This is a genomic window from Paracoccus sp. PARArs4 (assembly GCF_947311865.1).
GTDB lineage: Bacteria > Pseudomonadota > Alphaproteobacteria > Rhodobacterales > Rhodobacteraceae > Paracoccus > Paracoccus zeaxanthinifaciens.
Genome location: NZ_CAMZMW010000004.1, coordinates 164,516 through 220,289, shown reverse-complemented (window position 1 = coordinate 220,289; position 55,774 = coordinate 164,516). Strand labels below are relative to the sequence as shown.

General features: G+C 67.5%; 52 protein-coding genes, 1 tRNA gene and 1 pseudogene (1 of these 54 only partly in view). 38 read left to right on the top strand and 16 right to left on the bottom strand.

What is annotated here, in order from left to right; all coding sequences use genetic code 11:
* Window positions 1-1,072, top strand: the 3' portion of a protein-coding gene (locus tag QMZ16_RS05135) for an HlyD family efflux transporter periplasmic adaptor subunit (RefSeq protein ID WP_282602388.1). Its footprint begins 272 nt before the window's first position; the window shows 1,072 of its 1,344 coding nt (coding positions 273-1,344); the start codon falls outside the window, past its left edge; the stop codon is at window positions 1,070-1,072.
* Complete coding sequence (locus QMZ16_RS05130) at window positions 1,065-4,640, top strand: efflux RND transporter permease subunit (RefSeq protein WP_282602387.1); 3,576 nt, start codon at window positions 1,065-1,067, stop codon at window positions 4,638-4,640. Before QMZ16_RS05135 ends, QMZ16_RS05130 begins: the two co-directional genes overlap by 8 nt.
* Window positions 4,641-4,755: 115 nt before the next feature.
* Here the strand turns inward: QMZ16_RS05130 and QMZ16_RS05125 are convergent.
* Window positions 4,756-5,181 (bottom strand): annotated as a pseudogene (locus QMZ16_RS05125) (protein-disulfide reductase DsbD domain-containing protein); the annotation flags it as partial.
* 102 nt (window positions 5,182-5,283) lie between these two features.
* Between QMZ16_RS05125 and QMZ16_RS05120 the strand changes: the two are divergent.
* On the top strand, window positions 5,284-5,877 hold the full coding sequence (locus QMZ16_RS05120) for a YqgE/AlgH family protein (protein WP_282602386.1): 594 nt from the start codon (window positions 5,284-5,286) through the stop codon (window positions 5,875-5,877).
* Window positions 5,878-5,896: 19 nt separating this feature from the next.
* Here the strand turns inward: QMZ16_RS05120 and map are convergent, their stop codons facing one another.
* Window positions 5,897-6,694 (bottom strand): type I methionyl aminopeptidase, encoded by a 798-nt coding sequence (map, locus tag QMZ16_RS05115; RefSeq protein WP_022706961.1) that lies wholly within the window; start codon window positions 6,692-6,694, stop codon window positions 5,897-5,899.
* A 108-nt stretch (window positions 6,695-6,802) separates the two neighbouring features.
* Here map and QMZ16_RS05110 point away from each other — a divergent pair, with 108 nt between their 5' ends.
* Window positions 6,803-7,543: a molybdopterin-binding protein gene (locus QMZ16_RS05110; protein ID WP_022706960.1), complete on the top strand. Its 741-nt coding sequence runs from the start codon at window positions 6,803-6,805 to the stop codon at window positions 7,541-7,543.
* Window positions 7,540-8,262, top strand: a complete 723-nt coding sequence (locus QMZ16_RS05105) for a GNAT family N-acetyltransferase (protein WP_282602385.1) — start codon at window positions 7,540-7,542, stop codon at window positions 8,260-8,262. The genes QMZ16_RS05110 and QMZ16_RS05105 overlap by 4 nt, the downstream gene beginning before the upstream one ends.
* Here the strand turns inward: QMZ16_RS05105 and QMZ16_RS16285 are convergent.
* Window positions 8,244-9,509, bottom strand: a complete 1,266-nt coding sequence (locus tag QMZ16_RS16285) for a DUF4202 family protein (RefSeq protein ID WP_348984650.1) — start codon at window positions 9,507-9,509, stop codon at window positions 8,244-8,246. The genes QMZ16_RS05105 and QMZ16_RS16285 overlap by 19 nt on opposite strands.
* Before the next feature lie 65 nt (window positions 9,510-9,574).
* A complete protein-coding gene (locus QMZ16_RS05090) occupies window positions 9,575-10,609 on the bottom strand; it encodes an FAD-dependent oxidoreductase (RefSeq protein WP_282602406.1) in 1,035 nt (344 codons plus the stop codon).
* A gap of 30 nt (window positions 10,610-10,639) precedes the next feature.
* Between QMZ16_RS05090 and mnmD the strand changes: the two genes are divergently transcribed.
* The 3 genes from mnmD (at window position 10,640) to QMZ16_RS05075 (ending at window position 13,109) form a co-directional block, all read left to right on the top strand.
* The gene (mnmD, locus tag QMZ16_RS05085) at window positions 10,640-11,323 is read left to right on the top strand and encodes a tRNA (5-methylaminomethyl-2-thiouridine)(34)-methyltransferase MnmD (protein ID WP_282602384.1); all 684 of its coding nucleotides are present in this window, start codon (window positions 10,640-10,642) and stop codon (window positions 11,321-11,323) included.
* A gap of 80 nt (window positions 11,324-11,403) precedes the next feature.
* Window positions 11,404-12,342 carry an ABC transporter ATP-binding protein gene (locus QMZ16_RS05080; protein WP_282602383.1) on the top strand — a complete coding sequence of 313 codons (939 nt, stop codon included), beginning with the start codon at window positions 11,404-11,406 and terminating at the stop codon, window positions 12,340-12,342.
* 5 nt (window positions 12,343-12,347) lie between these two features.
* Entirely contained in the window at window positions 12,348-13,109 is a 762-nt protein-coding gene (locus tag QMZ16_RS05075) for an ABC transporter permease (RefSeq protein WP_028725706.1), read from the top strand.
* Here QMZ16_RS05075 and QMZ16_RS05070 read toward each other — a convergent pair whose 3' ends face one another.
* Complete coding sequence (locus QMZ16_RS05070; protein ID WP_282602382.1) at window positions 13,110-13,565, bottom strand: hypothetical protein; 456 nt, start codon at window positions 13,563-13,565, stop codon at window positions 13,110-13,112.
* A gap of 135 nt (window positions 13,566-13,700) precedes the next feature.
* Between QMZ16_RS05070 and rimO the strand changes: the two genes are divergently transcribed.
* From rimO to QMZ16_RS05045, 5 genes are read left to right on the top strand one after another with little or no spacing between them, the layout of a single operon-like run.
* On the top strand, window positions 13,701-15,065 hold the full coding sequence (rimO, locus tag QMZ16_RS05065) for a 30S ribosomal protein S12 methylthiotransferase RimO (protein ID WP_282602381.1): 1,365 nt from the start codon (window positions 13,701-13,703) through the stop codon (window positions 15,063-15,065).
* 35 nt (window positions 15,066-15,100) lie between these two features.
* A complete protein-coding gene (locus QMZ16_RS05060) occupies window positions 15,101-15,979 on the top strand; it encodes a sulfotransferase (protein ID WP_282602380.1) in 879 nt (292 codons plus the stop codon).
* A 58-nt stretch (window positions 15,980-16,037) separates the two neighbouring features.
* Entirely contained in the window at window positions 16,038-17,693 is a 1,656-nt protein-coding gene (ettA, locus tag QMZ16_RS05055) for an energy-dependent translational throttle protein EttA (protein ID WP_022706951.1), read from the top strand.
* Window positions 17,693-18,163 carry a GIY-YIG nuclease family protein gene (locus QMZ16_RS05050; RefSeq protein WP_282602379.1) on the top strand — a complete coding sequence of 157 codons (471 nt, stop codon included), beginning with the start codon at window positions 17,693-17,695 and terminating at the stop codon, window positions 18,161-18,163. The genes ettA and QMZ16_RS05050 overlap by 1 nt, the downstream gene beginning before the upstream one ends.
* The gene (locus QMZ16_RS05045; protein ID WP_282602378.1) at window positions 18,133-18,591 is read left to right on the top strand and encodes a DUF4357 domain-containing protein; all 459 of its coding nucleotides are present in this window, start codon (window positions 18,133-18,135) and stop codon (window positions 18,589-18,591) included. The genes QMZ16_RS05050 and QMZ16_RS05045 overlap by 31 nt, the downstream gene beginning before the upstream one ends.
* On the opposite strand, the gene QMZ16_RS05040 is transcribed toward QMZ16_RS05045, so the two are convergent.
* Together QMZ16_RS05040 and QMZ16_RS05035 are read right to left on the bottom strand one after the other, a co-directional pair.
* Entirely contained in the window at window positions 18,554-19,603 is a 1,050-nt protein-coding gene (locus QMZ16_RS05040; RefSeq protein ID WP_282602377.1) for a mechanosensitive ion channel domain-containing protein, read from the bottom strand. The two genes, QMZ16_RS05045 and QMZ16_RS05040, sit on opposite strands and share 38 nt — an antisense overlap.
* A 184-nt stretch (window positions 19,604-19,787) precedes the next feature.
* The gene (locus QMZ16_RS05035) at window positions 19,788-21,668 is read right to left on the bottom strand and encodes an acyl-CoA synthetase (RefSeq protein WP_282602376.1); all 1,881 of its coding nucleotides are present in this window, start codon (window positions 21,666-21,668) and stop codon (window positions 19,788-19,790) included.
* Between the two features lie 255 nt (window positions 21,669-21,923).
* Between QMZ16_RS05035 and QMZ16_RS05030 the strand changes: the two genes are divergently transcribed.
* Window positions 21,924-22,466, top strand: coding sequence for a CAP domain-containing protein (locus tag QMZ16_RS05030; protein WP_282602375.1), 543 nt, complete (start codon window positions 21,924-21,926; stop codon window positions 22,464-22,466).
* Window positions 22,467-22,568: 102 nt separating this feature from the next.
* Here the strand turns inward: QMZ16_RS05030 and QMZ16_RS05025 are convergent, their stop codons facing one another.
* Window positions 22,569-24,344 carry an ABC transporter transmembrane domain-containing protein gene (locus tag QMZ16_RS05025; RefSeq protein ID WP_282602374.1) on the bottom strand — a complete coding sequence of 592 codons (1,776 nt, stop codon included), beginning with the start codon at window positions 24,342-24,344 and terminating at the stop codon, window positions 22,569-22,571.
* Between the two features lie 36 nt (window positions 24,345-24,380).
* On the bottom strand, window positions 24,381-25,034 hold the full coding sequence (locus tag QMZ16_RS05020; protein ID WP_282602373.1) for a 5'-methylthioadenosine/S-adenosylhomocysteine nucleosidase: 654 nt from the start codon (window positions 25,032-25,034) through the stop codon (window positions 24,381-24,383).
* 129 nt (window positions 25,035-25,163) lie between these two features.
* Here QMZ16_RS05020 and zapE point away from each other — a divergent pair, with 129 nt between their 5' ends.
* Window positions 25,164-26,279: a cell division protein ZapE gene (zapE, locus tag QMZ16_RS05015; protein WP_282602372.1), complete on the top strand. Its 1,116-nt coding sequence runs from the start codon at window positions 25,164-25,166 to the stop codon at window positions 26,277-26,279.
* Here zapE and QMZ16_RS05010 read toward each other — a convergent pair.
* Window positions 26,268-26,900, bottom strand: a complete 633-nt coding sequence (locus tag QMZ16_RS05010; RefSeq protein ID WP_282602371.1) for a DsbA family protein — start codon at window positions 26,898-26,900, stop codon at window positions 26,268-26,270. The two genes, zapE and QMZ16_RS05010, sit on opposite strands and share 12 nt — an antisense overlap.
* A 53-nt stretch (window positions 26,901-26,953) precedes the next feature.
* On the opposite strand from QMZ16_RS05010, the gene QMZ16_RS05005 reads away from it, so the two are divergent.
* The gene (locus tag QMZ16_RS05005) at window positions 26,954-27,268 is read left to right on the top strand and encodes an HNH endonuclease (protein WP_282602370.1); all 315 of its coding nucleotides are present in this window, start codon (window positions 26,954-26,956) and stop codon (window positions 27,266-27,268) included.
* A 276-nt stretch (window positions 27,269-27,544) separates the two neighbouring features.
* Window positions 27,545-28,132: a porin family protein gene (locus QMZ16_RS05000; RefSeq protein WP_022706943.1), complete on the top strand. Its 588-nt coding sequence runs from the start codon at window positions 27,545-27,547 to the stop codon at window positions 28,130-28,132.
* A gap of 68 nt (window positions 28,133-28,200) precedes the next feature.
* Here the strand turns inward: QMZ16_RS05000 and QMZ16_RS04995 are convergent, their stop codons facing one another.
* Together QMZ16_RS04995 and accD are read right to left on the bottom strand one after the other, a co-directional pair.
* Entirely contained in the window at window positions 28,201-29,484 is a 1,284-nt protein-coding gene (locus tag QMZ16_RS04995; RefSeq protein WP_282602369.1) for a folylpolyglutamate synthase/dihydrofolate synthase family protein, read from the bottom strand.
* Between the two features lie 54 nt (window positions 29,485-29,538).
* Window positions 29,539-30,477, bottom strand: a complete 939-nt coding sequence (gene accD / locus QMZ16_RS04990) for an acetyl-CoA carboxylase, carboxyltransferase subunit beta (RefSeq protein ID WP_022706941.1) — start codon at window positions 30,475-30,477, stop codon at window positions 29,539-29,541.
* Window positions 30,478-30,566: 89 nt separating this feature from the next.
* On the opposite strand from accD, the gene cls reads away from it, so the two are divergent.
* The 7 genes from cls (at window position 30,567) to QMZ16_RS04955 (ending at window position 37,418) form a co-directional block, all read left to right on the top strand.
* Window positions 30,567-31,994: a cardiolipin synthase gene (cls, locus tag QMZ16_RS04985; RefSeq protein ID WP_022706940.1), complete on the top strand. Its 1,428-nt coding sequence runs from the start codon at window positions 30,567-30,569 to the stop codon at window positions 31,992-31,994.
* A gap of 18 nt (window positions 31,995-32,012) precedes the next feature.
* Entirely contained in the window at window positions 32,013-32,297 is a 285-nt protein-coding gene (locus QMZ16_RS04980) for a 4a-hydroxytetrahydrobiopterin dehydratase (RefSeq protein WP_282602368.1), read from the top strand.
* Between the two features lie 91 nt (window positions 32,298-32,388).
* Window positions 32,389-33,174: a DUF6478 family protein gene (locus tag QMZ16_RS04975; protein ID WP_282602367.1), complete on the top strand. Its 786-nt coding sequence runs from the start codon at window positions 32,389-32,391 to the stop codon at window positions 33,172-33,174.
* Between the two features lie 10 nt (window positions 33,175-33,184).
* Window positions 33,185-33,580 (top strand): hypothetical protein, encoded by a 396-nt coding sequence (locus QMZ16_RS04970; RefSeq protein WP_022706937.1) that lies wholly within the window; start codon window positions 33,185-33,187, stop codon window positions 33,578-33,580.
* Window positions 33,581-33,702: 122 nt separating this feature from the next.
* Entirely contained in the window at window positions 33,703-34,809 is a 1,107-nt protein-coding gene (gene nspC / locus QMZ16_RS04965; protein ID WP_022706936.1) for a carboxynorspermidine decarboxylase, read from the top strand.
* A 33-nt stretch (window positions 34,810-34,842) separates the two neighbouring features.
* A complete protein-coding gene (locus QMZ16_RS04960; RefSeq protein WP_282602366.1) occupies window positions 34,843-36,069 on the top strand; it encodes a saccharopine dehydrogenase family protein in 1,227 nt (408 codons plus the stop codon).
* Between the two features lie 101 nt (window positions 36,070-36,170).
* A complete protein-coding gene (locus QMZ16_RS04955; RefSeq protein ID WP_022706934.1) occupies window positions 36,171-37,418 on the top strand; it encodes an AI-2E family transporter in 1,248 nt (415 codons plus the stop codon).
* A gap of 51 nt (window positions 37,419-37,469) precedes the next feature.
* Here the strand turns inward: QMZ16_RS04955 and QMZ16_RS04950 are convergent, their stop codons facing one another.
* Window positions 37,470-37,868, bottom strand: coding sequence for a pore-forming ESAT-6 family protein (locus QMZ16_RS04950; RefSeq protein ID WP_022706933.1), 399 nt, complete (start codon window positions 37,866-37,868; stop codon window positions 37,470-37,472).
* A 338-nt stretch (window positions 37,869-38,206) separates the two neighbouring features.
* Here QMZ16_RS04950 and QMZ16_RS04945 point away from each other — a divergent pair, with 338 nt between their 5' ends.
* Window positions 38,207-38,551, top strand: coding sequence for a hypothetical protein (locus QMZ16_RS04945; RefSeq protein ID WP_282602365.1), 345 nt, complete (start codon window positions 38,207-38,209; stop codon window positions 38,549-38,551).
* A 55-nt stretch (window positions 38,552-38,606) separates the two neighbouring features.
* Here QMZ16_RS04945 and QMZ16_RS04940 read toward each other — a convergent pair whose 3' ends face one another.
* Window positions 38,607-39,500, bottom strand: coding sequence for a LysR substrate-binding domain-containing protein (locus QMZ16_RS04940; RefSeq protein ID WP_022706931.1), 894 nt, complete (start codon window positions 39,498-39,500; stop codon window positions 38,607-38,609).
* A 100-nt stretch (window positions 39,501-39,600) separates the two neighbouring features.
* On the opposite strand from QMZ16_RS04940, the gene QMZ16_RS04935 reads away from it, so the two are divergent.
* Together QMZ16_RS04935 and QMZ16_RS04930 are read left to right on the top strand one after the other, a co-directional pair.
* Window positions 39,601-40,824, top strand: coding sequence for an acyl-CoA dehydrogenase (locus tag QMZ16_RS04935; RefSeq protein ID WP_282602364.1), 1,224 nt, complete (start codon window positions 39,601-39,603; stop codon window positions 40,822-40,824).
* Complete coding sequence (locus QMZ16_RS04930) at window positions 40,817-41,959, top strand: CaiB/BaiF CoA-transferase family protein (protein WP_282602363.1); 1,143 nt, start codon at window positions 40,817-40,819, stop codon at window positions 41,957-41,959. Before QMZ16_RS04935 ends, QMZ16_RS04930 begins: the two co-directional genes overlap by 8 nt.
* Before the next feature lie 76 nt (window positions 41,960-42,035).
* Here the strand turns inward: QMZ16_RS04930 and QMZ16_RS04925 are convergent, their stop codons facing one another.
* Window positions 42,036-43,295, bottom strand: coding sequence for an MFS transporter (locus QMZ16_RS04925; RefSeq protein WP_022706928.1), 1,260 nt, complete (start codon window positions 43,293-43,295; stop codon window positions 42,036-42,038).
* A 138-nt stretch (window positions 43,296-43,433) separates the two neighbouring features.
* Between QMZ16_RS04925 and cyoA the strand changes: the two genes are divergently transcribed.
* The 6 genes from cyoA to QMZ16_RS04895 all read left to right on the top strand — a co-directional run bounded on the left by cyoA (window position 43,434) and on the right by QMZ16_RS04895 (window position 49,729).
* Window positions 43,434-44,594: a ubiquinol oxidase subunit II gene (gene cyoA / locus QMZ16_RS04920; protein ID WP_348984649.1), complete on the top strand. Its 1,161-nt coding sequence runs from the start codon at window positions 43,434-43,436 to the stop codon at window positions 44,592-44,594.
* Window positions 44,595-44,598: 4 nt separating this feature from the next.
* A complete protein-coding gene (gene cyoB / locus QMZ16_RS04915; RefSeq protein ID WP_282602361.1) occupies window positions 44,599-46,632 on the top strand; it encodes a cytochrome o ubiquinol oxidase subunit I in 2,034 nt (677 codons plus the stop codon).
* A 128-nt stretch (window positions 46,633-46,760) separates the two neighbouring features.
* Window positions 46,761-47,303 carry a cytochrome o ubiquinol oxidase subunit III gene (cyoC, locus tag QMZ16_RS04910; RefSeq protein WP_282602405.1) on the top strand — a complete coding sequence of 181 codons (543 nt, stop codon included), beginning with the start codon at window positions 46,761-46,763 and terminating at the stop codon, window positions 47,301-47,303.
* Window positions 47,300-47,656 carry a cytochrome o ubiquinol oxidase subunit IV gene (gene cyoD / locus QMZ16_RS04905; protein WP_028725697.1) on the top strand — a complete coding sequence of 119 codons (357 nt, stop codon included), beginning with the start codon at window positions 47,300-47,302 and terminating at the stop codon, window positions 47,654-47,656. Before cyoC ends, cyoD begins: the two co-directional genes overlap by 4 nt.
* On the top strand, window positions 47,653-48,357 hold the full coding sequence (locus QMZ16_RS04900; protein ID WP_282602360.1) for an SURF1 family protein: 705 nt from the start codon (window positions 47,653-47,655) through the stop codon (window positions 48,355-48,357). The genes cyoD and QMZ16_RS04900 overlap by 4 nt, the downstream gene beginning before the upstream one ends.
* A gap of 196 nt (window positions 48,358-48,553) precedes the next feature.
* Window positions 48,554-49,729, top strand: coding sequence for a Hint domain-containing protein (locus QMZ16_RS04895; RefSeq protein WP_282602359.1), 1,176 nt, complete (start codon window positions 48,554-48,556; stop codon window positions 49,727-49,729).
* A gap of 2 nt (window positions 49,730-49,731) precedes the next feature.
* On the opposite strand, the gene QMZ16_RS04890 is transcribed toward QMZ16_RS04895, so the two are convergent.
* Window positions 49,732-49,808: transfer RNA gene (locus QMZ16_RS04890), tRNA-Arg, on the bottom strand.
* A 117-nt stretch (window positions 49,809-49,925) separates the two neighbouring features.
* Between QMZ16_RS04890 and QMZ16_RS04885 the strand changes: the two genes are divergently transcribed.
* The 5 genes from QMZ16_RS04885 (at window position 49,926) to uvrC (ending at window position 55,765) form a co-directional block, all read left to right on the top strand.
* Complete coding sequence (locus QMZ16_RS04885) at window positions 49,926-50,948, top strand: LacI family DNA-binding transcriptional regulator (protein WP_282602358.1); 1,023 nt, start codon at window positions 49,926-49,928, stop codon at window positions 50,946-50,948.
* Window positions 50,949-50,993: 45 nt separating this feature from the next.
* Entirely contained in the window at window positions 50,994-51,803 is an 810-nt protein-coding gene (locus QMZ16_RS04880; RefSeq protein WP_282602357.1) for a S49 family peptidase, read from the top strand.
* A gap of 105 nt (window positions 51,804-51,908) precedes the next feature.
* Window positions 51,909-52,835, top strand: coding sequence for a calcium/sodium antiporter (locus QMZ16_RS04875; RefSeq protein ID WP_282602356.1), 927 nt, complete (start codon window positions 51,909-51,911; stop codon window positions 52,833-52,835).
* A complete protein-coding gene (locus tag QMZ16_RS04870) occupies window positions 52,820-53,611 on the top strand; it encodes an SDR family oxidoreductase (protein WP_282602355.1) in 792 nt (263 codons plus the stop codon). The genes QMZ16_RS04875 and QMZ16_RS04870 overlap by 16 nt, the downstream gene beginning before the upstream one ends.
* 303 nt (window positions 53,612-53,914) lie before the next feature.
* Window positions 53,915-55,765, top strand: coding sequence for an excinuclease ABC subunit UvrC (gene uvrC, locus QMZ16_RS04865; RefSeq protein ID WP_282602354.1), 1,851 nt, complete (start codon window positions 53,915-53,917; stop codon window positions 55,763-55,765).
* The last annotated feature ends 9 nt before the right edge of the window (window positions 55,766-55,774 follow it).

Genomic DNA, 55,774 nt, shown 5'->3' with positions numbered 1-55,774 from the left:
GGCCGACGCGCTGCAGGAAGGCGGCAGCGTCGCGGCGGGGCAGCTTCTGGCGCGGATCGATCCGTCATCGGCCTCGGCTGCGCTGGAAAGCCGGCAGGCCGAACGCGACGATGCGCAGGGCGTGCTGGCCGATGCCCGTCGCGCGGTGTCCATCGCGACCGAGGATCTGGCCGCCGCCATCCGCCAGGCCGAACTGCGCGAGACCGCGGTGACGCGCCAGACCGACCTTGCCGCCCGCGGGTTGGGGACCAGCGCCGACCGCGAGACGGCGCAGCTTGCGGCCTCGACCGCGGAACAGGCCGTCATCACCCGCCGCGCGACGCTGGCCGATGCCGAAAGCGCCGTCACCAGCGCCGAGAACGCCCTGCGCCGCGCCGAGATCGCCCTGTCCGAGGCCCGCAACGACCTTGCCGATACCGAGATCCGCGCGGGCTTCGACGGGCGCGTGACCGACGTGACGGCGGTCGAGGGGGGGCTTGTCAGCCTGAACGAACAGCTTGCGACCATCATCGATCCCGCCGCGCTGGAGGTGGCGATACCGTTGTCGCTGGACCAGTTCGCGCGGCTTCTGGACGGTGACGGCACGCTGCCGCCGCTGGACCTGCGGCTGGTGCTTGACGGAAGCGCGGGCCAGATCGGCGCGGCGGCTCGCATCGACCGTGCGGCTGCCTCGGTCGCCGAAGGGGCGGCGGGGCGCTTGGTCTATGCCCGCGTGACCGATGGCGCCAAGGCGCTGCGCCCCGGCGATTTCCTGTCGGTCATGATCGAGGAGCCCGCCCTGCAGGATGTCGCGACCGTGCCCGCCGCCGCCATCGGCAGCGACGGCACGGTGCTGGTCGCGGGGCAGGACGGTCGGCTGTCGGCCCTGCCGGTCGAATTGCTGCGCCGCCAGGGCGACGACGTGATCATCGCGGTCCCCGACGCGCTGGACGGCGCGCGGATCGTGGCCGAACGCTCGGCCCAGCTGGGCGCGGGCATCCGGGTCGAGGACAGCACCGCCCCGGCGGATGGCCCGGATCGCGGCGGATCGGCGCAGCGCGGCCCGAATGCGCAGGGGGCCGGACGTGGCTAGTCGCGGTCTGCTGTCGCTGTTCGTCCGACACGCCACGCTGGCGAACCTTCTGCTGGCGGTGATGGTGGTCGCGGGCCTGTGGTCCGCGCCGCGCCTGCGCGCGCAGTATTTCCCCGACACCGTCGTCCAGGAGATCGACGTCCGCGTGACCTGGGACGGCGCCGGGGCCGAGGATGTGGACAGCGCCGTGGTCGCCGTCCTCGAACCGGCGCTGATGTCGGTCGAGGGCGTGATGCTGACCAGTTCGCAGGCCGCCGAAGGGTCGGCCCGCATCAACCTGGAATTCGAACCCGGCTGGGACATGTCCCGCGCCATGACCGAGGTCGAGACCGCCGTTTCCGGCGCGGGCGACCTGCCCGAGGGCACCGAGGATCCCGAGATCACGCGCCGCGCATGGCGCGACAGGGTGGCCGACATCGTCATCTCGGGGCCGGTGGGGCTGGACCAGCTGGGCCGCATCGCGGACGACATGACGAACCGGCTCTATGGTCGGGGGGTGACGCGGCTGACCGTGTCCGGGATCGCCGCCCCCGAGACCATGGTCGAGCTGCGCATGGCCGACCTGATCCGCCACGACCTGACCATGCAGCAGGTGGCCGAGGTGATCGCCGCCGCCGCCGCCCCCACGCCCGCGGGCGACATCAGTTCGGGCGCATCGCGCGTGCGGACGGGGTCCGAGACCCGCACCCCGTCCGAGGTCGCGGACCTGTCGCTGAAGGCGCTTCCCGACGGAACGCAGCTGACCGTGGGCGACGTGGCCACCGTCACCGCCGAGGGGATCGACCGCGACGTGGCCTTCTTCGCGGGCGGCGATCCCGCCGTCACCATCGAGGTCCAGCGTGCCGCGACCGGCGATGCGATCGGCATGCAGCAGACGGTCGAGGACATCGCCGCCGAGATGCGGCCGACCCTGCCCGAGGGCGTCACCGTCGAGCTGGTCCGCGCGCGGGCCGAGCTGATCTCGGCCCGGCTGGCGCTGCTGCTGGACAACGCGATCCTGGGGCTGGCCCTGGTTCTGGGGCTGCTGTTCCTGTTCCTGAACGCCCGCACCGCGATCTGGGTCGCGGCCGGCATCCCCGCCGCGCTGCTGGCCGCCGTCGCGCTGATGCACCTGGCGGGAATGACGCTGAACATGATCTCTCTGTTTGCGCTGATCCTGACATTGGGGATCATCGTGGACGACGCCATCGTGGTGGGCGAACATGCCGATTACCGCGCCCGCAAGCTGGGCGAGGCCCCCAAGCTGGCGGCCGAACGCGCGGCGGGGCGTATGGGCGCGCCGGTCATCAGCAGCACCCTGACCACGGTGATCGCCTTTGCCGGGCTGACCATGATCGGCGGCCGCTTCGGCCAGATCGTCGGAGAGATCCCGATGACCGTGATCCTGGTGCTGATCGCCTCGCTGGCGGAATGCTTCCTGGTGCTGCCGAACCACATGGCGCATGCGCTGGCGGGCCATGCCCGCGACCGCTGGTACGACCGCCCGTCCAGGCTGGTGAACCGCTGGCTGGACCGCTTCGTCGCGGGCGTGCTGCGCCCGCTGGTCCGGGGGCTTCTGGTCGCGCGCTATCCGGTGATGGCCGGCGTGATCCTGGCGCTGTCGCTGTCTGCCGGGATGCTGATGACGGGCAAGGTGCCGTGGCGGTTCTTCGACGCCCCCGAACAAGGCAGCGTCGAGGGGAACTTCGCCATGCTTGCCGGCGCCACGCGCGAGGACACGATCCGCGTGATGAACATGGTCGAACAGGCGACCCGCAGCGTCGGCCAGCGGTACGAGGACGAATACGGCACCAATCCCATCACGCACATGATGATGCTGGTGGGCGACAATGCGGGCCGTCCGCTGCCCGGCGCGGATACCAAGGATGCCGACCTTCTGGGCGCCGTCCAGATCGAGCTGATCGACCCCGATTTCCGCCCCTACAGCAGCTTCGAATTCGTGTCCGACCTGCAATCGGCCATGCCCACCGACCCCCGGCTGGAGGTGATCAGCTTCCGCGGGTTCCGTTCGGGGCCGGGGGGCGATGCCATCTCCGTGCGCATGACGGGGGCGGGGGCGCAGCGCCTCAAGGATGCGGCCGAGGCGATCAAGTCCGACCTGTCGCAATTCCCCGAGGTCTCGGCGCTGGAAGACAGCATGGATTACGACAAGACCGAGCTGGCGCTGCAACTGACCGCGCAGGGAGAGGCATTGGGCTTCACGACCGATGCGCTGGCGGCCGACCTGCGCCGCCGCCTTGGCGGGATCGAGGCCGCGACATTCGCGGTCGGCACCCGCACCGGCGCGATCCGGGTCGAGCTGCCCGAGAGCGACCGGCAGGCCGATTTCCTGGAACGGATGATGATGCGGGCCTCGTCTGGGGAATGGGTCCCCCTGGGCGATATCGTCACCGTCAGCTCCGAGGCCGGCTTCTCGGTCATCCGCCGCGAGAACGGCGAGAGGATGATCTCGGTCACGGGCGACATCGCCGATGACGACCCCGCCCGCGCCGCCCGGATCACGGCATATCTGCAGGACGACCTGATGCCGCGCATCGCGGGGGAATACGGTGTCGGCTATGCGCTGACGGGGCTGGCGGAACAGGAATCCGATTTCCTGTCCGAGGCGCTGATCGGCTTCGGCGCGGCGCTGACCGGGATCTACATGGTGCTGGCCTGGATCTTCGCCAGCTGGACGCGTCCGCTGGTCGTCATGTCGGTCATTCCCTTCGGCCTGATCGGCGCGGTCTGGGGACATGCGTCCTGGCAGCTGCCGATGAGCATGTTCTCGATCGTGGGGCTGATCGGGATGTCGGGGATCATCATCAACGATTCCATCGTCCTGATCTCGACCATCGACGAATATGCGCGGACGCGCGGGCTGCGTCCCGCAATCGTCGCGGCGGTGGGCGACCGGTTCCGGCCCGTGCTGCTGACCACCGCGACGACGGTGCTGGGGCTTGCGCCGCTGCTGTACGAGCGGTCCTCGCAGGCGCTGTTCCTGAAGCCGACCGTCGTGACGCTGGCCTATGGGCTGGGCTTCGGAATGGTGCTGGTGCTGCTGGTCGTGCCCGCGATCCTTGCGGTGGGCGCGGATGTCGGGCGGGCGCGCGCGGCCTTCGGCCGTGCGCTGCGCGCGGGGCCGCTGGCGGGCGCGATGCGCGTAGGCTGCGTGGCCGCGGGGCTGGGGATGCTGGTGCTGGTCGGGCCCGCGGCGGGGCTGCCCGTGCCCGCATGGTGGCCGGTGCTGGCCCCGATGCAGGCGCTGGCGGTGCTGGCGCTGTGGCTGCTGGCCGTGGCCTGCGCGACGGGCGCTTGGGCGCTGGCCGTCAGTCGGCGGCGCAGCCCTGAGTTTCGACGGCGCCATCCGCCGTCACCATCGTCAGCCGCAACCGGCTGCGGTCCAGGTCGAAGGGCGCGGCGGTGGGGCCGACCATCTCGACCACGGCCTCGGGGCCGTCGGGCGTGTCGTTCAGGTCGGCACCCGATACCCAGATCTCGGGGCGGCCCGTCAGCTCGATCGCGGCCAGCTCCACGCCCTTCACGGGGGGGTGCATGGCGACGCGGACGCCATCAGCGATGGGCGTGACGTCGCATCGGGGCAGGGCGTCCAGGCGCTTCGGTTCGGCCTTCAGCGCGGTCAGGATCGCGGGGTCGGGGGCCGCGCCGGGGGCGGGCGCGTCCAGCGTCAGATGCGCGGGCACGCAGATGTTCTCGCACAGGCCAAGGTCGATATCGACGGCGATGCGCATGGGGTCGGCGGGGTCGGCAGCCTCGGCGGTGAGGGGCAGGACCAACCTGTCGCGATAGCCCATTTCCCGCGCGTCGCCGCTGTCGATGGCCTCGGGCGCGGGCCAGTGCAGGTGCACCCGCGCCAGGTTGGCCGAACGCGTCCAATCGAAATCGGGCGGCAGGCCGCTGTCGCCGGGGCTGCGCCAATAGGTCTTCCAGCCGGGTTCCAGGTCCAGCTCCAGCGCAAGGACGCGTCGGCCGGCCTCGTCGGTCCATCCGGGCAGCAGCCGCGCGGATGCCAGGCCCGGCGGCAGGTCGTCCGCCCATGCGGGCAGGGCCAGCAGCGTGGCGCAGATGGCGGGCAGAATCGGGCGAAGGGCAAGCTTACTTGGCAACATGGGCCCACCTAGCCGCCCACGCACCCGCAACGGAAGTAACAAACGCGCGCATGGCTTGCGATTTGCCCGATGACACCCGATCTTGAACGGAAAGGAGACGCGATGACCACAGATACCCTGACGCATGACCAGCCCGAGAACCTGACCGGCAAGATCCTGATCGCGATGCCGGGCATGTCGGACCCCCGCTTCGAGCGCTCGGTCGTGCTTGTCTGCGCCCATTCCGACGAGGGCGCGATGGGACTGGTCCTGAACCAGCCCCTGCCCGAGATCCATTTCGGCGACCTGCTGGAACAGCTGGGCATCGAGAAGGGCGAGGATATCCGCCGGATCGAGGTGTGCTTCGGCGGCCCGGTCGAGCCGGGGCGCGGCTTCGTGCTGCACAAGGTCGCCCAGCACGGGCAGGACCCCGAGGGGCGCATGCGCATCAGCCCCGCGCTGGCGATGACGACGACGCGCGACATCCTCGAGGATCTGGCGATGGGGCAGGGTCCGGAACAGGCGGTGCTTGCGCTCGGCTATGCCGGATGGGGGCCGGGGCAGCTGGAATCCGAGATGCTGGCGAATGGCTGGCTGACGGGCGAGGGGCAGGACGACCTGATCTTCGATCCCGACCACGATGCGAAATGGCAGCGCGCGCTGCGTGCCCAGGGCATCGACCCGTCGCTTCTGTCGGCGGCGGCAGGGCGGGCCTGAGCGGCCCGCCATCCCGACCTCAACCCAGGTCGGGGAAGAACTTGTCCGAAGGGGTGAAGATCTCGCAGCCATCGGCGGTGACGCCGATCGAATGCTCGAACTGCGCCGACAGGGACTTGTCGCGCGTCACGGCGGTCCAGTCGTCGGCCAGCACCTTGGTTTCCGGGCGGCCCAGGTTCACCATCGGCTCGATGGTGAAGAACATGCCCTCCTCCAGCACGGGGCCTTTGCCCGCGCGGCCGAAATGCAGGACGTTCGGGGGCGCGTGGAACACCTTGCCGATGCCGTGCCCGCAGAAGTCGCGGACCACCGACATGCGCTGCCCTTCGGCATAGGACTGGATGGCCGCGCCGATATCGCCGAAGGTCGCGCCCGGACGAACGACCTCGATGCCCTTCATCAGCGCGTCATGCGTGACCTTCAGCAGGCGCTGCGCCTTGATCGGCGCGCGGCCCGCCACGTACATGCGGCTGGTATCGCCGAACCAGCCGTCCACGATCACGGTCACGTCGATGTTCAGGATGTCGCCATCCTTCAGAACCTTGTCGCCCGGAATGCCGTGGCAGACGACGTGGTTCACGCTGATGCAGCTTGCGTGCTGATACCCGCGATAGCCGATCGTCGCCGAGGTCGCGCCCAGTTCCTGGATGCGGCGGGTGATGAAATCGTCCAGCGCGGCGGTGGTGGTGCCCGGTTCGACCAGCGCGCCCACCTCGTCCAGGATCTGCGATGCGACGGCCCCCGCCTTGTGCATTCCGGCGGAATCGCCGGGCATGTGGATGCGGATGCCTTCCTTGGTCGTGCGGCTGTCGTTCATGGCGGGTCCTTATCTGGGCTTCCCCCCTAGATAGACGCCGTGACGCACTTGTTCCACCCCCACCCGCGCGCATAGATGTTGCGACCACACAGCGAAGGACGAAGCAAGATGCAGTCGGACAACCCCACCGCCGCGATCCTCGTCATCGGGGACGAGATCCTGTCGGGCCGCACCCGCGAGGGTAATGCCCACCACCTGGCCCAGGTCCTGACCGCCACCGGCTTCGACCTGCAGGAGATCCGCGTCGTGTCCGACGACCACGACCGCATCGTCGATGCGATCCGGGCGCTGGATGGCAGCCTTGGCGGGGCCTGGGACCTGCTGTTCACCTCGGGCGGGATCGGGCCCACGCATGACGACATCACCGCCGACGCGGTCGCCGCGGCGCATGGCACCACCGTCACCATCGACCCCGAGGCCCGCCGCCTGCTGCAGGAACGCTGCGACCGCATGGGGACCGAACTGACCGAGAACCGCCTGCGCATGGCCCGCATCCCCGTGGGCGCGACGCTGATCGACAACGCGGTATCGGCCGCGCCCGGCTTCTCGATCGGGCGGACGCATGTGATGGCGGGCGTCCCCGAGGTGTTCCGCGGCATGGTGGACTGGCTGATCCCGCGCCTGCCCAAGGGCCGCCCGGTCCAGTCGCTCAGCGTCGAGGTGCGCCGCGGCGAAAGCGACGTCGCCGAGGAGCTGAAGGCGATCGCGGGCGATTTTCCGGACCTGTCGCTCGGATCCTATCCGTTCCATGACGATGGCGGCTGGGGGACGAACCTTGTCGTGCGCGGGCTGGACACGGATCGTGTCGCCCATGCGATGGACGTGCTGAAATCGCGGCTGGCGCTGTGACGCGCCCCGCACCGGCCATTGCCGCCGCGTTCGAGGCCAGCTGGCCCGCCATGGAAACCCGCATCTTCGGCGGCATCGCCGTGGGCCGCGGCGCGGGGGCTGGCGGGCGCGTCAGCTCGGCCCGTGCCGTGGCCGAGTGGAGCGTGGACGACCTGGACGCCGCCGAGGCGCAGCACCGCGACTGGGGCCAGCGCATCCTGTTCCGCGCCTGGGACGACGACGACCGCCTGATGACCGCCCTGATCGAGCGCGACTGCGCCATCGAGATCCCGACACTGGTGATGTCGGCGCCGGTCTCGTCGCTGATCGACCAGGATGTGCCGCCGGTGACGGGCTTCGCGATCTGGCCGCCCCTGGCGATCCAGCGCGACATCTGGTCGGCGGGCAACATCAACCCCGCGCGGCAGGGCGTGATGGACCGCGTGGCCCATCCCAAGGCCGCGCTGCTGGGCCGCATCCAGGACCGCGCGGCGGGGGCGGGCTTCGTCGCCTGCCACGAAGGTGTCGCGATGATCCACGGGCTGGAGATCCTGCCCGCCTTCCGGCGCATGGGCCTGGGGTCCTGGATGGTCCGCACCGCCGCCTTCTGGGCGGCCGAGCAGGGGGCCGAGACCCTCGCCCTTGCCGTCAGCCGCGCCAACGAGGTCGCCCGCGCGACCTATGGCGCCCTGGGGTTCACGGTTGCCGGCAGCTATGCCTATTACGGGCGCGACAGCTGAGCCGCGATCGACTTCGCGATCATCGCCGGGGCTTCGGGCGCAAGGCCGATCGGGTCCAGCCGAGGCCCGTCGAAGCCCGCGGCGTCCAGCGCCTCGGGCAGGTCGTCGGTGACATGCTCGGCCCGCAGGGCGAACAGCGGCAGGCTGATCGCGCGGTGCAGGTCGCGCGCCGCATCCGCGATGAAGGGTTCCTGTTCGACGAAGCCCGTGACCACGCGGGCGAAATGCGGTGACAGCGTCTCGGCCAGCGCCTGCGTGATGGTGAAGCTGGCCTGGCTGCGCTGCGATCCATGCGCCGACAGAAGCAGCGTGACCTCGGACAGGGGCCAGCCTTCGGCATCGGCGGCCTCGCGGGCCTTGGCCACGATCAGGTCGGGCAGGCCCGCATCGGTGCCGAAGGGGCGCATGATATGGGCGGCGGGGGCGCCGGCCTCGGTCAGGCGGCGGGGCAGCTCGGTCCCGGTGAACCACCCCTCGGCCATGAACATGGGATAGACGATGCAATCGGGCGTCACCGCATCCGCCAGCGCGCCCGGTTTCGCCAGCGTCGCGCCGCGCACCGGCAGGCCGGGATTGCAGGCGGCGACGGCGGCGGCAAGATCCTCGACCGCCTGCTGCTGGGGTTCGGGATCGCCCGGCTGGCCGTGCGAGACGATCACCGCGCAGGCGGGCGGGCCGATGCGGTCCGCGATGCGGAACAGGCGCGCGAATTCCTCGGGCATCTCGAATTCGGCCAGGGCGCGGGCGCGTGCGCCTTCGGACATTTTGCGGGCGGTCTTCTCGATGATGCGGGGCATGCGCTCATCGGGCTGGGTCGCCATGAAATCGCCCAGGTACCAGCGGATGAAGGTGAAGCAGATCACGTCCTCGAGTGCCTGCACGTCGGGGTCGCGCTTGAGCCCCTGCTTGCGCAGCATCCGGCCCGCGCGGTCTATATCGGCGGCGTCGTATCCCGCATCGGCCATGATCGCGCCCACGCGCTCGGCATGGCGGCGCCCCTGTTCCTGGCGCCATTGCAGGTATCCGGGGCGGTTCATCGGAAAGCTGTCGCGCGGCAGCTTCCAGCGTTCGATATGCTGGCCGCGGCAGGCAATGCGCAGCACGTCGTCGGCATCGGGGAACAGGCGTTCCTGTTCCTGCGTCATCCGCCGACCATAGAGCAGGTTCGCAGGCTGGCCGTCCTCGTGGCCCGGATCCTGCGCGTTGGCTGCGTCGATGCCGTCGAAGGCGGTGGTCAGGCGTGTCATGGCTGCGTCCCTGCGTGGCGTTCTGCCCTGCAGGATGCGCGGGGCGGGCGACAGGCGCAAGCGGGTCAGGGCAGGGCGGTTGTGTCAGGGAAATCCGCGCGCCCCGCGATCACGGCATCGGCGGCCAGGTCCGCGATGATCGGGGCCATGCCGAAGCCGATCTTGAAGCCGCCATTGGCGATCCAGTGGCCGGGGCGGTCGGGCCAGGCGGCCAGGATCGGCGCGCGGCTGCGGGCGCGGGGGCGCAGGCCCGCCCAACGGTCGATCACGGGCGCATCGCGCAGCGCGGGGCAGATCGCGACCGCGCGTGCCAGGATGTCGTCCAGCTGGTCGTCGGGGCGGTCGTGGTCGAAGCTGTTTTCCGACGTGGATCCGACAGCAATGGTCCCGTCATCGTGCGGGACGACATGCAGCCCGTCCGCGAAGACCTGCGCGGCCCCCGGCGCGGGATGGCGCAGCAGCAGCGACTGGCCCTTGACCCCCTGTCCGATCCTGCGACCAAGCGCGTCGTTCAGGTGCAGCAGACCCTCGGTGCCCGTGGCCCAGATGGTGGGGGCGTGATCCTGCGGCGCGGGGTCGCCCTCGATCACCTCGCCGCCCTTCGCGCGGATCGCGCCCGCAAGGGCCTCCAGCGCGGCGCGGGGGTTCAGCCGCGCCGTCAGCCCGTCATGCAGCCACAGGCCCGTGGGGCTGTCGGGCACCAGGCCCCCTGGCGCGTCGGTCAGCGACATCCATGCATCGCGGGGCCAGCGCTCTCGCGATGCCTCGATCCGGTGCTGCAGGCGGGGCAGCTGCGCGCGATCCGCCACGGGCTGGATGCGGCCCGTGCGCCCGTAACCGGACGGCAGGCCGGACGCGTCCTCGATCTCGGCCCAGAAATCGGCGGCGCCCAGCAGGCTGGTCAGCTGCAGCGCCTTCTTGGGGTTCCAGTTCTCCGGCACATGCGGCGCCAGCGCACCCACATGCCCGCCCGAGGATCCCGCGCCGATCGTGCGGGCCTCGTGGACGCGCACGGCCACGCCGCGCCGTGCCAGCCGCCACGCGCAGGCCAGCCCGAATATCCCGCCGCCCGCGATCCGCACCAAAGCCCCGCTTGCCAATTCCATCGCGATCCCCGAATGCTGCGCCCCATGCACATAGCCGACGATCCATCCGAATACGAGCCGCCGCTGGAGTGGCGCGAGGGGGGCGTGCCCGTATCGACGCGCTTCGACGACCCCTATTTCAGCCTTGCGGGCGGGCTGGCCGAGACGCGCCACGTCTTTCTGGACGGCAACGACCTGCCCGCGCGACTGGTGCCGGGCTTTCACGTGGCCGAGCTGGGCTTCGGCACTGGGCTGAACGCGCTGGCGCTGGCGCGGATCGCGGATGTCCGGGTCCGCATGACCAGCTTCGAGGCCTATCCCATGACCGCCCCGCAGCTGGCGCAGGCCCATGCGGCATTTCCCGACCTGGCCGATCTGGCGGCGCAGCTGCGTGCAGGCTGGGACGCGCTTCTGGCGGGCCGTTGCGTCACGGTGGGGCAGGTCGTGCTGGACCTGCGGCTGGGCGACGTGACCGACGCGCTGCCTGCGTGGGACGGGCGGGCGGATGCGTGGTTCCTGGACGGTTTCTCGCCCGCCAAGAACCCGCTGATGTGGTCCGACGCCATCATGGCCGAGGTCGGTCGCCACACCGCGCCGGGCGGCAGCTTTGCGACCTATACTGCCGCGGGCCATGTCCGCCGCGCGCTGACAGGTGCCGGATTCGAGGTCGCCCGCATCCCCGGTTTCGGCACGAAGCGCCACATGAGCGTGGGTCGTCTGCCCATCTGAATGTGATCACGCGTCTGGCAATCGGGGTCCCCCATGCCTATCTGCCTGCCCGAGGGCGCGAAACAGCGGGAAACAGACGCATGAACGCGATCATCGAGATCGACAACATATCGAAGCAATACGAGGGCGGGACCAAGGCGCTGGACGGCGTCAGCCTGTCCATCGACCAGGGCGAGATCATCGCCCTGCTGGGACCGAACGGGGCGGGCAAGACGACGCTCATCTCGATCATCTGCGGGCTGGTGACGCCGACGGGCGGCACGGTCCGCGTGGGCGGTCACGACATCCGCAAGGACTGGCGCGCGGCGCGACGCCTGATCGGGCTGGTCCCGCAGGAGATCGCGCTGGAGCCGTTCGAGAAGGTGATGAACTGCGTGCGCTTCACGCGGGGCCTGTACGGGATGCCGCCGGACGACGCCTATATCGAACGCATCCTGCGGGCGCTGGCCCTGTGGGACAAGCGCGACGCGGCCACGCGCGAATTGTCGGGCGGCATGAAGCGCCGCGTGCTGATCGCCAAGGCGCTGGCGCATCAGCCCAAGGTGCTGTTCCTGGACGAACCCACCGCGGGCGTCGATGTCGCCCTGCGCCGCGAGATGTGGCAGGTCGTGGGCGAGCTGCGCCGCGAGGGCGTGACCATCATCCTGACGACGCATTACCTGGAAGAGGCCGAGGAGATGGCCGACCGCGTGGGCGTCATCAACAAGGGCAACCTGCTGCTGGTCCGCCCCACCGCCGAGCTGATGGGCGAGTTCGGGGCCAAGACCCTGACCATCGAGCTGGACAGCCCGCTGGAGGATGTTCCCGCATCGCTGGCGGATCGCGGCCTGACGCTGACCGATGGCGGGCGCCGGCTGGATTACGAATACGACGCCAAGGCCGACCGCACGGGCATCGCCCGGCTGCTGGGCGACCTCGCGGCCGAAGGGGTCAGCGTGCGCGACGTCTCGACCCGTCAGTCCAACCTCGAAGAGGTGTTCATGTCGCTTGTCGACGGCAACAAGGAGGGCGCGGCATGACCGGCATCAACTGGCGTGGCGTCTGGGCCATCTTCCACCACGAGATGACGCGGTTCTTCCGCACGATCATGCAGTCGCTGCTGTCGCCGGTGATTTCCACGACCCTGTATTTCGTGGTCTTCGGCGCGGCCATCGGGGGCCGGATCGAATCGGTCGAGGGCGTGCCCTATGGCGCGTTCATCGTGCCGGGCCTGATGATGCTGACCATCCTTCAGCAATCCATCAGCAATGCCAGCTTCGGTATCTATTTCCCGAAGTTCAGCGGCACGATCTACGAATATCTCGTGTCGCCGGTCGGCTGGCTGGAGGTGACGATGGGCTTCGTCGGCGCGGCGGCGGCCAAGGCCATGCTGATCGCCTTCGTGATCCTGCTGACCAGCTTCTACTTCGTGGGCGCGAACATCCTGCATCCGTTCTGGATGCTGGCCTTCCTGTTCCTGACCGCGATCGGCTTCAGCCTTCTGGGCTTCATCATCGGGCTGTGGGCCAAGAATTTCGAGCAGCTGCAGATCATCCCGCTGATGGTGGTGACGCCGCTCGTGTTCCTGGGCGGGGCGTTCTACTCGGCCGACATGCTGCCCCCCTTCTGGGAAGGCGTGGCCAAGCTGAACCCGGTGCTCTACCTCATCTCGGGGTTCCGGTGGTCCTTCTTCGGACTGGCCGACGTGCCGGTGGGCGTGTCGCTGTTCGCGGTGGCGCTGATGGTCGTGATCTGCATGGCCGTGATCCGCTGGATCTTCGCGACCGGCTGGCGCCTGCGGGAATGATCAGCGCAGCTTGATGCTGTCGCAGATGCGGGTCTGGGGATCGAGGCGCACATATTCGCGCGCCGAGATCACCTGCATGTCCAGCGACCGGTTCCAGCCGCCGAACCAGCGGTCGCGGACCCCCCCGCGATAGAAGTTGCCCATGATCTGATCGACATAGGGCGGGATGATCTGGGTGTTGGGGATGCGGGGCGCATGGAACCCGATCCGCGACCCCGGCCCCAGGCAGGCATTGGGCAGCGTCGTCAGGATCGTGCAGGCCGAGCGGCAATAGCCGCGGATGCGTACCGTCTTGCCGGACTTCGCCAGTTCCTGCCTGCGCTGGACCATCTGCAGCACGTTGCCGCCCTTGTCGTTCCACACGTCGATATAACGGCCCTGCTGGGCATGGGCCGCAGGGGCGATCCCGCCAAGGGCGACGATCAGGGGCAGGGCAAGGTGCAGCGTCTGTTTCATGGCAGGCATCTTCGCGGCAAAGCGGCACAAGGGAAAGTCACGTTCCGGCGAATTCTGCCACGCCTGCGCGGGAATCGGCGGGGCCTGCCTGCCTTGCCCCTTTTGCGGCGCGCGCGAATCGCTTATCTGCGGCGGATGCAGCAGAACCCGCCCGAACTTCGCCCCGACCTTGCGCGTGCGCGCATTCCCGATGAACGCCGCGACGGCCAGCCGACCATCGGCATGGTCAGCCTCGGCTGTCCCAAGGCGCTGGTCGACAGCGAACGCATCCTGACGCGCCTGCGCGCGGAAGGTTACGCCATCAGCGCCGATTACCAGGGCGCGGATGCGGTGATCGTGAACACCTGCGGCTTCCTCGACAGCGCCAAGGCAGAGAGCCTGGACGCCATCGGCGAGGCGCTGCAGGAAAACGGCCGCGTGATCGTGACGGGCTGTCTGGGGGCCGAGCCCGAATACATCACGGGCACGCATCCCAAGGTTCTGGCCGTCACCGGCCCGCATCAATACGAACAGGTGCTGGACGCGGTGCATGGCGCGGTGCCGCCCCGGCCCGATCCCTTCATCGACCTGCTGCCCGCATCGGGCGTCAGCTTGACGCCGCGCCATTACAGCTATCTGAAGATCTCCGAGGGCTGTAATCACAAGTGCAAGTTCTGCATCATCCCCGACATGCGCGGCCGCCTTGTCAGCCGCCCCGCCCATGCCGTGGTCCGCGAGGCCGAGAAGCTGGTCGAGGCGGGGGTCAAGGAACTGCTGGTCATCAGCCAGGATACCAGTGCCTATGGCCTCGATCGCAAATACGAGACCGAGCGCGGGCATCGCGCCCATATCACCGACCTGGCCCGCGACCTGGGGTCGCTCGGGGCCTGGGTGCGGTTGCACTACGTCTATCCCTATCCGCATGTGCGCGACCTGATCCCGCTGATGGCCGACGGGCTGATCCTGCCCTACATGGACATCCCCTTCCAACATGCCCATCCGGACGTCCTGAAGCGCATGGCCCGACCGGCGGCAGGCGCGAAGACCCTGGACGAGATCGCCGCATGGCGCAGCGTCTGCCCCGACATCACCCTGCGTTCCACCTTCATCGTGGGCTATCCCGGAGAGACCGAGGCCGAGTTCCAGACCCTGCTGGACTGGCTGGACGAGGCGCAGCTGGATCGCGTCGGTGCCTTCCAGTACGAAAACGTCGCCGGTGCGCGGGCCAACGACCTGCCCGATCACGTCGCGCCCGAGGTCAAGCAGGACCGCTTCGAGCGCTTCATGGAAAAGGCGCAGGCCATCAGCGCCGCCAAGCTGGAGGCCAAGGTCGGCAGCCGGATCGAGGTGATCGTCGATTCCATCGACGACGAGGGCGCGACCTGCCGCACCAAGGCCGACGCCCCCGAGATCGACGGCAACCTGTTCATCGATCAGGGCTTTGAAGCCCTGTCGCCCGGCGATATCGTCAGCGTCACGGTGGACGAGGCCAGCGAATACGACCTGTGGGGGCGGCTCTGACGCGATTGCCGGTCCCTGCCCATGAAAGGACCGGCATGACCCAGTCGATGTTGACGATCAGCCCCGCCTTCGATCCCGAGGGCGCCCCGCGCAAGCCCGGAGCCCTGTGCATCGGGGCGCAGAAGGCCGGAACGTCGTGGCTGGCCCAGATGCTGGGCCAGCATCCGCAGGTCTGGATCCCCCCCTTCAAGGAGGTGCAGTATTTCAACTTCCTGCACGTCCCCGACCACCAGCGCTGGATCCGCTGGCATTACCGCAACAAGCCGCAGGAGATCCGCGAACGCCATAAGGCACGGGGCGTGCCGATGCCCGAGGCGCTGGACGCCTATCTGAAGGGCATCACGGGCGGCAAGATGTTCCACAACCAGTGGTACAAGCGCGTCTTCGCCCCCGCGCCCGTCCATGCGACGCCGATGGATTTCACGCCGGAATACTCGACCCTGCCCGCCGAAGGGGTCGCCGCGGTGGCCCGGCTGCTGCTCAAGGCGCGCGTCGTCTACCTGGTGCGCGATCCGGTCGATCGGGCGATTTCGCAGCTGCGCATGAACCTGCGCCGGGCGGGGCGCGAACCGGCCACGGTCGCGGAATGGATGACCGAGCTGGACGATCCCGTGCTGTTCGACCGGGGCGATTACGCGTCCTACATCCCGCGCTGGCAGGCGCATTATCCCGACATGCTGATCCTGCCCTTCGGGCGCATCGCCACCGCGCCCCATGCCGTCCTGGAAGCGGTCGAGGATCACCTGGGGATCGGGCCGATGCCCTATGCCAACATGGGCAGCAAGGTCTTCGCGAACCCCAGGGGCCTGATGCCCCCGCCCGAGCTGCGCGAGGAATTGTCGCGCCGCATGGCCCCGCAATACGACTTCCTGCGGTCGCATATGGGCCCGGATTTCATGGCCGAGCTACGCTGACCTTTCACCGGCGCGCCCTTTCGCTTATGTGGGGGCAAAGCTTTCCAAGGAGTTTCCGATGGCGTCCTATCAGTTCGTCTACCACATGGACGGCGTGTCCAAGACCTATGCCGGCGGCAAGAAGGTCTTCGAGAACATCCGTCTGAACTTCCTGCCCGGCGTCAAGATCGGCGTCGTCGGCGTCAACGGCGCGGGTAAATCCACCCTGCTGCGCGTGATGGCCGGCTGGGACAAGGATTTCACCGGCGAGGCCTGGGCCGCCAAGGGCGCGACCGTGGGTTACCTGCCGCAGGAACCGCAGCTGGACGAGAGCCTGGACGTGCGCGGCAACGTCATGCTGGGCGTCGCGGGCAAGCAGGCCAAGCTGGATCGCTACAACGAGCTGGCGATGAACTACTCGGACGAGACCGCCGAGGAGATGGCCAAGCTGCAGGACGAGATCGACGCCGAGAACCTGTGGGATCTGGACAGCCAGATCGACGTCGCGATGGAGGCACTGCGCTGCCCGCCGGACGACGCCGACGTGTCCACCCTGTCGGGCGGCGAACGCCGCCGCGTCGCGCTGTGCAAGCTGCTGCTGGAAGCGCCCGACATGCTGCTGCTGGACGAACCGACCAACCACCTGGACGCGGAAACCATCGCCTGGCTGCAGAAGCACCTGATCGAATACCAGGGCACGATCCTCTGCGTCACGCACGACCGCTACTTCCTGGACGACATCACCAGCTGGATCCTGGAACTGGATCGCGGCCGCGGCATCCCCTACGAGGGCAACTATTCCGCATGGCTGGAACAGAAGGCCAAGCGGCTGGAACAGGAAGCCCGCGAGGACAAGTCCAAGCAGAAGGTGCTGGAGCGCGAGCTGGAGTGGATCCGCGCCGGTGCCAAGGCCCGTCAGGCGAAATCCAAGGCGCGTATCGCCGCCTACAACGAGATGGCCGGCCAGTCCGAGCGCGAGAAGCTGTCGCGCGCCCAGATCATCATCCCGAACGGCGAACGCCTGGGCAACAAGGTGATCGAGGTCGCGGGCCTGAAGAAGGCGATGGGCGACAAGCTGCTGATCGAGGGGCTGGACTTCAGCCTGCCGCCCGGCGGCATCGTGGGCGTCATCGGTCCGAACGGCGCGGGCAAATCGACGCTGTTCCGCATGCTGACCGGCAACGAGCAGCCCGACGAGGGCGAGATCACCTATGGCGACACCGTGCAGCTGTCCTATGTGGACCAGTCGCGCGACGCGCTGGACCCGAACGCCACCGTCTGGGAGGAGATCAGCGGCGGAGCCGAGCAGATCGTGCTGGGCGACGCGCAGATGAACAGCCGCGCCTATTGCAGCGCCTTCAACTTCAAGGGCGGCGACCAGCAGAAGAAGGTCGGCCAGCTGTCGGGCGGTGAACGCAACCGCGTGCACATGGCCAAGCTGCTGAAATCGGGCGGCAACGTGCTGCTGCTGGACGAACCGACCAACGACCTGGACGTGGAGACCCTGCAGGCGCTGGAAGCCGCGCTGGAGGACTTCGCCGGCTGCGCGGTCATCATCAGCCACGACCGCTTCTTCCTCGACCGTCTGTGCACGCACATCCTGGCATTCGAGGGCGACGCCCATGTCGAATGGTTCGAGGGCAACTTCGAGGCCTACGAGGAAGACAAGATCCGCCGCCTCGGCCCGGATTCGATCGAACCCAAGCGCGTGAAATACAAGAAGTTCACCCGCTGATGGCACGGGGCCGGTCCGTCAGGCTGTATCTGGCCGAAGGATCGGCCACCGGCATCCTGACGGCCGAGATCGTCAACTGGACGGGCCATGTCCTGGCCGGGCCGCGTGCCCGGCTGGAGGTCGCGCTGGGGCGCGCCGAGCTGGCCCGCACCGGCATCTACCTGCTGGTGGGCGATGCGGCCCAAGGCGATCTACCTGCCGTCTATGTGGGCGAGGGCGACAGCATCGGTCAGCGGCTGCGCGCCCATGCCCAGGACGAGACCAAGGATTTCTGGGACCGCTTCGTCGCCGTCACCAGCAAGGACATGAACCTGACCAAGGCGCATGTCCGCTTCCTCGAGGCGCGGCTGATCGCCATGCTGACGGATGCGCGCCAGTCGGTCGTGACGAACCGCACCGCCCCGAATTCGAGCGCCTGCCCGAGGCCGATGTCGCCGACATGGAGGGCTTCATCGAGGAGCTGGAGCTGATCCTGCCCGTCATCGGCATCCACCTGCTGCGGCGTCCGCGGGTCCGCGCACCCCAGCCCGCCATCGTGGCAGAGCCCGCCCCGCGATTCGTGCTGGTCCACGAGGGCAGAGGGATCGATGCCGTCGCGACCGAGGAAGAGGGCGAGTTCGTCCTGCTGGCCGGATCGCGCGGCAGCCTGCATCGCGGGCCGTCGTTTCACGACCATATCGCGCTGCTGCGCGACCAGGCGGTGGAAAGCGGCCGCGCCGTGGCCGAGGAGGACGGCCTGCGCCTGGTCGAGGACATCGCCTTTTCCAGCCCCTCGGCCGCAGCGGTGTTCCTGTTCGGCACATCGCGCAACGGACGCACCGACTGGCTGGTCGAGGGCGGCGCCGAGACCTATGGCGCCTTCAATACGCGTCGGCTGGCGCAGGTTCCCACCGCGTGACGGCCCGCAGCTTCGGCAGCGCCGCGCCGTCGCCCGCCTGCAGCCATTCAAGAAGCTTCTCGCGGATCTCGCAGCGCAGGTCGAAGGCGCGGGGGGCGCTGCGGGCGCTGGCCAGGATGCGGATCTCAACCACGTTCTCGCGGAAATCGGTGACCTGCAGGACAAAGACGTCGCGGTCCCACAGGGGGGATGCCTCGACGATGCGCCGGGCTTCGGCGCGCATCGCCTCGACCGGGGCGCGATAATCGACATAGATCATGACCGTGCCCAGCAGCGTGGAATCATTGCGGGTCCAGTTCTGGAACGGCTGCTCGATGAAATAGTTCAGCGGTACGACCAGCCGTCGCTTGTCCCAGATGCGGATGACGACATAGGTGCCGTTGATCTCCTCGATATTGCCCCATTCGCCCTCGACGATGACGGCGTCGTCAATGCGGATGGGCTGGGTCAGCGCCAGCTGGATGCCCGCGAACAGGTTCTTCAGCAGCGGCTGCAGCGCAAGGCCGACCACGATCCCCGCCGCACCCGCCGAGGCCAGCAGGCTGACGCCGTATTGGCGCACGCCCTCGATCGTCATCAGCGCGGCGCTGGTCCCGATGGCGATGATCAGGACGCCGCCCACGCGCTGCAGGATGCGCGACTGGGTGACGTGCTTTCGCGCCATCAGGTTGTCGTCCACGTCGATCCGGTAGCGGCGCAGGTGCAGGCTCATCCAGATGTTCAGCGCGGCGCGGGCGATCAGCGTGAGGCAGGCGATGAAGGCGATCAGCAGCAGGTGCCGGATCAGCCCGCCTTCCTTGTCGGGAAGCGTCGCGAAATTCGCGGCGAAGGAAACCGAGGCGATCAGGATGGCCAGCCGGACGGGCATGCGGGTCTGGGCCACGAGGTTCTTCCAGAAATCGTCCCCGTTGCGCAGGATCCGCCGCGCCACCGCGAAGATCGCCGAGGCCGCGAACCATGCGACCACCACCGCGATTCCGAAGAAGATGATGTTTTCCCACAATACCGGCATGCCCTGTCCCCTTGGCCAACGCGTTCAGGGGTGAAGGCACGGCCCCGCGGAACCGTTCCCGTCAGCACTTCAGGAATGCGCGACCTTCATGGGGTTGCCGCCCCTTCGGGCACGGATGGCCTGCAGGGGCGGCAACGGGGGCCGGTCTGGCCCCGTCGCCTGCCGTCTTCTGGCCCAATCCCTGTCAGGCCCAGTCCCACTGGCAGGTGAACTGGCCGAGGCGCGATTTCACGTCGCCCTCGTCCGCGCCGTCGCGGGCGATGCGGGCCACGAGGCCGCGCTTCTTGTCCTCGACCACCTCGACCACATGGGCACCGGTCCCCTGCAGGGCCGCGTCATAGACGCGGGTGATGGCCATGCGGCGCAGGTCGGGCTTGAAGATCTTGCCCACGGCGGTCTTGGGCAGCTCGGACAGGATCTCGATATGCTTGGGGATCGCGGCGCGTTCGTGGATATGCGATTTCGCATGCTCCAGCAGCTCCTCGACGGTGACATGGCCGTCGGTCGTCAGTTCCACATAGGCGCAGGGCAGTTCGCCCGCGAAGCTGTCGGGCTGGCCGATCGCGCCCACGAAGGCGACGGCGGGGTGGGACAGCAGCCCCTCCTCGATCTCGGCGGGGTCGATATTGTGACCGCCGCGGATGATCAGGTCCTTGGCGCGGCCCGTGATCCACAGATACCCGTCGGCGTCGATGCGCCCCAGGTCGCCCGTGCGCAGGTAACGTTCCTCGGCGAACAGGTTATGGTTCTTGTCGGCCTCGGTATAGGTCGAGCCGGGGAAGACGCCGGGATTGCCGACGCAGATCTCGCCCACCTCGTCCACGCCGCATTCATGCACCTGACCGCCATCGGAATGGTTCAGGATGCGGACATGCGTATAGGGCAGGGGGATCCCGACCGAGCCCACCTTCTTGACGCCCGCGACGGGGTTGCAGCTGACCAGGCAGGTGGCCTCGGTCAGGCCGTAACCCTCGGATATCTCGACCCCGGTGGCGGCCTTGAAGCGGTTGTACAGCTCGATCGGCAGGGGGGCCGATCCCGACAGCGCGGTCTTGAGCGATCCGACATTGGCATCGACCGGGCGCTGCATCAGCGCGGCGATGGCCGTGGGAACGGTGATGAGGAAGGTTGCCTGCCAGCGTTCGATCAGCTTCCAGAAATTGTCGAAGACGCCGTCGCCGCGATAGCCCGCGGGCGTCGGCATCACGGCATGCGCCCCCGACGCGATGCAGGACATCAGCACCGGATAGGCCGCGAAGACGTGGAACATCGGCAGCGGGCACATCAGCACGTCCGTCTCGTCGAACAGCAGCGTGCCGCCCAGCCAGCCGTTATAGATCATGCCGGAATACTTGTGCTGCGCGACCTTGGGCGTGCCGGTGGTGCCGCCCGTGTGGAAATAGGCCGCGATGCGGTCCTGCCGGGGGTCGTCGAATTCGAGGCGCGTGTGCTTCTGCGCGCTGACCGCAGCTTCGAAGTCGAGGACCTTGGCGTGATGGGTGGCGGTGACCTTGGGGCGGATCAGCGGCACGATGAACCGCTTCACGCCGCGCAGGTGGCGGTTCAGGTCGATTTCCACGATATGGGTGACGTTCGGCGCGGATGCCACGGCCTGGGCGGCCTTCTGCGCCACATCGGTCTTGGGGAACGCCTTGAGCGTCACGAGCACCTTGGCATTGGTCTCACGCAGGATGCCGCCGATCTGCTGGGCGTCCAGCAGCGGGTTGATCGGGTTCACGATCCCGGCGGTCGCACCGGCCAGCAGGACGACAGGTGTCTCGATGCTGTTCGGCAGCAGATAGGCCACGGTGTCCTGCGGACCCACGCCAAGACTGCGGAACAGGTTCGCGGTTTCGGTCACGCGCTCCAGCGTCTCGCGCCAGGTCAGGGTGGTGGCGTGATCCTTGGGGCCGGCCAGCAGCTGGAAGGACAGCGCGGGGCGATCCGGGAACCGTGCGGCCGTGCGCGACAGGAACTCATAGATGGTGACCGGCAGGTCGCGCCCCTCGTAGGGGCCCTCGTTCTCGATCCGGTCGCGGTCGTCGTAAGTGCTGAATTTTCCCATCGCTTCCTCCCTTGAAGGGCCCGTTCCCGGCCCTCCCCCTCGCGGCGAAGGATTGCCGGATTGCGCATGTCGGGCAAGGGGCGCGGCCCGGTGCCCCGCCGAAACGCCGCGTCATTGTGTCCGCGACCATGCGCAGCCTTGGCGGAAAATCGCAAGCGGGTGCGAATGCCGCTGCGTCATGTCGGGACGGGGTGGGTTGGTAACCTTTCGCGTGTATGAAGCGTTCAATCACAAGGCGAACGAACGGAGCGGCCCATGTCGGATCGAAACAGATGGCTTGCGGGAACCCTGCTGGGCGGGGTCCTGATGATCGCGGCCTGCGCCCCGGAACCCGGCGACGGCCCCGCGACCGACCCCTATGCCGTGCAGGTGGCCGAGGCGGGCGATGCGGAATGCATCGCGGCCTCGTCCGAGGCGAACCGGATCGGCGTGGCGGCCACGAACCGCGCGAGGGCGCGACAGGGGCTGCCCCCGATGCAGCCCGATCCCGTCCTGGCCGAGGTCGCGGCAAGGCACGCCTGCGACATGGCGGAACGCGGGCGGATGACGCATTTCGGAAGCAGGGCGCGGATGCCGTCGGACCGGGCGAAGCGCATGAACTATCAGCCGATGATCATCGCCGAGAATATCGCGGCGGGGCCGTATGATCTGCAGCGCGTACTGCTGGAGTGGAACCGGTCCGAGGGGCATCTGGAAAACATCATGCAGCCCCTGGTTCGCGATTACGGGATCGGACAGGCGATCGGCGCGGATGGCCGCACGCGGTACTGGTCCGCGGTCTATGCGGCGCGGAAATAGCGCGGCCCCGAGGGGGAGGGGCGCGTTGCCCGGCCATCGAGGCCGGGCAACGCGCTGCCTTCCGGCCGGCCTCGATGGCCGGACGGAAGGCATGCCCCCGCATCAGCGGTCGGTGAACTGCATCCGGGCCAATTCGGCATAGAGCCCGCCTTGGGCGACCAGCTCTTCGTGCCGGCCCTGCGCGACGATCCGTCCCGCCTCCATCACGATGATGCGGTCGGCCTTCTTCACGGTCGCCAGCCTGTGCGCCACGACGATGGTGGTGCGCCCCTCGGTCAGCGCGCCGATGGCCTCTTGCACCAGTGCCTCGGACTGGGCGTCCAGCGCGCTTGTCGCTTCGTCCAGCAGCAGGATGGGGGCGTCGCGCAGGATTGCACGTGCGATGGCGATGCGCTGGCGCTGACCGCCCGAAAGCGTCACGCCCCGTTCGCCAAGCGGCGTGTCGTAGCCCTGCGGAAGGGCCTCGATGAAGTCATGGGCGTGGGCGGCGCGCGCAGCCTGCGCCACCTGCATGTCCGACGCGTCCGGCCGCCCGAGGCGGATGTTCTCGGCGGCGCTGGCGGCGAAGATGGCGGGGTCCTGCGGCACCAGCGCCATCTTGGCGCGGAATTCCCGGCGCGACACGTCCCGCAGGTCGATCCCGTCCAGCGTCACCCGGCCTGTCAGCGGGTCCCAGAAGCGCTGGATCATCTGGATCACCGTCGTCTTGCCCGCCCCCGACGGCCCGACCAGGGCGACGGTTTCGCCCGGTGCAATCGTCAGGTCCAGCGATTCCAGCGCCGGGATGTCGGGGCGGGACGGGAAGTGGAAGCCGACCCCCTCGAACGCGATGCGGCCCTGCAGGGGCACGGGCAGTGGCGCAGGCTTGGCCGGATCGGCAAGTGTATCATCGGCCGAGAGCAGCTCGGCCAGCCGCTCGGTCGCACCGGCGGCGCGCTGCAATTCGCCCCATATCTCGGACAGGGCGCCGACCGCGCCCGCGACCAGCACGGCATAGATCACGAACTGCACCAGTTGGCCCGCAGTCATCGCGCCCGACTGCACGTCCCGCGCCCCGATCCACAGCACGCCGATCACCCCCGCGAAGATCAGGAAGATCACGATCGCGGTCATCACGGCGCGCGTTCCGATGCGCGCAAGCGCGGTGCCGAAGGCGCCCTCGGTCACCTCGTCGAAGCGGGCGATGCTGCGATCCTCGTGGGTGAATGCCTGGATCGTCTGCGCGGCCAGCAGGCTTTCGGACGCGGCGCCGGACGAGGCCGCGATCCAGTCCTGGTTGCGGCGCGACAGCACGCGCAGCCTGCGGCCCAGCACGATGATCGGGATCATCACCCCCGGCACGATCAGCAGCACCAGCCCCGTCAGCTTGACCGAGGTCCAGGCCAACAGCCCCAGCCCGCCGATCAGCAGCAGCAGGTTGCGCAGCGCGATGGACAGCGACGACCCGATGACCGACTGGATCAGCGTGGTGTCGGTGGTGATCCGCGACAGGATCTCTCCGGTCATGACGCGTTCGAACCAGGCGGGCGACAGCGTGATGACACGGGCATGGACGGCCTTGCGGATATCGGCCACGACACGTTCGCCCAGTCGCGAGACGAAATAGTACCGCGCCGCCGTCCCCACCGCGAGGCCCAGCACGATCAGCAGCGCAGCCCCGAAATAGCGGTCGAGCAGCCCCGCGCCATCGTCGAAATTGTCGATCACGCGCCGCACGGCCAGGGGCAGCACCAGGCTGATCCCCGATGTCGCGACCAGTGCGACCAGCGCCGCCAGCGCCTGCATCCGATAGGGGCGCAGGAAGGGCAACAGCGCCGCCAGCGTGCCCAGCCGCCGGCCCCGGGGCCTGTCTTCCGTCATTCTTGCGCCGCGTGCCATGTCCGGTCCGTTCGTCCTTGGGGAAACCCCGTCCGTTTAGGCGCTGTCCCCCGGCAGGACAAGCAAGCCGCCCTCGATCGCCGCGCCGAGGGCGTCGACCGCCTGCGCCAGCCTGCCGTCGATGACATCCAGGTATTGCGTCCAGTCCAGCATCTTCGACACCTCGTGCGCCCCGTCCGAGATGCCGCGCAGACCGATCAGCGGCAGCCCGAAATGCTGCGTCACGCGCAGGATCGCGAAGGTCTCCATGTCGACCATGTCCTCCTCGATCGGGTCATAGGCCGCGCCGGTCACGATGTTGCCCCCGGTGGACAAGCTGGCGACCGGGATGCCCGGGATGCGGTGCGGCAGGTCGATCACGCGCGGCAGGTCCAGAAGCGGCGTGCGCCCGCGATCGAAGCCCAGGGGCGATGCGTCGATGTCGCGCCAGGCCACCGCGCCGACCTGGTACACCTCGGTCTGGGCCAGCCGCGCCGATCCCGCCGACCCGAGCGAGACGACCAGCGCGGGCATCTCCTCCATCGCGGCAAGGGCGGCGGTCAGCTGCACGGCGGCCTCGATCGGGCCGATGCCGGTCATCAGCGGGTTGATGCGCGCCTGCAACTGCGGGCCGTATTCGGGCTGGGCGGCCATGACGAACAGGACGGGGATGCCGCCGATCATGTCGGGACGCGGTGCGGGACGGGTCATGGCGGGCTTCCTTCGTGTCTTGCGGGATCGGGGTTGCATGCGCCCCTGCGGGCGGTCAAGCCTCATGCGGCCTTGCGGGGGGCCTTTGGGCTGTGGCAGGCACGGGCTGGCATATCGAAGGGGCAGCGCATGGGCAGGATCGCGGAACTCTATGGCCGGAAGGCCGATGCGGGCGAGATCCGCCCCGATCCCGCGCAGCGGGCCGTCCTGCCCGAGATGGACGGCGTCCTGGGTCGCATGTCCGAAGCCCCCGCACCCGCGCCGGCCCGCAAGGGCGGCTGGCGGTCGCTGTTCGGCGGCGGGTCTGCGCCCGCCCCGGCCCCCGCGGGTCGCGGTCTGTACCTGTGGGGCGGGGTCGGTCGCGGCAAGTCGATGCTGATGGACCTGATGGCCGCCGCCGCCCGCGACCAGGGCATTGCCGTGCGCCGCGTCCATTTCCACGAGTTCATGCAGGAGATCCAGGCCGGCCTGGAAGAGGCCCGCAAGCGCGGCGACCAGGATACCGTCCGCCCCGTCGCGATGGGCGTCGCGGCCAAGGTCCGGCTTCTGTGCTTCGACGAGATGCAGATCACCGATATCGCCGACGCGATGATCGTGGGGCGGCTGTTCCAGGTGCTGTTCGACCAGGGCGTGACGGTGGTCACCACCTCGAACCGCGTCCCCGAGGATCTGTACAAGAACGGCCTGAACCGCCAGCTGTTCCTGCCCTTCATCGCGCTGTTGCGCGAACGCATGGCGGTGGTCTGCCTCGACAGCGACAACGACTATCGCCAGAACCGCGAGGGCTCGCCAATCTGGTTCACCCCCGCCGATGCGCAGGCGCGGCAGGCGCTGGATGCGGAATGGGACGCGCTGACGGGCGGGGCGGAACCGCAGCCCGGCACGTTCGAGGTGAAGGGCCGCAAGGTCGAATTGCAGGCTCTGTCGGACGATGTCGCGCGGGCCGGGTTCTGGGATCTGTGCGGGCGTCCGCTCGGGCCTGCGGATTACCTTGCGCTGGCATCGCGGGTCCGGGTGCTGATCCTGGACGGGGTGCCGCGCCTGAATTCGGGCAATTACAACGAGGCCAAGCGCTTCGTCACGCTGATCGACGCATTGTACGAAGCCAAGGTCCGCCTGATCGCCAGCGCCGCTGACGAGCCCGAGCGGCTGTATGGCGAGGGCGAGGGCAGCTTCGAGTTCGAGCGAACCGCCAGCCGTCTTCGGGAAATGCAGGACGCGGGCTGGGGCCGGTCAGACCCCTAGGGTGCGGCGACCGCGTGCGACCAGCGCGCGCAGATCGGACAGGTCCATCTCTCCGAAGACCAGCTCGTCGCCGCAGATGAAGCTGGGCGTGCCCAGAAGGCCCATGTGATCGGCCAGAAGGAAGCTGTTGGTGATGTGCCGTTCGGGGGCCTCGGCCAGCATGTCCTGACGGATCCTGTCCTCGTCCAGGCCGACGCTGCGCACCTCGCGCATGGTGCTGGCGGTATCGGCCGGCCCGCGCATCGTCATCAGCGCGTGGTGAAGCTGCCAGTATTTCCCCGTCCCCAGTGACGCGAGCGACGCCTTGGCCGCGAATTCGGACCCCGGCCCGAAGACGGGCCATTCGCGATAGACGATGCGCAGTTCGGGTTCCGCCGCGACCAGCTGCTGCATCAGGCCGACCATCTTGCGACAATGCGGGCAGTTGTAATCGAAGAACTCGGTCAATGTGATGTTGCCATCGGGATTGCCCAGGACCGGCGCCGTCGGGTCGCGCTCCAGCGCCTCGCGCAGTTCCGCGGGCATCGGATTCGAACGCTCGGGCGTTTGGGCAAGGGCGGGGGCGGCTGCAAGGGCGCAGGCGGCCCCTGCGCCGGACAGGACGAGGCGGCGGGTCGGCATGGGTGGTCCTTTCGCAGTCTGGGAACGTCCCAGAGGTAACGGCAGGGGGAAGAATGCGTAAACAGCGATATGACGAGGAAAAGGTCACGGTTGCGTCAGACCCGGTCTGCCCGCTGTGCCTGCGCCCCATCCCCGAGGACGCCCCCCAGAGCCGCCATCACCTGATCCCCAAGCTGAAGGGCGGCAAGGGCGGCGAGACGGTCCTGCTGCACCACATCTGCCACAAGACCATCCACAAGACCCTGAGAGAGGGAGAGCTTGCGCGCAGCTACAACACCGTCGAGGCGCTGCGATCCCACCCCGAGCTGGCGCGATTCTTCGAATGGGTCGCGCGCCGTCCCCCGCATTTCCTGGGGCGGGCGCGTTGAAAAACAGCGGCTTGCGCAGCTGTGCCCGCACCAGATTTTTCAAGACGCCCGCGTTAATAATTTGCACGATCTGCAATTTATGAGCCGTCTGCGGCGCTCCTGTGATCCGCGCCGCCAGCAGTTCAAGGCCGTTTCAGGGTTCCCGTCACGGCCCGTCACAAGCGCGTGGTTGCGGGTTGGACACGGGCCGGGCAGGGGGCGCGGGTCGTGGCCTTTTGGCGGGCCGGGCATGGGCATAGATGCTGCCACAGCAAATTCAGACTTTGGAGGTTTGCAATGAAATTCGCTATTGCTGCACTTGGCGCCAGCCTGTTCGCCGTTTCCGCCCATGCCGGCGGCTACACCGCTCCGGTCACCGAAACCGCTCCGGTTGCGGTCGAGCCCGTCGTCGTCGAGTCCGCTTCGGACTGGACCGGCTTCTACGCCGGTGCCCAGTGGGGCCAGGGCAACGCCGACCTGGGCGATGCCGAAACCGATTTCGACGCCTACGGCATCCACGGCGGCTACATGCGCGACCTGGGCAACTGGGTTGTCGGTGGTGAGCTGGACTACAACCAGATCGACGCTGACGACCTGGACGAGAAGGGCGACCTGACCCGTCTGCGCGCCCGCGCCGGTTACGACATGGGCCGCTTCATGCCCTACGTCACCGCAGGTGCGGCGCACCTGTCGCAGGACCTGGGCGGCGGCATCGACGTCTCGGAAACCGCCTTCAGCTACGGCATCGGCGCCGACTACAAGGTCACCGAGAAAGTGACCGTCGGTGCGGAATACACCCGCCAGGACTTCAACGACGTCGACAACATCGACGGCCTGGACCTGGACACCGACATGGTGCAGGTCCGCGCGGCATACCGCTTCTGATCCCGGACGGGATCGGGGCCTTGCCCGATCGGGGCGGTGCGGAAACGCACCGCCCCTTTTTCATGCGCTCAGCCGTTCGCGCGAAGGATGCGGCCCGCCAGGTAAAGCGATCCGCAGATGAGGATGCGCGCATCCGGTTCCCGCGCGACGATCGCGCGGATCGCCGCGGCGGCATCGGTCGCGGTCAGCGCCGGAAGGCCCGCGGCCTGCGCATGGGCGGCGGTGGCATCGGCGGACAGGGTGTTCGGCTCGTCCGGGATGTCGATGGCGCTCAGCGACTGTGCCTGGGTGGCAAGCGGGCGCAGATAGCCGTCGATATCCTTGGTGTTCAGCATCCCGCAGACCAGGTGCGTCGGACGGCGCGGCAGCGTGGCCAGCGTCGCGGCGACGGCCTGCCCGCCCGCGGGGTTGTGCCCGCCATCCAGCCACAGCTCGGCCCGGTCGGCCAGATCGACCAGCGGGCCGCGCGTCAGGCGCTGCATCCGGGCGGGCCATTCCGCGCGGGTGACGGCGGCGCGGGCCATATCCTCGGTCGCGCCCAGTTCGCGCAGCGCCGCAAGGGCGGTGCCCGCGTTCTGCAGCTGATGCGCCCCGATCAGGTTCGGCATTGGCAGATCCCACAGCCCGTGATCGTCCTGGAACACGAAGCCGTCGCGGTCGGGCTGGACCATCCAGTGCTGTCCATGCGCCAGGATGGGCGCGGTCAGCCCCTGGGCCTTCGCCTCGATCACGCGCAGGGCGGTTTCGTCCTGCTGGCCGATGACGACGGGCACGCGGGGCTTGAGGATGCCCGCCTTCTCGGCGGCGATCAGCTCCAGCGTCTCGCCCAGGTACTGGGTGTGGTCGATGCTGACGGGGGTGACGATGGTCAGACGCGGATCGTCGATCACGTTGGTCGCGTCCAGCCGCCCGCCAAGCCCGACCTCGAGCAGGGTGTAATCCGCAGGGCTCCGTGAGAATGCCAGGAAGGCCGCCGCCGTCGTGATCTCGAAGAAGGTGATGGGCTGGCCGTCATTGGCGGCCTCGCATTCCTCCAGCGCGGCGGCAAGATCGGCCTCGGGGATCAGATCGCCCGCAAGGCGGATGCGTTCGTGGAACCGCGCCAGGTGCGGCGAGGTATAGGCATGGACCCTTGAGCCCCCGGCCTCGAGGCCCGCGCGGATCATGGCCTGCGTGCTGCCCTTGCCGTTGGTGCCCGCGACATGGATCACGGGCGGGATGCTGCGTTCGGGATTGCCCAACGCGGCAAGGATGCGGTGCATCCGGTCCAGCGACAGGTCGATGATCTTGGGATGCAGCGACATCAGCCGCCCCAGGATCGCGTCGGATTGGAAATCTTCGGTATGGCTCATGGCCGGCATGCCGGGGGGCAGCCCCGGCCCCCCATTCTGCGTCGGTGTCAGGTCTTACCCGGCCTTTTCGGCGGTCTCTTCGGGCGAAGGCTCGGGCAGGGCCGGCTCGGTCGCGGGTGCGGGCAGGTCGGCGCGCGTCGGCGCGGGCTGGCCGGTCATCATGCGCAGGATCGACACCAGCTCGTCCTTCATCGCCTTGCGATGGGTCACGCGGTCCAGCATGCCGTGTTCCAGCAGGTATTCGGCGCGCTGGAAGCCCTCGGGCAGCTTTTCGCGGATGGTCTGCTCGATCACGCGGGGGCCCGCGAAGCAGATCAGCGCGTTCGGTTCGGCGATCTGCACGTCGCCCAGCATGGCATAGCTGGCGGTGACGCCGCCCGTTGTCGGATGGGTCAGCACCACGACATAGGGCAGGTTCGCCTCCTTGAGCATCTGCACCGCGACGGTCGTGCGGGGCATCTGCATCAGCGACAGGATGCCTTCCTGCATCCGCGCACCGCCTGCGGCCGAGAACAGCACCAGCGGGCGCCCGGTCTGCACCGCGCGTTCGGCGGCCGCGATGATCGCGTTGCCGACATACATGCCCATCGACCCGGCCATGAAGCTGAAATCCTGGCCCGCGGCGATGATGGGCGTGCGGCCGATTTCGCCCTCGGCGACCAGCATGGCCTCTTTCTCGCCGGTGGATTTCTGCGCAGCGCGCATCCGGTCGGGATATTTCTTCTGGTCGCGGAACTGCAGCGGGTCGGCCACGGGTTCGGGGACCTTCACCTCGCGGAAGACGCCGCCGTCGAACAGCGCGGTGAAGCGTTCACGCGGGGTGATCGCCAAATGATGGTCGCAATTCGTGCAGACGTTCAGGTTGTCCGCCAGTTCGCGGTGGAACAGCATCGTTCCGCAGGACGGGCACTTCGTCCACAAGTTCTCGGGCACCTCGCGGCGCGAGAAGAGCGAATTGATGCGCGGGCGGACGTAGTTGGTGATCCAGTTCATCGCGGGCGACCTGTGGCTGTTTCAAGGCTCGCAGATAGACCGGACGGCGGGGAATTGCAATTGCCGGGGGGCGCGGGGATGATGCGCCCATGTGGGCCACGCTGTTCTATCTTCTTCATACCTCGCTGACATGGGCGATCATCATCCGCGTGCTGCTGCGCCCGCGGCTGGAGCCCGCATCGCGGGTGGCCTGGATCATGGTGGTCGAGGCCGTGCCGCTGGTCGGCATCCTGGCCTATATCCTGTTCGGCGAGGTGCGGATGAACCATGCCGAGGTTCAGCGCATGGCCGATATCCGCGACCGGCTGACGGGTCTGCGCGAACCCAGCCCCGCGGAGCAGGACGACCTGCCGGACGCGCAGCGCGTGCTGGTCGATGCGAATGCCGCGGTGGGGGGGATGCCCGCCCTGTCGGGCAACCGCCTGCGCCTGCTGGAGGAAAGCGACGGGGCGATCGACCGGCTGGTCCATGCGATCGACCGCGCGACGGATCATGTCCATGTCATGTTCTACATCTGGCTGCCCGATGCCAGCGGCACCAAGATCGCCGAGGCGATCATGCGCGCCGAATCCCGCGGCGTCGAATGTCGCGTCATCGTCGATGCCCTGGGATCGCGCGGGCTGGTCCGGTCCGAGCTGTGGCACCGGATGCAGCAGGCGGGCGCGGAATGCGTGACCGCCTTTCCCTGGGGTCTGCCCTTCATCAGCGTGCTGTTCCAGCGGCTGGACCTGCGCAACCACCGCAAGATCGTGGTGATCGACAACCGCCTGGCCTTTACCGGCAGCCGCAACTGCGCGGACCAGGCCTTCGCGGTCAAGGCGCGCTTCGCCCCCTGGGTGGACATCCTCGTCTCGGTCGAGGGGCCGGTGGTGCGCCAGCTGCAATCGATCTTCCTGGCCGACTGGATGAGCTATACCGGCCGCGACCTGGGGCACATGCTGAAGATGGTCGATCCGGTCGCGGCGCCGGGGCAGGTGGCGCAGGTGGTGGCGACGGGGCCGGACCTGCGCTCGGGCAGCATATCGGATTGCATGGTGGGGATGCTGCATGCCGCGCGTCACAGCGTGACGATCACCACGCCCTATTACGTGCCCGATGCCGCGCTGGATGCCGCGATCCGGGCCGCGGCGCGGCGCGGCGTGCGCGTCACGCTGATCCTGCCCGCGCGCAACGACAGCATCATCGTCGGCGCGGCCAGCCAGGGCTTCTGGTACGGGCTGCTGGCGGCGGGGGTGCGGCTGCACCTGTTCCAGCCGGGACTGCTGCATGCCAAGATCATGACCGTGGACGGGCGCATCGCCATGATCGGCAGCGCCAACCTGGACCGCCGCAGCTTCGAGCTGAACTACGAGGTGAACATGGCCGTGCTGGATGCCGATTGCGTGGCGCAGCTGGACGCGCGGCAGGACAGCTTCCTTGCCCGCGCCGAGGAGATCACGCTGGACCGCGTGCGCGGCTGGTCCGCGCTGCGGCGGCTGCGCAACAACCTGCTGGCGCTGGCATCGCCGCTGCTGTGACACGAAGGGGGAAACGACATGGACGAGGAACGGATCGCGGGCGCGATGGCGGGGCTGCCAGCCTGGCAGAGGTCGGATGACGGCACGCGCATCAGCCGCAGCTTCGCGTTCAAGGGCTTTGCCCGCGCGGTCGAGACCGCGAACCTTGCCGCATGGCTGGGCAACCGCCGCAACCACCATCCCGACATCGCCTTCGGCTGGGGATATTGCACCGTCAGCTTCACCAGCCACGACGCGGGCGGGCTGACCGAACGCGATTTCGACTGCGCGGCGCGGCTGGATGCGCTGATGGACGGGGAATAGGCCGCAAGGCTTGTGCGACCCTTTCGGGCGGTCTATCCCGAAGGCAGGTGTCGGTCGCTTCCGACCCCTCGTCCATTCAACCGGAGGCCGGATGTCGCGTCACGAGAAAAGCTGGATCTCCCGGCGGATACGCCACCGCGCCGCCACCCAGTGGAGCGGCCTTCTGGACGGGCTGCTGCGCCACCGCCGCCCCGTCCCCGAAGCCCTGCGCGACGAGGCGCGCGACCTGCACCAGGTGCTGGGCCGCTTCATGCAGGTCAGCGACGAATTCGTGCCCTGCAAGCGCGACAGCCTGGGCCGGATGGACCTGCCCGGCGGGACCGACTGGCGCTGGCGCCCCGGCGTCATGCAGTCGCGCATCGCCGACAATGCGCTGATCGCCCCGCGCAGCGACCGCTGGCTGTCCGAAGAGGTCGCGCTGTTCCACGATTGCGACGCCCGCGCCCTGCTGCTGAAGCAGGTGCGCAACCGCCGCGCGACAGATCTTGCGGCCTATGGTCTGCGGCTCGAGGTGATGGGCTTCTCGGGCAGCTTCCTGTCCTTTTCGTTGTCGCTGCCGCCCGAGGCATCCGAGGGTCTTGGCGGGCATCACATCGTGCGGCTTCAGGCGGTCCTGCAGGCGGAACGCGCGATCACCGTCTATGCGCGGCTGAACGTCCAGCAGGGGCCGAACACCGAAACCGTCCTGCGCCAGCTGGGCGACCCGATCGAGGGTGCGAACTGCCAGCGCCTGGTCGAGTTCGATCTCGGCTATGCCGACATGTCGCAGCGCAGCGTGGACAAGGCCTGGATCGACCTGATCTTCGAGGCCCCCTACATGAACGCGATCGTGCTGCGCGACGTGGTCCTGTCGCGCCACCCCCGCGCCCAGATCTGAGGAGATGCCGATGACCAGCTTCACCAGCCACGGACTGAAGGGCGGCACCTGGCGCGGTCGCCTGACGGCCCGGACCGAACCTGCCCGCGTCGTCCTGGTCCAGACCGGAGAGATCCTGTCCGAGGCCCGCCTGACCGCCGATGGCGAGGGGGCGTGGCTGGTCGAGGTGGACCTGCCCGGCACGGTCGTGTCCGAAGGGGTGCACACGCTGCTGTTGAAGGCCGAGCCCGAGGCCGGATCGGGCGCGACCGATGCCGAAGGCGCGACGATCGCCCGGCTGCCCCTCATCGCGGGGCATCCCCTGGACGAGGACCTGCTGGCCGAACTGTCGGCCCTGCGCGCCGAGCTGGACCTGTGCAAGCGCGAATTGCGCCGTTTCGCGGCCGAAACCCGCGCGCGGGGCTGATCGGGCAGGCGTCACCGCCGCGTCATGTTTCCTTGCGAATAACGGGGCGTGGCCCTATATCGGCGGCCTTACGACCGCCGCGATGGACCGTCGCAACAGCCCCTTCGACCGGAGCCCCGCCCATGACCCAGCCGCAGACCCCGTACTACCTGATCGACATGGCCAAGCTTCGCGCCAACATGGAGAAGGTGGCCTATCTGCGCGAGCGTTCGGGCGCCAAGGCACTGCTGGCGCTGAAATGCTTCGCGACCTGGTCGGTCTTCGACGGGATGCGCGACTACATGGACGGGACCACGTCCTCGTCGCTGTACGAACTGCGCCTGGGCCACGAGGAATTCGGCAAGGAGACCCATGCCTATTCCGTCGCCTGGGCCGATCACGAGATCGACGAGGCGATCGGCTATGCCGACAAGATCATCTTCAACAGCCTGTCGCAGCTGGACCGTTACGCGGACAAGGCGCAGGCGGCGGGCGTCACCGCGGGCCTGCGGCTGAACCCGCGCTTCTCGACCAGCGGGTTCGACCTGGCCGACCCCGCGCGCGAATTCTCGCGCCTCGGGGAATGGGACATGGCCGTGCTGGAAAAGGCGCTGGACCGGATCAGCGGCGTCATGATCCACTATAACTGCGAGAACGGCGATTTCGACCTGTTCGACCGCCAGCTGACCCGGATCGAGACCGAGTTCGGCGATTTCCTGAAGAAGCTGGACTGGGTGTCCCTGGGCGGCGGCATCCATTTCACCGGCGAGGGGTATCCGCTGGACCGCCTGGCCGACCGTCTGCGCGACTTCCAGGACCGCTTCGGCGTGCAGGCCTTCCTGGAACCGGGCGAGGCCAGCATCACCAAGACGACCACGCTGGAGGTCAGCGTGCTGGACATCGTCAACAACGGCAAGGACGTCGCGATCGTCGACAGCAGCACCGAGGCGCATATGCTGGACCTGCTGATCTATCGCGAGACGGCCAAGCTGCCGCAGGACGGCGATCACGCATACCAGATCGCGGGCAAGACCTGCCTTGCGGGCGACATCTTCGGCGAGGCGCGCTTCGCGCAGCCGCTGAAGGTCGGCGACCGGGTCAGCATCGCGGATGCCGCGGGCTATACCATGGTCAAGAAGAACTGGTTCAACGGCGTGGCCATGCCCGCCATTGCACGGCGCGAAGAAGACGGAACGGTTCGCACCGTCCGCGGCTTCGGCTATGATGACTACAAAGGCAGCCTCTCGTAAGGCGACCCATTCTTTACCCCGAAGGAGTTGGAATTGGCCAAGAAGAACGTCCTCATCATCGGCGCCGGTGGCGTCGCACAGGTTTCGGCACACAAGGTGGCGCAATGGGCCGCCGAGTTCGGCGATCTGCATATCGCGAACCGGACGCAGTCCAAGGCCGACGCCATCGTCGAGAGCCTGCGCGAGAAGGGGCACGACATGCCCTTCGCCACCCATGCGCTGGATGCCATGGACGCCGATGCCGTCGAGGCGCTGATCCGCAAGATCGACGCGGGCATCGTGATCAACGTGGGCACGGCCTTCATCAACATGACGGTGCTGGAAGGCTGCATCCGCGCGGGCGCGGCCTATATCGACACCGCCATCCACGAGGATCCGGCCAAGATCTGCGAGACGCCGCCCTGGTACGGCAACTATGAATGGAAGCGCCGCGAGGACGTGGCCGCCGCGGGCATCACCGCGGTCCTGGGCGCGGGCTTCGATCCCGGCGTGGTGAACGCCTATGCCCGCCTGGCCGAGGACGAGTATTTCGACAAGATCGACAGCATCGACATCGTGGACATCAATGCCGGTTCGCACGGCCGCTGGTTCGCCACGAATTTCGACCCCGAGATCAACTTCCGCGAATTCACCGGCACGGTCTATTCCTGGCAGGGCGGCGAGTGGAAGACGAACAAGATGTTCGAGGTGGGTCGCGAATGGGACCTGCCCGTCGTCGGCAAGCGCACCGCCTATCTGTCGGGCCACGACGAGGTGCACAGCCTGTCGGCCCGCTACAAGGACAGCGATGTCCGCTTCTGGATGGGCTTCGGCGAACATTACATCAACGTGTTCACCGTCCTGCAGAACCTGGGCCTGCTGTCCGAACAGCCCGTGACCACCGCCGAGGGGCAGGAGGTCGTGCCGCTGAAGGTCGTCAAGGCCGTGCTGCCCGATCCCGCCAGCCTTGCGCCCGATTACGAGGGCAAGACCTGCATCGGCGACCTGGTCAAGGGCAGCCTGAACGGCAAGGAAGGCGAGGTGTTCATCTATAACGTCGCGGACCACAAGGAGGCCTTCCTGGAGGTCGGCAGCCAGGGCATCAGCTTCACCGCCGGCGTGCCGCCCGTCGCGGCCGCGATCCTGATCGCGCGCGGTCCCTGGGACGTGAAGAAGATGGCCAATGTCGAGGATCTGCCCGCGCGGCCCTTCCTCGAACTGCTGGGCGAGATGGGCCTGCCCACCCGCGTCATCGACGAGACGGGCGACCACCCGATCTGATCGCGACCCACAAGGTCGAACCGCAGGGGCGGGCCGGAACATCCGGCCCGCCTTTCGCGTTTCGGGCCGTATCGTCCGACAAGATCGCGGGAGGGGACCACATGCCCAGGGAACCGGGGAACCTGTTTCCCCGCCGAGAGAAACACGAGAAACCCGCACCCTTCCCGCGGATCGTCGGCTGGTCGCTGGCCGGGATCTTCATGATCCTGGCGTTCTCGGCCATCGCGGCGGGGCGGGACTTCCTGATGCCCGTGACGATGGCGCTGCTGCTGTTCTTCGTCTTCACGCCGCTGCGCCGCCTGGCCGAGCGTCGCAACATCCCCGACGGGATCACCGCGCTTGGGGTCACGCTGTCGATCCTTCTGACGGTCGGCGTGATCTTCTATGCCGCAAGCGGGCCACTGACGCGGGCGATGGACAACATGCCGATCATCAGCGCCCAGCTCGAACGCAAGTTCGAGAACGTGCGCGAGTCCTTCTCGGACCTGCAGGATGCCGTCCGGCGCATCGACGAGGCGCAGGAGATGGACGACGAGGACGAACCCGCCGCCGCCATCAAGATCGAGCAGGACGGCCAGACGACCCTTGGCACCGTGCTGTCGATGACGCCCCTGCTGATGGGGCAGATCCTGTTCACGATGGTCCTGCTGTTCTTCATGATCGCCTCGGGCGATCTTCTGTATCTCAAGATCGTCCAGAGCTTCGACCGGCTGCGCGACAAGCGCTCGGCCTATCTTGCGCTGCGAGAGATCGAGGAATCGCTCGGGAATTACCTGGGCGCGATCACGGTCATCAATGCGGGGCTGGGGCTGGCGGTCGGCCTGACGATGTGGGCATGGGGAATGCCCGGCGCGCTGCTGTTCGGGATCGGGGCGTTCGTTTTGAACTACATCCCCTATCTGGGGGCGATCACGGGCGTCGCCATCGCGGGGCTGGTCGCGCTGGTTGTGATGCCGGGGCTGTTCTGGCCCGCCATGGTCGCCGGCAGCTATCTTGCGCTGACATCGTTGGAGGGGCAGATCATCACGCCCTATTTCGTGTCGCGCAGGTTGCAGATGAACACGGTCGTCGTGTTCCTGGCCGTCGCCCTGTGGGCCTGGCTGTGGTCCGTGATCGGCATGGTCATCGCGGTGCCGGTGCTGGTGGTGCTGCGCGTGCTGGCCGAACACGTGCCCGGATGGGAGAAGTTCGGCAACTTCCTTGCGGGCGAGGATCCGCCCCCGCTGGAGGATCCCGACGAGACTGCTGCCCGCGACCTTGTCGAGACCGGCGCGGGTGCCGAGGATCACGAGACCGCCCGCATCGCCACGCGGCAGGTGATGACCCACGATCACGACGACCCGACATAGCAGAAGGGCCCCGGAAACGGGGCCCTTCGCAATTCGCAAGGTCGGTCGCGATCAGCCCTGCGGCAGGCTCTCGGCGATGTCGTTCACGGCGGCCTCGATCTGCTGGCAGGTCTCGGCCTCGGTGCTGCCCTGGCCTTCGGCGGCCTCGGCCAGCGTCATCTCCTGACCGGCGATCGCGACGGTGCCTTCGGCGCCCTTGTCCTCGGCGGTCTGGCCCGCGGTCTCGTCACCGGCGGGCAGCATGCCGACCAGCTGGCCCTGCGTCTCGATCGCCTCGGGGCCGGTATGACCCTGTTCCTGGCAATATTGCAGGATGCCCAGCTGGTTGCGGGCGGCTTCGTAATTCGCGGCGGCATCCTCGGCCGTGGGCTGGGGCGCTTCGGCGGTCTGCGCGAAGGCTGCGGGGGCGGCAAGGGTGATGCCGAGGGCTACTGCGAAATGGCGGATCATGCGATTACTCCTTTTCCGTCATGCGCGCTGTCGATTGCGCGTCTGGATGGAAGCTAGGGGCCATTTCGGGGAATTGCCCGTAACGGAAGCGTGCATGGCAAAACCCCGCCTGAAGGGTCGCCAAGGGCCCGCCGGTTCCGGCAGGTTCCTGCCTTGAACGCCCTTGTGAGAAGGGCGGAGCAGGGTTCCATTCCGATTGCGATATTTAATCCGCTTTTGATAACAGTGGCTTGTGGAATATCACGGCGGCGTGATCGAACTTCCGTCGATTTGGCGTTGTTGGCTGGACAATCGCGGCAACGAAACGGGCCGCGGCTTTGAAAACAGGAGAACACGTCATGATGACCAAGACGATGACCGCCCTGACGACCGCACTGCTGATGGCTGGCACCGCCAGCTTCGCGCAGACCGAACCCGCCACCGCCATGGACGACCAGGTCCAGGTCGGCGCCTCGACCGATGGTGACGAGCCGCCCACCGAGACGGCGACCTCGACCGATCTGAGCGGCGATGAGATCATCCCGACCGATGCCGAGACCGCGTCCACCGATGGTGACGAATACGACGCTGTCGCCGACACGATCCCGGCCGAGGCCGCTGCCGAGGTCGAAGGCGATACGGGCCTTGAAGAGGACGGCGGCGCCGAGACCTCGGGCATGAGCGAAGGCGAAGACCTGAACTGATCCCGCGACCCTCACGCGCGGAGTATAAGGGCCGGACATTGCGTCCGGCCCTTTTTCAATGCGTGTCGTCCACCAGCTGCGCCAGCCAGTCGCGGAACCGGATCAGCGGCGGATGCGCGTCCTTGGATGCGGGCCAGACCAGCCAATAGGCCCCGCTCGCCGGCACGTTCTGGTCCAGCACGGGCGCGAGGCGGCCCTCGGCGATCTCGACGCGCGCAAGGTAATGGGGCAGCAGCGCCACCCCCAGCCCCGAGATCGCGGCCTGGATCATGGTCGAGAACTGGTCCATCACCATGCCCGCAGCCCCCGGCGGCTGGGTGCCGTGCGCGGCGAACCAGTCCGCCCAGCCCATCGTCCGCGTCTCCAGCTGCAGGCGCGGCAGGACGGCCATGTCGGCCACGTCGCGGACGGGATTGCGGGCCAGGAAATCGGGTGCCGCGCAGGCCGTCAGCCTTTCGTCGAACAGCTTCAGATGCCGCACGTCCGGCCAGTCCTGCTGCCCGAAATAGATGGCCGCGTCATGCGTCTCGGCGCGGAAGCTGAAGCGGCGGATCTGCGTGGACAGGTTGATCGCGATGCCCGGATTGTCGCCCAGGAAACGCCCCAGATGCGGCGCAAGCCAGCGCGTCGCCAACGTCGGCAGCACCGACAGAGACAGCGTGCCCCCGCCCGGATTGGCCATCATCGACATGCTGGCCCGCTGGATGATGTCCAGCCCCCGGGAGATGTCGTTCTGATAGGCGCGGGCCTCGGGCAGGGGGATCAGGCTGCGGTTCTGGCGCAGGAACAGCGGTTTGCCGATGCGGTCCTCCAATGCGCGGATCAGGCGGCTGACGGTGCTCTGGGTCAGGTGCAGCTCGTCCGCGGCGGCGGTCACGGACTGGTGGCGCATCACCGCCTCGAAGGCGATCAACTGGGACAACGAGGGCAGGAAATGTCTCTGGCGCATGATCCATGTATAGAATGCATGGAAAGATGCGAAAAGATCGTTTTCATGACAGGCATCGCCCGCGTTATGGTGACGCCGACAGATTCAAAGGGGGGTTCCCATGCTGGACCGTGACGAAAAACCCGCACCGGCGGTCGACCACAAGGGCGGCGGTTTCGTGTGGCAGGATCCGTTCCTGCTGGACGATCAGCTGACCGAGGACGAGCGCATGATCCGCGACGCGGCGCAGGCCTTCGCGGCCGACCGGCTGCTGCCGGGGATCGAGGAAGCCTATCTGGACGAACATACCGATCCCGCGATCTTCCGCGCCATGGGCGAGGCGGGCCTGCTGGGCGTCACCATCCCCGAGGAATATGGCGGGGTCGGCGCGTCCTATGTCGCCTATGGCCTGGTCGCGCGCGAGGTCGAGCGCATCGACAGCGGCTATCGCAGCATGATGTCGGTGCAGTCCAGCCTGGTGATGTTCCCGATCCATGCCTACGGCTCCGAGGAGCAGCGCCGGAAATACCTGCCGAAGCTTGCATCGGGCGAATGGATCGGCTGCTTCGGCCTGACCGAGCCCGATGCCGGGTCCGACCCCGGCGGCATGAAGACCCGCGCCCGCAAGACCGATGGCGGCTATGTCCTGTCGGGGTCGAAGATGTGGATCTCGAACAGCCCGATCGCGGATGTCTTCGTGGTCTGGGCCAAGTCCGAGGCCCATGGCGGCAAGGTCCGCGGCTTCATCCTGGAAAAGGGCATGAAGGGGCTGTCGGCGCCCAAGATCGGCGGCAAGCTGAGCCTGCGCGCCTCGATCACGGGCGAGATCGTGATGGAGGATGTCGAGGTCCCCGAGGATGCGATCCTGCCCAACGTGCAGGGCATGGGCGGGCCGTTCGGCTGTCTCAACCGTGCGCGCTATGGCATCAGCTGGGGCGTCATGGGTGCGGCCGAGGATTGCTGGTATCGCGCCCACCGCTACGGGATGGACCGCAAGCAGTTCAACCGGCCCCTGGCCGCGACGCAGCTGTACCAGAAGAAGCTGGCCGACATGCAGACCGAGATCGCGCTTGGCCTGCAGGGCAGCCTGCGCGTCGGTCGCCTGATGGACGAGGGCCGCTTCGCCCCCGAGATGATCAGCATCATGAAGCGCAACAATTGCGGCAAGGCCCTGGATATCGCCCGGCAGGCCCGCGACATGCATGGCGGCAACGGCATCCAGGTCGAATATCACGTCATGCGCCACGCCCAGAACCTGGAGACGGTGAACACCTACGAGGGCACGCATGACGTCCATGCGCTGATCCTGGGACGTGCGCAGACCGGGATCCAGGCCTTTGGCTGATCGCCCGCTGAAGGGGCTGCGCGTCGTCGAACTGGCGCGCATCCTTGCCGGCCCCTGGATCGGGCAGACGCTGGCCGATCTGGGCGCCGAGGTGATCAAGGTCGAATCGCCCGGAGGCGACGACACGCGACGCTGGGGTCCGCCCTTCATCGACCGGCCCCTGCCGGATGGCGGCACCGAACGGGTCGCGGCCTATTTCCACTGTGCCAATCGCGGCAAGTCCAGCGTCACCTGCGATTTCGGCGATCCCGACGATCTGGCGCGGCTGAAGGCGCTGATCGCGGACGCCGATGTCGTGATCGAGAATTTCCGCCCCGGCCAGCTTGCCCGCTTCGGGCTGGATTACGACAGCCTGTCGGCGGGGAATCCGGGGCTCGTCTATGCCTCGGTCACGGGCTTCGGGCAGGACGGGCCGCGCGCCCGGCAGCCGGGCTATGACTTCATGATCCAGGGCATGACAGGGATCATGGACCTGACGGGCGATCCGCAGGGCGAGCCGCAGAAAGTCGGTGTCGCCTGGATCGACATCTTCACCGGGCTTTACGGCGTGATCGGCATTCAGGCCGCTCTGGCCGAAAGGGCGGTGTCGGGGCGTGGCCAGCAGGTCGATCTGGCGCTGATGGATTGTGGCACGGCGGTGCTGGCGAACCAGGCCGCGAACTTTCTTCTGGGTGGCAGCGTGCCCAGCCGGCTGGGCAATGCGCATCCCAACATCGTCCCCTACCAGGTGTTTCCGGCGGCGGATGGCCACCTGATCATCGCCTGCGGCAACGACCGCCAGTTCGCCGCACTGTGCGACGTGCTGGACCTGGATTGCGCGCAGGATCCGCGTTTCCGGGAAAACGCGGGCCGGGTCGCCAATCGCGAGGCGCTGATCGCCGCGATGTCCGAGGCGACGCGGGCTTGGGCGAAATCCGACCTGATCGACGCGCTGACCGCCGTGGGCGTTCCGGGCGGCCCGATCAATTCCGTGGCCGAGGCGCTGGACGATCCGCAGATCCACGCGCGCGGGTTGCGCATCGCACCCGAGGGAATCGCGGGGCTGCGCAGCCCGGTGCGATTCTCGCGCAGCGATTCGGTCAGCGACCGGGCCGCGCCGGTGCTGGGATCGGGAAACTGGGTGTTCTCGGGCTAGGGGAAGGTCTGCGGCAGATCGCCGCAGAGGGGGCTCTCTGCCCGCCGAACGGGGCGGGCAGAGGCGTTTTGCGCGATCAGCGGTGTTCGGTGATTCGCAGGAAATACAGCGCGGCGCAGGTCACGATTGCGCCCGACAGCAGGTACAGCGCGGCGGACCACAGCCCGAATGCCGAGGTCAGCGACAGCCCGACCAGCGGCGCGAAGGCCGCGCCGAACAGCCACGAGAAGTTCGTCGACAGCGCCGAACCCGAATAGCGGAACTGCGTCGGATAGCGGTTCGGAACGATCGCGCTTGCCTGGCCATAGGCCAGCCCCAGCAGGACCATGCCCGTCACGATGAAGACGCCCGGCGCCGTGTCCAGCGTGCCGATGGTCAGGCACAGAAGGGGAATCAGCGCGGTCGTGACACCCAGCAGGGTGCGGCGACCGAAGCGGTCGGCAAGCGGCCCCGAGGCCATGACCGAAACGATCGCCAGCGAACCGCCCAGCAGTTCCCACAGCAGGATCGTCGCGATCTCGTGGTCCGAATAGAGCTTGGCATAGGCCAGCGGGAAGACCGTCACCATGTGGAACAGCGCATAGCTGGCCAGCGGCAGGAAGGTCGACAGCACGATCGGGCGCCAGTGGTTGCGGATCAGATCGCCATAGGGGGCGGACTGCATCAGGCGCTCGTCATTGCCGAAGTCGGTTTCCAGCAGGCGCAGGCGCGCGAACAGCGACACGACGTTCACCGCGATGACCGCGAAGAAGGCGAAACGCCAGCCATAGCGCAGGAATTCCTCGTGGGTCAGGAAGCCCGTCAGCACGAAGAAGATCGAGGCCGCGACGCAGAATCCGATGGGTCCGCCAAGCTGCGGCACCATGCCGTAGACGCCCTTGCGCCCCTCGGGTGCGGCATTTTGAAGCTGAAGCGTCAGTCCGTCCCATGCCCCGCCAAGGCCCAGGCCCTGCACGAAGCGGAAGACCGCCAGCAGGATCGGCGCCATCACGCCGATGCTGTCATGGCCCGGCAGCAGGCCGATCGCCACGGTCGAGACGCCCAGAAGCATCAGCGCGGCCATCACCTTGCCCTTGCGGCCGATCACCTTCTGCGCCTCGCGGCCCAGGACGCTTGCGATGGGACGGGCGATGAAAGCCAATGAAAAGATTGCGAAACTCAGCAGGGTTCCGGTGACCGGGTCTTGGTTCGGGAAGAACAGTTCCGGGAAAACCAGCGCCGAGGCGATGGCATATACGAAGAAGCCGAAGAAATCGGTGACGCGCGCCATGATGACGGTGGTGACCACCTCGTCGATCGTGGCGTGTTCGCTGTGATGTGCGTCAGTGCTGGTCATGAAGGGGCTGCCTGTCACTGTTCATGTAGAAGGTTGTGGTAACGCCATGCGTCGAAGACACTGCCATTTGTAGATCGGCGACTTGTATCACGGGATGCGGCAGAGTTACACGGTGCCCGCGCGGGCAGGGCGTTCTATATGACGGTCCTGTCCTTAACGAAAGACGACACCCAAAGGCTGGTGAGTAACCCCATGCGCGTCTGGCAAAAACTTGCAGTCCTCCCTGCACTCGCGACCGTCTCGGCCTGCGATCTTGTGGTTCTCGACCCTTCCGGGGACGTGGCCGCCCAACAAGGCGATCTCATCGTCTATTCCACAATCCTCATGCTGATCGTGATTCTGCCCGTGATGGCGCTGACCGCGTTCTTCGCATGGCATTACCGCGCCTCGAACAAGAAGGCGAAGTACGAACCCGAATGGGACCACTCGATCAGCCTCGAGGTCGTGGTCTGGATGGTTCCGCTGGCGATCATCATCTGCCTTGCGGGCCTGACCTGGGTCGCGACGCACCGCCTGAACCCCTATGACCCGCTCGGGCGCATCTCGGCCGACAAGGCGATCGACCCCGATGTCGAGCCGCTGGTCGTCGAGGTCGTCGCGATGGACTGGAAATGGCTGTTCATCTATCCCGAGCAGGGCGTGGCGATGGTCAACGAGGCCGCCGTCATCACCGACCGTCCGGTCGAATGGCGCATCACCTCGACCACCGTGATGAACTCGTTCTACGTGCCCGCGATGGCTGGACAGATCTACGCGATGGCCGGCATGCAGACCGAGCTGAACGCCGTGATGAACGAGGAGGGCACCTTCCGCGGCTTCTCGGCGAACTACAGCGGCAACGGCTTCAACCACATGAATTTCGACCTGCACAGCTTCGACCAGGCGGGCTTCGACCAGTGGGTCGAGAACGTCCGCAGCGAAGGCGGGATGCTGGACCGCGACACCTTCGTCGAACTGGAGAAACCCTCGATCGACCACCCGGTCACCGCCTTCGACGGCATCGAGGAGAACCTCTGGGACCGCATCCTCAACCTCTGCGTCAGCGACGACGACCTCTGCGTCAACGACATGATGATGGTCGACGCCCTTGGCGGCGGCGGCATCGAGGGGCTGTACAACCGCGAGGCCTATCGCGGCATCTGCTCGGTCGAGAACCCCGAGGCCCTGTTCGAGATCCTGCGTCCGACCGACAGCGCGCATGCGGCCGACATCCTGGCCGCACTGGACGCGCCGCTGCAGTCGACGCCCGCCGAGGCCCCCGCGATCGGGACCCGGACCGCACCTACCGAGGCGAACTGAGAAAATGGCAACAGCAGATACAGTTTACGGGACCGCCGGTGCCCTTGTGACCGACCCGATATTCGGCCGGCTGACCTGGGACGTCCTTCCGTTCCAGGAGCCCGTCATCCTTGCCGCCTTCGTCGGCACCGTCCTTCTGGGCGGTGCGGTCGTGGGCGCACTCACCTATTTCCGGCTCTGGGGATATCTCTGGAGCAACTGGTTCATCTCGATCGACCACAAGAAGATCGGCATCATGTACATGGTGCTGGGCCTGATCATGTTCGTTCGCGGCTTCGCCGATGCGATCATGATGCGGGCGCAGCAGGCGCTGGCGTCGATGGGATACGAGGGATACCTCAACGCCCACCATTACGACCAGATCTTCACGGCGCATGGCGTCATCATGATCTTCTTCGCGGCGATGCCCTTCGTCACGGGCTTCATGAACTATGTCATGCCGCTGCAGATCGGCGCGCGCGACGTGGCCTTCCCGTTCCTGAACAACTTCAGCTTCTGGCTGACGGCCTCGGGTGCGGTGCTGATCATGGTGTCGCTGTTCGTGGGTGAATTCGCGACGACCGGCTGGCTGGCCTATCCGCCGCTGTCGGGACCGGAATACAGCATCGGCGTGGGGATGGACTACTATCTCTGGGCGCTGAACATCGCGGGGATCGGGACGACATTGTCCGGGATCAACCTGCTGGTGACGCTGGTCAAGATGCGCGCACCGGGCATGGGCTGGATGAAGATGCCGATCTTCTGCTGGACGACGCTGTGCACGAACGTGCTGATCGTGGCGTCCTTCCCCGTGCTGACCGCCACGCTCGCGCTGCTGACGGCCGACCGCTACATCGGGACGAACTTCTTCTCGAACGATCTCGGCGGCAACCCGATGATGTACGTGAACCTGATCTGGATCTGGGGCCACCCCGAGGTCTACATCCTGATCCTGCCCATCTTCGGCATCTTCTCCGAGGTGGTCTGCACCTTCTCCTCGAAGCGCCTGTTCGGCTATACCTCGATGGTCTACGCGACCTGCGTGATCATGGTCCTCAGCTATATCGTGTGGCTGCACCACTTCTTCACGATGGGGGCGGGGGCGAACGTGAACGCCTTCTTCGGCACCACGACGATGATCATCTCGATCCCGACGGGGGCCAAGCTCTTCAACTGGCTGTTCACCATGTACAAGGGCCGCATCCGGTTCGAGCCCCCCATGCTGTGGACGGTGGGCTTCATGCTGACCTTCGTGATCGGCGGCATGACGGGCGTGCTGCTGGCCGTTCCGCCTGCGGATTACGTGCTGCACAACTCGCTGTTCCTGATCGCGCATTTCCACAACGTGATCATCGGCGGCGTGGTCTTCGGCGTCTTCGCGGGCATCAGCTACTGGTTCCCGAAGGCCTTCGGCTTCAAGCTGGACCCGTTCTGGGGCAAGGTCAGCTTCTGGTTCTGGATCGTCGGCTTCTACCTGGCGTTCATGCCGCTGTATGTCCTGGGCCTGATGGGCGTCACGCGCCGTCTCAGCCAGTTCGAGGATACCGCCTATGCCGTCTACTTCGTGACGGCAGCGATCGGCGCCGTCTGCATCGCCATCGGGATCGCCGCGTTTTTCATGCAGCTCTACGTCTCGATCCGCGACCGCAACACGCCGCGCCTGCGCGACTTCTCGGGCGATCCCTGGAACGGGCGCACGCTGGAATGGTCGACCTCGTCGCCGCCGCCCTACTACAACTTCGCCTTCACCCCGCAGGTGCATGACATCGACGCCTACGAGCACATGAAGCGCAACGAGTACAAGCGCCCGCTGGACGGCTTCGTGCCGATCCACATGCCGCGCTACACGGCTTCGGGGATCATCATCTCGGGCTTCATGACGGTGATGGGCTTCGCGCTGGTGTGGCACATCTGGTGGTTGGCGGCGCTCGGCTTCCTGGCCTCGGTGGGCCTGGGGATCGCGCATACCTTCAACTACGACCGCGACTACTATGTGCCGGCGGACGAGGTCGGCGAAATCGAAGCGGCGCGCACGCGCCAACTGGTGGAGCAGGCTTGATGAGCAGCATCGCGCAAAAGACCGGCGGGATGGCGAAGGAAGCCGAACCCGGCGACGACAAGCCCTTCCAGTTCCACGTGTTCGAGACCGAGCACGACGAGGAAGAGCACGGCCACGACACCGGCACCATGCTGGGCTTCTGGATCTACCTGATGAGCGACTGCCTCATCTTCGGGATCCTGTTCGCCGTGCATGCCGTGCTGGGGCAGAACTATGCGGCGGGGCCGTCCCCCGCCGACCTGTTCGAGATCGAGATGATCCTCGTCTCGACCTTCATGCTGCTCTTCTCGTCCATCACCTACGGCTTCGCGGTCATCGCGATGCAGAATGACGACCAGAAGGGCCTCGTGCGCTGGCTGATCGTCACCGGCATCTTCGGCCTCGCGTTCCTGGGGCTGGAAATCTACGAGTTCAGCCACCTGTGGCACCTGGGCGCGACGCCCATGGCCAGCGCGTTCCTGTCGTCCTTCTACTTCCTGGTCGGCACGCACGGGCTGCACGTCACCGCGGGCTGCATCTGGCTGGTCGTCCTGCTGACCCAGGTCGGCATGCACGGCCTGACCCACGAGAACCGCCGCCGGATCATGTGCCTCAGCCTGTTCTGGCACTTCCTCGACCTGATCTGGATCGGCGTCTTTTCCTTCGTCTACCTCACGGGGGTGCTGCTATGAGCGCGCATGACAACGAGGCGCACGGCTCTTACAAGTCCTACCTGATCGGCTTTGGCCTGTCGGTGATCCTGACCCTGATCCCCTTCGGCCTGGTCATCGGCGAGTTCGAGGTCGGGCTGCCCTGGGCCGTGGGCATCATCTTCGGTCTGGGCGCGATCCAGATCCTGGTGCATGTCCACTACTTCCTGCACGTGACTTTCCGCGCCGAGAACGGCTGGCAGTTCATGTCGCTGGTCTTCACCGCGACGCTGCTGGTCATCGTCCTGGCCGGGTCGATCTGGGTCATGTTCCACCTCAACGAGAACATGATGCCGTCGCACGACCAGATCGAGCGGGTTCGCAACCTGCCGTGACCGAGGCGCGGGAACATGGGCGCAGGCGCTGGCTGGACATCGTCCTGCTGGCGCTGGCGGGGCTGGTCTTCGTGACCCTGATCGGCCTCGGGAACTGGCAGATGCGACGCCTGTCGTGGAAGCTGGACCTGATCGAGGCCGTCGAGACCCGCGCCCATGGCGATCCCGTCGCCCCGCCCGAACCGCCCGTGACCCAGGACGACGACGCCTATCTGCGGGTCGAGGTGACGGGCAGCTTCCGCCATGACAGCTCGCTTCTGGTCAAGGCCGTGACCGAGATCGGTCCCGGCTTCTGGCTGATGACACCGCTGGATCGCCCCGAGGGGGCGGTCTGGATCAATCGCGGCTTCGTTCCCGCATCGGGCGACTGGACCCGCCCCGAGGGCCGCCAGCGGATCGAGGGGCTGCTGCGCATCACCGAACCCGGCGGCACCCTGCTGGAGAAGAACGATCCCGAGGCCGATCGTTGGGTCTCGCGCGATATCGCCGCCATGAACGCGGCGACGGGCATCGACGCGCAGCCCGGATATTTCATCGACGCCGACCAGCAGGGCAGCCCCGACGCCTGGCCGCGCGGCGGGCTGACGATCATCGACTTCCGCAATTCGCACCTGTCCTACGCGCTGACCTGGTACGCGATGGCGCTGTTGCTGGTGGCGGGCATGGCATGGGCTATCCGCGACCGCATCCGGGGCGACTGAACCCGGCGAATCACCCAAGGCGCGCATATTGCATCGTGCGCAAACCTTTGTCGCGCCAGCAACCATGGGTGGCGTGCGGTCGCGAACGGTTCGCCGACCGGTTGCCAAATGGCCCCCATCGGGCCCGACTTCGTTGATCCAATTGCCGTTTCTGGTCTGATCGGAGGGGAACTTCCTCCAGTTCAGGGATCAGCGCATGACGATCGAATTTGCCATCGGTGGCGACAACATCGCCAACAACGCCTCTGTCGGGACCGTCAGCAACGGGGGGAACGACGATGCGGGGCAGGCGCGCATCTCTGGCGGACAGCGCCTGTTCGAGAGCGACGACATCGTCGTCGTCACCGCCCAGGGCGAGACATCCGACGGGCAGCTGACCGGAAGCGGCGGGATCATCGGCATCGTCGTCTATGACAACCTTGCCGATTACGAGACGCGGACCCCGAAATACGTCTACGAGCCCCAGAACCCCGGTCAGGTCGCCACCATCCAGGGCGATGTCAGCGGGCTGGGCGATCTGTATCTGCGCTTCAACGGGTCGGTCCTGGTCAGCCGCGACCCTTCGGCCCCCAGGCTTCAGAACGTGCTCGTGACCCCCGAGGCAAGCATCGCCAATGGCGAAAGCTACACCACCGATCGCGATGTCGACCTGGATTACGACGGCGACGGCACGATCGATCCCGGCCCGTTCGAGACGGGCGACAGTGCGTTCAACGCCGGGGCCTATTCCGAGTTCGCGACGCCGATCTGCTTCGCGGCCGGGACGCTGATCGACACGCCGGGGGGGCAGTGCCGCGCCGATGCGCTGCGGGTGGGCGACCTGGTGCTGACCCGCGATGGGGGCGCCCAGCCGATCCGCTGGATCGGCAGGCGCAGCTATGACGCATTGCAGCTGGATGCCGACCCCTCGACCCGGCCTGTCCGCGTCGCGGCTGGCGCCCTGGGCGAGGGGCGTCCCGCGCGCGACCTCGTGCTGTCGGGGCAGCATCGCATTCTGGTCCGCTCTCGCATCGCGATGCGCATGTTCGCGGCACCCGAGGTCCTGGTCGCGGTCAAGCAGCTGCTGGACGTCGAGGGGATCGAGATGGCGAACGACCTGCGCAGCGTCACCTATGTGCATTTCATGTTCGACCGCCACGAGATCGTCATGGCGAACGGGGCCGAGGCCGAATCCCTCTATGCCGGCCCCGAGGCGCTGCGTGCGATCGACGAGGGCGGCAGGGCCGAGCTGCTGTCGATCTTTCCCGACCTGTCGCAAGGCGGGGCCCTGCCGCATCCCGTCCGGATCCTGGTCAAGGGCAGCGCAGGCCGCCAGCTGGCCTTCCGGCACCGGCGCAACGGCATCGCGCTGCTCGACGATCGTCAGGGATGATCTGGTGACCCCGGCAGGATTCGAACCTGCAACCTGCCCCTTAGGAGGGGGCTGCTCTATCCAGTTGAGCCACGGGGCCGTCGCGCCCTGAATATCGGGCAGGGGGGCGCTTTGGCAAGCGGTGATCCGGCGCTGGTTGTGGCAGGGCGTGACCCGCGCTAACATGACGGGCCTGCAACACCGGAAACGACATCCCATGATCCCTACCAGACCGCGACGCCCGCTGACCCTCCGCGATGTGTCCGAGGCCTCGGGGGTGTCCGAGATGACGGTCAGCCGCGTCCTGCGCAACCGGGGCGACGTGTCGGCCGCCACGCGCGAAAAGGTGCTGACCGCCGCCAAGATGCTGGGATACGTGCCCAACAAGATCGCGGGCGGGCTGGCCAGCCAGCGGGTCAACCTGGTGGCAGTCGTCATCCCGTCGCTGTCGAACCTGGTCTTTCCCGACGTGCTGGGCGGGATCTCGGCGGAACTGGACGATACCGGGCTGCAGCCGGTCATCGGGGTCACCAACTATTCCCCCGCCCGAGAGGAGATGGTGCTGTACGACATGCTGTCCTGGCGGCCCTCGGGGGTGATCCTGGCGGGGCTGGAACACAGCAAGGCCGCCCGCGCCATGCTGCAGAATTCCGGCATCCCGGTGGTCGAGATCATGGATACCGACGGCGAGGGGATCGACACGCTGGTGGGCATCAGCCACATCCGCGCGGGCCGCGAGATGGCCGAGCGCATTGTCGCCGCGGGCTATCGCCGGATCGGCTTCGTCGGCACGCACATGCCCGAGGATCACCGCGCCCGCAAACGCCTGCTGGGCTTCGAGGAGGGCCTGTCCAGGGCCGGTATCCAGCTGGAGGCGCGCGAATACTACCAGGGCGGGTCGTCGCTGCTGAAGGGCCGCGAGCTGACCGAGCGCATCCTGTCGCGCGCGCCGGATCTGGATTTCCTCTATTTCTCGAACGACATGATCGGGGCAGGGGGGATGCTGCACTGCCTGGACCAGGGATATGACGTGCCGGGTCGGATCGGGCTTGCGGGCTTCAACGGCGTCGATCTGCTGGACGGGCTGCCGGTGCGGCTGGCCACGACCGATGCGCGCCGCGTCGATATCGGTCGCCGCGCGGCGCGGCTGGTGGCGGGCAAGGATACCCGCCCCGAGGATCGCGTCATCTCGTTGACGCCGACCTTCATTCCTGGCGACACGATCCGCGCGGCAGGCTGACGCGGCTGCTTGTCGCCGCGATGCGCAGCGCCTATCTGTCGTGACATGCGCATACCCGTCCTGACCCCGCTCCTGTCCCGCAAGCCGCGCGTCGCGGTCATCCGCCTGACGGGCGCCATCGGTGGCGCCGGTCGTGGCGGCGGGCTGAACGACGCCGCACTGGCCCCGCTGATCGAACGCGCCTTCCGGCGCGGCAAGCCCGTCGCAGTGGCCCTTGCGATCAATTCGCCCGGCGGATCGCCGGTGCAATCCTCGTTGATCGGTGCGCGCATCCGTCGCGTCGCCGACGAGACCGGCGTCCCCGTCCATGCCTTCGTCGAGGACATGGCCGCGTCCGGCGGCTATTGGCTGGCCTGCGCGGCGGACCGGGTCTGGGCGGACGAAAGCTCGGTCCTGGGGTCGATCGGCGTGATCTCGGCGGGCTTCGGCTTCCACGAGCTGATCGAGCGGTGGGGCATCGAGCGTCGGGTCCACACGGCGGGTCGGTCGAAATCCACCATGGATCCCTTCCGCCCCGAGAACCCCGAGGATGTCGCGCGGCTGAACAACATCCTGCTGCCCATCCACGAAGCCTTCAAGGACCATGTCCGCAGCCGTCGCGGCGACCGGCTGGACGCGGATCGCGACCTGTTCACCGGCGAATTCTGGGCGGGCCGAGAGGCCGTGCGCCTCGGGCTTGCGGACGGGATCGGCCACCTGGTCCCCAAGATGAAGGAGCTTTACGGCGAGAAGCTGCGCTTCGACGCGCTTGGCCTGCGCCGTCCGCTGCTGCGCCGGATCGGGCTGTCCGCAGATGCGCTGTTCGACGCCGCCGAGGAACGCGCCGCGTTCCAGCGCTTCGGAACCCGCGCATGAGCATCCGCGTCGTTCTTCTGTTTCTTCTGGTGATGGTCGCGATGGCCGTCATCCGCGGCCCTGCCTTCCGCCGGGCCCTGCGCAACATTCTTGGGATCGGGCGTCGTGATCGCTGAAATTCTTCTTGTCCTGGGCGGGCTTGTCCTTCTGGTCCTTGGTGGCGACCTGCTGGTCAAGGGCGCGGTGAACCTTGCGCTGCGGCTGGGCATCACGCCCCTGGTGGTGGGCCTGACCGTCGTGGCCTTCGGCACCTCGGCGCCCGAACTTCTGGTGTCGCTGTCGGCGGCGCTGAAGGGGTCCAGCGGCATCGCCCTGGGCAATGTCGTTGGATCGAACGTGGCCAACGTGCTGGTGATCCTGGGCGCGACCGCGCTGATCTCGGGCATCCCGACACGCGGGCACGACCTGCGCGAGAGCTGGGCGATGATGATGGGGGCCTCGGTCCTGCTGATCGCGCTGGCCTTCACGGGGACCATCGGCCGGATCGAGGGCGTGCTGCTGCTGGTCGCGCTGTCGCTGGTGCTGTGGCGCCAGCTGACCACCGGCAAGGCCGAGGCCGCCGACGAGGTCGAGGGCGCCGAGCTGGGCGCCACCTGGCCGCGCATCGCCATCTGGCTGGCCGCGGGCCTGGTCGCGCTGCCCATCGGGGCGAACATGCTGGTCGCGGGCGCGACCGAGATCGCGCTGGCCTTTGGGATCAGCGACACGGTGATCGGCCTGACGCTGGTGGCCATCGGAACCTCGTTGCCGGAACTGGCGGCCTCGGTCGCATCGGCGCTGCGGGGGCGGGCGGACATGGCGCTTGGCAATGTCGTCGGCTCGAACATCTTCAACATCCTCGCGATCCTTGGGATCACCTCGATCGTCGCACCGCTGCCCGTCCCGCCCGAGATGCTGCGGCTGGACCTGTGGGTCATGCTGGCAAGCTCGGCCCTGCTGATGCCGTTCCTGTTCCGGGGCATCGCGATGGGGCGTGCCGTGGGGGCCGTGCTGCTGGCCTGCTACGGGACCTATGCATGGGTGCTGCTGTGAAGCGCGTCGCACTGGTCACGGGTGGCGCGAAGCGGCTGGGCCGCGCGATGGCGCTGGAACTGGCCCGCATGGGGCATCCCGTCGCGATCCATTACGCCGGATCGGGCGAGGCTGCCGAACAGACCGCCGCCGATGCGCGTGATCTGGGCGTCGATGCGCGGACCTTCCAGGCGGATCTGCTGGACCACGACCAGGCGGGTGCGCTGGTCGGGCGGGTCCACGACGCGATGGGGCAGCTGGGCGTCCTGGTGAACAACGCCTCGATCTTCGATTACGACAACCTGCACAGCGCCTCGATGGAGGGCTGGGACAGGCACATGGACAGCAACCTGCGCGCGCCCTTCCAGCTGATGCAGGCCTTTGCCGCGCAGGCCCCCAAGGCCGCCCCCGACGAGAATGGCGAACCCGAGGCGCAGGCCGTGGTCGTCAACATGGTCGATCAGAGGGTGCTGAAGCCGACGCCTGAATTCATGACCTATTCCATCGCCAAGGCCGGGCTGTGGTGGCTGACGCGCACCGCCGCGCAGGGGCTGGCCCCCGATATCCGCGTGAACGCGATCGGTCCCGGACCGACCCTGATCGGCGCCCGCCAGCCCGAGGATCACTTTGCCCGGCAGCGCGCCTCGACCGTGTTGGGGCGCGGTGCGGACCCGCAGGGCATCTGCGACGCGCTGCGCTATCTCGTGACGGCGCGGGGGGTGACGGGGCAGCTGATCTGCGTGGACGGAGGGCAGCATCTGGGGTGGAAGACGCCCGATGTGCAGGGCCGTGAATAGGCCCGCCGCCATTCCCCTGCGGCATCTTTGTCCACCCGCCGCCCGCGTTCATGTGCATGACCGGGATTCTTCCATGTATTTCCGATGCTTCCCCTGTGGATGAAAAATAAAGGCAATGAAATCAATGCCCTTGGGCGCTGCCTAAAAATAGGGCAGTTTCACTGAACTGTAACGATTGCTGGTGTGGGCGGGGCTGCCTCACAGGCCTTGCACAGAGTTATCCACAGAATCCGTGGAAAGACTCTCCCTTGCCAAGGCAGTCGGAAACTTGCAGCCGACGAAAAGAATCACTTTCTTGACGACATGACCCAGAAAACCGGCCACGCGCTCATCCAGGACTATGTCAGAACGCTCGACGGCAGCCCCGGCGTCTATCGGATGCTGGATGCGCAGCAGGCCGTTCTCTATGTCGGCAAGGCCCGCGACCTGAAGGCGCGGGTGTCGAACTATGCCCGCCCCTCGGGGCATTCGGCGCGCATCGCCCGCATGATCCGCGAGACCGCGGCCATGATGTTCCTGACGACCACTACCGAAACCGAAGCGCTGCTGCTGGAACAGAACCTGATCAAGCAGCTGAAGCCGCGCTACAACGTGCTGCTGCGCGACGACAAGTCCTTCCCGAACATCCTTGTCGCCAAGGGACACGAATTTCCGCAGATCAAGAAGCATCGCGGCGCGAAATCCGAGAAGGGCGATTACTACGGGCCCTTCGCCAGCGCGGGGGCCGTGAACCGGACGCTGACGCAGCTGCAGCGGGTGTTCCTGCTGCGCAACTGCACCGACAGCGTCTTCGAATCCCGCACCCGGCCCTGCCTGCTGTACCAGATCAAGCGATGCAGCGGCCCCTGCGTCGGGCGCATCGGGGTCGAGGATTACAACGCCCTTGTCGGCGATGCCGAACGCTTCCTGCAGGGCAAGTCGACGACCATCCAGGCCAATCTCAAGGCCGAGATGGCCGAGGCGGCCGAGGCGATGGAATACGAACGCGCCGCCGCTCTGCGCGACCGGATCAAGGCGCTGACCGCCGTGCAGTCGGTGCAGGCCATCAACCCCAAGGGCGTGGCCGAGGCCGACATCATCGCCCTGCACATGGAGGGCGGGCAGGCCTGCCTGCAGGTCTTCTTCATCCGCGGCAATCAAAGCTGGGGCAACCGCGACTTTTATCCCCGCCTTGGCGGTGCCGAATCCCCCGACGAGGTGATGCAGGCCTTCCTCGTGCAGTTCTATGACGACAAGCCGCCGCCGCGGCAGGTGGTCCTGTCCCATCCCCCCGAGGATCCCGAGCTGGCGGGCGACATCCTGTCGGAACGCGCGGGCCGCAAGGTCGAGCTGCTGGTCCCCCAACGCGGAGAGAAGCAGGAGCTGGTCACGAACGCCCTGCGCAACGCCAAGGAGAGCCTTGCGCGGCGCATGTCCGAAAGCGCGACCCAGATGCGCCTGCTCGAAGGGCTGGCCGAGGCGTTCGAGCTGCCCGCGCCCCCGCGCCGGATCGAGGTCTATGACAACAGCCACATCATGGGCACGAACGCCGTCGGCGGCATGATCGTCGCGGGGCCGGAAGGCTGGATCAAGAACCAGTACCGCAAGTTCAACATCAAGGGCACCGAGATCACGCCGGGCGACGATTTCGGCATGATGAAGGAGGTGCTGACCCGCCGCTTCGCCCGCCTGCTGAAAGAGGACCCGGACCGCATGACCGAGGCCTGGCCCGACCTGCTGCTGATCGACGGTGGCGCGGGGCAGGTGTCGGCGGTGCACGAGATCATGGCCGAGATGGGGGTCGAGGACATCCCGATGATCGGCGTGGCCAAGGGCCAGGACCGCGACCACGGAAAGGAGGAGTTCCACCGTGCGGGCCAGCGCCCCTTCGCGCTGCGGATGAACGACCCGGTCCTGTATTTCGTCCAGCGCCTGCGCGACGAGGCGCATCGCTGGGCCATCGGCACCCATCGCGCCAAGCGCGCGAAATCGGTCATGTCGAACCCCCTGGACGAGATCGCGGGCGTCGGCGCCGCGCGCAAGCGTGCGCTGCTGTCGCATTTCGGCAGCGCCAAGGCCGTCAGCCGTGCGGGTCTGGCCGATCTGCAGGCGGTCGAGGGGATCTCGGCGGCGATCGCGCAGAAGGTCTATGACCACTTCCACGCCAAGGGCTGAGACGGGCGG

Bases quoted from the DNA above. Each gene is read 5' to 3' on its own strand.
- QMZ16_RS04880 (WP_282602357.1), top strand. From the start codon at position 50,994: ATGCGCATACCCGTCCTGACCCCGCTCCTGTCCCGCAAGCCGCGCGTC.
- QMZ16_RS04925 (WP_022706928.1), bottom strand. From the start codon at position 43,295: ATGACCAGCACTGACGCACATCACAGCGAACACGCCACGATCGACGAG.
- QMZ16_RS16285 (WP_348984650.1), bottom strand. From the start codon at position 9,509: ATGACACGCCTGACCACCGCCTTCGACGGCATCGACGCAGCCAACGCG.
- QMZ16_RS05045 (WP_282602378.1), top strand. From the start codon at position 18,133: ATGGAGGGCTTCATCGAGGAGCTGGAGCTGATCCTGCCCGTCATCGGC.
- uvrC (WP_282602354.1), top strand. From the start codon at position 53,915: ATGACCCAGAAAACCGGCCACGCGCTCATCCAGGACTATGTCAGAACG.
- QMZ16_RS05005 (WP_282602370.1), top strand. From the start codon at position 26,954: ATGCGTAAACAGCGATATGACGAGGAAAAGGTCACGGTTGCGTCAGAC.
- QMZ16_RS05030 (WP_282602375.1), top strand. From the start codon at position 21,924: ATGTCGGATCGAAACAGATGGCTTGCGGGAACCCTGCTGGGCGGGGTC.
- QMZ16_RS05040 (WP_282602377.1), bottom strand. From the start codon at position 19,603: ATGCCGGTATTGTGGGAAAACATCATCTTCTTCGGAATCGCGGTGGTG.
- QMZ16_RS04970 (WP_022706937.1), top strand. From the start codon at position 33,185: ATGACCAGCTTCACCAGCCACGGACTGAAGGGCGGCACCTGGCGCGGT.
- QMZ16_RS05060 (WP_282602380.1), top strand. From the start codon at position 15,101: ATGACCCAGTCGATGTTGACGATCAGCCCCGCCTTCGATCCCGAGGGC.
- QMZ16_RS04955 (WP_022706934.1), top strand. From the start codon at position 36,171: ATGCCCAGGGAACCGGGGAACCTGTTTCCCCGCCGAGAGAAACACGAG.
- QMZ16_RS04895 (WP_282602359.1), top strand. From the start codon at position 48,554: ATGACGATCGAATTTGCCATCGGTGGCGACAACATCGCCAACAACGCC.
- QMZ16_RS05025 (WP_282602374.1), bottom strand. From the start codon at position 24,344: ATGGCACGCGGCGCAAGAATGACGGAAGACAGGCCCCGGGGCCGGCGG.
- QMZ16_RS04995 (WP_282602369.1), bottom strand. From the start codon at position 29,484: ATGAGCCATACCGAAGATTTCCAATCCGACGCGATCCTGGGGCGGCTG.
- QMZ16_RS05035 (WP_282602376.1), bottom strand. From the start codon at position 21,668: ATGGGAAAATTCAGCACTTACGACGACCGCGACCGGATCGAGAACGAG.
- QMZ16_RS05110 (WP_022706960.1), top strand. From the start codon at position 6,803: ATGCAGTCGGACAACCCCACCGCCGCGATCCTCGTCATCGGGGACGAG.
- QMZ16_RS04945 (WP_282602365.1), top strand. From the start codon at position 38,207: ATGATGACCAAGACGATGACCGCCCTGACGACCGCACTGCTGATGGCT.
- QMZ16_RS04885 (WP_282602358.1), top strand. From the start codon at position 49,926: ATGATCCCTACCAGACCGCGACGCCCGCTGACCCTCCGCGATGTGTCC.
- map (WP_022706961.1), bottom strand. From the start codon at position 6,694: ATGAACGACAGCCGCACGACCAAGGAAGGCATCCGCATCCACATGCCC.
- accD (WP_022706941.1), bottom strand. From the start codon at position 30,477: ATGAACTGGATCACCAACTACGTCCGCCCGCGCATCAATTCGCTCTTC.
- QMZ16_RS05120 (WP_282602386.1), top strand. From the start codon at position 5,284: ATGACCACAGATACCCTGACGCATGACCAGCCCGAGAACCTGACCGGC.
- nspC (WP_022706936.1), top strand. From the start codon at position 33,703: ATGACCCAGCCGCAGACCCCGTACTACCTGATCGACATGGCCAAGCTT.
- mnmD (WP_282602384.1), top strand. From the start codon at position 10,640: ATGCACATAGCCGACGATCCATCCGAATACGAGCCGCCGCTGGAGTGG.
- cyoD (WP_028725697.1), top strand. From the start codon at position 47,300: ATGAGCGCGCATGACAACGAGGCGCACGGCTCTTACAAGTCCTACCTG.
- QMZ16_RS04980 (WP_282602368.1), top strand. From the start codon at position 32,013: ATGGACGAGGAACGGATCGCGGGCGCGATGGCGGGGCTGCCAGCCTGG.
- QMZ16_RS05020 (WP_282602373.1), bottom strand. From the start codon at position 25,034: ATGACCCGTCCCGCACCGCGTCCCGACATGATCGGCGGCATCCCCGTC.
- QMZ16_RS05010 (WP_282602371.1), bottom strand. From the start codon at position 26,900: ATGCCGACCCGCCGCCTCGTCCTGTCCGGCGCAGGGGCCGCCTGCGCC.
- rimO (WP_282602381.1), top strand. From the start codon at position 13,701: ATGCAGCAGAACCCGCCCGAACTTCGCCCCGACCTTGCGCGTGCGCGC.
- QMZ16_RS04940 (WP_022706931.1), bottom strand. From the start codon at position 39,500: ATGCGCCAGAGACATTTCCTGCCCTCGTTGTCCCAGTTGATCGCCTTC.
- ettA (WP_022706951.1), top strand. From the start codon at position 16,038: ATGGCGTCCTATCAGTTCGTCTACCACATGGACGGCGTGTCCAAGACC.
- cyoB (WP_282602361.1), top strand. From the start codon at position 44,599: ATGGCAACAGCAGATACAGTTTACGGGACCGCCGGTGCCCTTGTGACC.
- zapE (WP_282602372.1), top strand. From the start codon at position 25,164: ATGGGCAGGATCGCGGAACTCTATGGCCGGAAGGCCGATGCGGGCGAG.
- cls (WP_022706940.1), top strand. From the start codon at position 30,567: ATGTGGGCCACGCTGTTCTATCTTCTTCATACCTCGCTGACATGGGCG.
- QMZ16_RS04975 (WP_282602367.1), top strand. From the start codon at position 32,389: ATGTCGCGTCACGAGAAAAGCTGGATCTCCCGGCGGATACGCCACCGC.
- QMZ16_RS05070 (WP_282602382.1), bottom strand. From the start codon at position 13,565: ATGAAACAGACGCTGCACCTTGCCCTGCCCCTGATCGTCGCCCTTGGC.
- QMZ16_RS04950 (WP_022706933.1), bottom strand. From the start codon at position 37,868: ATGATCCGCCATTTCGCAGTAGCCCTCGGCATCACCCTTGCCGCCCCC.
- cyoA (WP_348984649.1), top strand. From the start codon at position 43,434: ATGACGGTCCTGTCCTTAACGAAAGACGACACCCAAAGGCTGGTGAGT.
- QMZ16_RS04935 (WP_282602364.1), top strand. From the start codon at position 39,601: ATGCTGGACCGTGACGAAAAACCCGCACCGGCGGTCGACCACAAGGGC.
- QMZ16_RS05000 (WP_022706943.1), top strand. From the start codon at position 27,545: ATGAAATTCGCTATTGCTGCACTTGGCGCCAGCCTGTTCGCCGTTTCC.
- cyoC (WP_282602405.1), top strand. From the start codon at position 46,761: ATGCTGGGCTTCTGGATCTACCTGATGAGCGACTGCCTCATCTTCGGG.
- QMZ16_RS04870 (WP_282602355.1), top strand. From the start codon at position 52,820: ATGGGTGCTGCTGTGAAGCGCGTCGCACTGGTCACGGGTGGCGCGAAG.
- QMZ16_RS05080 (WP_282602383.1), top strand. From the start codon at position 11,404: ATGAACGCGATCATCGAGATCGACAACATATCGAAGCAATACGAGGGC.
- QMZ16_RS05050 (WP_282602379.1), top strand. From the start codon at position 17,693: ATGGCACGGGGCCGGTCCGTCAGGCTGTATCTGGCCGAAGGATCGGCC.